The organism is Epibacterium sp. HA2-3, from assembly GCF_055693725.2.
Map to the genome: position 1 here is coordinate 57,672 of NZ_JBVFUL020000004.1, position 55,953 is coordinate 113,624.

54 protein-coding genes and 5 pseudogenes (2 of these 59 running past the window's edge) are annotated in these 55,953 nt (G+C 59.8%); 44 read left to right on the top strand and 15 right to left on the bottom strand.

The annotated features are described in order from the left end of the window. The 8 genes and pseudogenes from ACZ1HH_RS19385 to ACZ1HH_RS19420 form a co-directional block, all read left to right on the top strand. On the top strand, window positions 1-503 hold the 3' portion of the coding sequence (locus ACZ1HH_RS19385) for a sulfatase family protein (RefSeq protein ID WP_487320555.1). The gene continues 892 nt to the left of window position 1, outside the view; only the last 503 of its 1,395 coding nucleotides appear in the window; its start codon lies off the left edge, out of view; it ends in the stop codon at window positions 501-503. A gap of 34 nt (window positions 504-537) precedes the next feature. Continuing rightward, window positions 538-1,494, top strand: a complete 957-nt coding sequence (locus ACZ1HH_RS19390) for a tripartite tricarboxylate transporter substrate-binding protein (RefSeq protein ID WP_472635652.1) — start codon at window positions 538-540, stop codon at window positions 1,492-1,494. A 54-nt stretch (window positions 1,495-1,548) separates the two neighbouring features. Next, on the top strand, window positions 1,549-2,127 hold the full coding sequence (locus tag ACZ1HH_RS19395; protein WP_487320556.1) for a hypothetical protein: 579 nt from the start codon (window positions 1,549-1,551) through the stop codon (window positions 2,125-2,127). After that, complete coding sequence (locus ACZ1HH_RS19400; protein ID WP_487320557.1) at window positions 2,127-3,731, top strand: tripartite tricarboxylate transporter permease; 1,605 nt, start codon at window positions 2,127-2,129, stop codon at window positions 3,729-3,731. The genes ACZ1HH_RS19395 and ACZ1HH_RS19400 overlap by 1 nt, the downstream gene beginning before the upstream one ends. Then, window positions 3,731-4,549: a universal stress protein gene (locus ACZ1HH_RS19405; RefSeq protein WP_472635647.1), complete on the top strand. Its 819-nt coding sequence runs from the start codon at window positions 3,731-3,733 to the stop codon at window positions 4,547-4,549. The genes ACZ1HH_RS19400 and ACZ1HH_RS19405 overlap by 1 nt, the downstream gene beginning before the upstream one ends. Next, a complete protein-coding gene (locus tag ACZ1HH_RS19410) occupies window positions 4,549-6,081 on the top strand; it encodes a sulfatase-like hydrolase/transferase (RefSeq protein ID WP_487320558.1) in 1,533 nt (510 codons plus the stop codon). Before ACZ1HH_RS19405 ends, ACZ1HH_RS19410 begins: the two co-directional genes overlap by 1 nt. 8 nt (window positions 6,082-6,089) lie before the next feature. Continuing rightward, complete coding sequence (locus ACZ1HH_RS19415) at window positions 6,090-7,037, top strand: formylglycine-generating enzyme family protein (RefSeq protein WP_472635645.1); 948 nt, start codon at window positions 6,090-6,092, stop codon at window positions 7,035-7,037. Between the two features lie 235 nt (window positions 7,038-7,272). Next, window positions 7,273-8,115, top strand: a pseudogene (locus ACZ1HH_RS19420) (IS30 family transposase); the annotation flags it as partial. An 18-nt stretch (window positions 8,116-8,133) separates the two neighbouring features. Here ACZ1HH_RS19420 and ACZ1HH_RS19425 read toward each other — a convergent pair. After that, window positions 8,134-9,281, bottom strand: a protein-coding gene (locus tag ACZ1HH_RS19425; protein WP_472635644.1) for an IS3 family transposase whose coding sequence is annotated in 2 segments (ribosomal slippage) — window positions 8,134-9,038 and window positions 9,038-9,281 — 1,149 coding nt in all. Because the reading frame shifts where the segments join, the coding sequence is not laid out codon by codon here. A 203-nt stretch (window positions 9,282-9,484) separates the two neighbouring features. Between ACZ1HH_RS19425 and ACZ1HH_RS19430 the strand changes: the two are divergent. Next, a pseudogene (locus ACZ1HH_RS19430) lies at window positions 9,485-9,715 on the top strand (helix-turn-helix domain-containing protein); the annotation flags it as partial. Then, window positions 9,688-9,924, top strand: a pseudogene (locus ACZ1HH_RS19435) (hypothetical protein); the annotation flags it as partial. The pseudogenes ACZ1HH_RS19430 and ACZ1HH_RS19435, both read left to right, overlap by 28 nt. Window positions 9,925-10,203: 279 nt before the next feature. Here the strand turns inward: ACZ1HH_RS19435 and ACZ1HH_RS19440 are convergent. Further along, the gene (locus ACZ1HH_RS19440; RefSeq protein WP_472635643.1) at window positions 10,204-10,659 is read right to left on the bottom strand and encodes an RrF2 family transcriptional regulator; all 456 of its coding nucleotides are present in this window, start codon (window positions 10,657-10,659) and stop codon (window positions 10,204-10,206) included. A gap of 220 nt (window positions 10,660-10,879) precedes the next feature. On the opposite strand from ACZ1HH_RS19440, the gene ACZ1HH_RS19445 reads away from it, so the two are divergent. The 3 genes from ACZ1HH_RS19445 to ACZ1HH_RS19455 are packed head-to-tail and all read left to right on the top strand — an operon-like array spanning window position 10,880 to window position 13,582. Then, window positions 10,880-12,223, top strand: a complete 1,344-nt coding sequence (locus ACZ1HH_RS19445; protein WP_487320559.1) for an MFS transporter — start codon at window positions 10,880-10,882, stop codon at window positions 12,221-12,223. Continuing rightward, window positions 12,210-12,845 (top strand): class I SAM-dependent methyltransferase, encoded by a 636-nt coding sequence (locus ACZ1HH_RS19450; RefSeq protein ID WP_472635640.1) that lies wholly within the window; start codon window positions 12,210-12,212, stop codon window positions 12,843-12,845. Before ACZ1HH_RS19445 ends, ACZ1HH_RS19450 begins: the two co-directional genes overlap by 14 nt. Window positions 12,846-12,901: 56 nt before the next feature. After that, entirely contained in the window at window positions 12,902-13,582 is a 681-nt protein-coding gene (locus ACZ1HH_RS19455; protein ID WP_472635639.1) for a histidine phosphatase family protein, read from the top strand. 182 nt (window positions 13,583-13,764) lie between these two features. Here ACZ1HH_RS19455 and ACZ1HH_RS19460 read toward each other — a convergent pair whose 3' ends face one another. The 3 genes and pseudogenes from ACZ1HH_RS19460 to ACZ1HH_RS19470 form a co-directional block, all read right to left on the bottom strand. Beyond that, a complete protein-coding gene (locus ACZ1HH_RS19460) occupies window positions 13,765-14,928 on the bottom strand; it encodes an MFS transporter (RefSeq protein ID WP_472635638.1) in 1,164 nt (387 codons plus the stop codon). Between the two features lie 89 nt (window positions 14,929-15,017). Further along, window positions 15,018-15,668 (bottom strand): annotated as a pseudogene (locus ACZ1HH_RS19465) (NADPH-dependent F420 reductase). 117 nt (window positions 15,669-15,785) lie between these two features. Beyond that, complete coding sequence (locus ACZ1HH_RS19470; protein ID WP_487320541.1) at window positions 15,786-16,751, bottom strand: SDR family NAD(P)-dependent oxidoreductase; 966 nt, start codon at window positions 16,749-16,751, stop codon at window positions 15,786-15,788. Window positions 16,752-17,014: 263 nt separating this feature from the next. On the opposite strand from ACZ1HH_RS19470, the gene ACZ1HH_RS19475 reads away from it, so the two are divergent. Next, window positions 17,015-17,617, top strand: coding sequence for a TetR/AcrR family transcriptional regulator (locus ACZ1HH_RS19475; RefSeq protein ID WP_472635754.1), 603 nt, complete (start codon window positions 17,015-17,017; stop codon window positions 17,615-17,617). Window positions 17,618-17,621: 4 nt separating this feature from the next. Here the strand turns inward: ACZ1HH_RS19475 and ACZ1HH_RS19480 are convergent, their stop codons facing one another. Beyond that, window positions 17,622-18,239 (bottom strand): TetR/AcrR family transcriptional regulator, encoded by a 618-nt coding sequence (locus ACZ1HH_RS19480; protein ID WP_472635753.1) that lies wholly within the window; start codon window positions 18,237-18,239, stop codon window positions 17,622-17,624. A gap of 125 nt (window positions 18,240-18,364) precedes the next feature. On the opposite strand from ACZ1HH_RS19480, the gene ACZ1HH_RS19485 reads away from it, so the two are divergent. The 4 genes from ACZ1HH_RS19485 to ACZ1HH_RS19500 all read left to right on the top strand — a co-directional run bounded on the left by ACZ1HH_RS19485 (window position 18,365) and on the right by ACZ1HH_RS19500 (window position 20,900). Continuing rightward, a complete protein-coding gene (locus ACZ1HH_RS19485; RefSeq protein WP_472635752.1) occupies window positions 18,365-18,763 on the top strand; it encodes a RidA family protein in 399 nt (132 codons plus the stop codon). Between the two features lie 88 nt (window positions 18,764-18,851). After that, window positions 18,852-19,487, top strand: coding sequence for an FMN-binding negative transcriptional regulator (locus ACZ1HH_RS19490; RefSeq protein ID WP_472635751.1), 636 nt, complete (start codon window positions 18,852-18,854; stop codon window positions 19,485-19,487). 194 nt (window positions 19,488-19,681) lie between these two features. After that, entirely contained in the window at window positions 19,682-20,575 is an 894-nt protein-coding gene (bla, locus tag ACZ1HH_RS19495) for a class A beta-lactamase (protein ID WP_472635750.1), read from the top strand. Further along, the gene (locus tag ACZ1HH_RS19500) at window positions 20,568-20,900 is read left to right on the top strand and encodes a hypothetical protein (RefSeq protein ID WP_472635749.1); all 333 of its coding nucleotides are present in this window, start codon (window positions 20,568-20,570) and stop codon (window positions 20,898-20,900) included. Before bla ends, ACZ1HH_RS19500 begins: the two co-directional genes overlap by 8 nt. Before the next feature lie 124 nt (window positions 20,901-21,024). On the opposite strand, the gene ACZ1HH_RS19505 is transcribed toward ACZ1HH_RS19500, so the two are convergent. Continuing rightward, window positions 21,025-21,780, bottom strand: a complete 756-nt coding sequence (locus ACZ1HH_RS19505) for an IclR family transcriptional regulator (protein WP_472635748.1) — start codon at window positions 21,778-21,780, stop codon at window positions 21,025-21,027. A 363-nt stretch (window positions 21,781-22,143) separates the two neighbouring features. On the opposite strand from ACZ1HH_RS19505, the gene ACZ1HH_RS19510 reads away from it, so the two are divergent. Then, complete coding sequence (locus tag ACZ1HH_RS19510; protein ID WP_472635747.1) at window positions 22,144-23,724, top strand: AMP-binding protein; 1,581 nt, start codon at window positions 22,144-22,146, stop codon at window positions 23,722-23,724. A gap of 34 nt (window positions 23,725-23,758) precedes the next feature. Then, on the top strand, window positions 23,759-24,574 hold the full coding sequence (locus ACZ1HH_RS19515; protein ID WP_472635746.1) for an SDR family oxidoreductase: 816 nt from the start codon (window positions 23,759-23,761) through the stop codon (window positions 24,572-24,574). Between the two features lie 243 nt (window positions 24,575-24,817). On the opposite strand, the gene ACZ1HH_RS19520 is transcribed toward ACZ1HH_RS19515, so the two are convergent. Beyond that, on the bottom strand, window positions 24,818-25,144 hold the full coding sequence (locus ACZ1HH_RS19520) for a hypothetical protein (RefSeq protein ID WP_472635745.1): 327 nt from the start codon (window positions 25,142-25,144) through the stop codon (window positions 24,818-24,820). Between the two features lie 440 nt (window positions 25,145-25,584). Here ACZ1HH_RS19520 and ACZ1HH_RS19525 point away from each other — a divergent pair, with 440 nt between their 5' ends. The 7 genes from ACZ1HH_RS19525 (at window position 25,585) to ACZ1HH_RS19555 (ending at window position 32,225) form a co-directional block, all read left to right on the top strand. After that, a complete protein-coding gene (locus tag ACZ1HH_RS19525) occupies window positions 25,585-25,875 on the top strand; it encodes a hypothetical protein (protein ID WP_472635744.1) in 291 nt (96 codons plus the stop codon). A gap of 108 nt (window positions 25,876-25,983) precedes the next feature. After that, on the top strand, window positions 25,984-27,732 hold the full coding sequence (locus ACZ1HH_RS19530; protein WP_487320542.1) for an acetolactate synthase catalytic subunit: 1,749 nt from the start codon (window positions 25,984-25,986) through the stop codon (window positions 27,730-27,732). A gap of 5 nt (window positions 27,733-27,737) precedes the next feature. After that, entirely contained in the window at window positions 27,738-29,240 is a 1,503-nt protein-coding gene (locus tag ACZ1HH_RS19535) for an NAD-dependent succinate-semialdehyde dehydrogenase (protein ID WP_472635743.1), read from the top strand. A 38-nt stretch (window positions 29,241-29,278) separates the two neighbouring features. Beyond that, a complete protein-coding gene (locus tag ACZ1HH_RS19540; RefSeq protein WP_472635742.1) occupies window positions 29,279-30,211 on the top strand; it encodes an alpha/beta hydrolase in 933 nt (310 codons plus the stop codon). 20 nt (window positions 30,212-30,231) lie between these two features. Further along, the gene (locus ACZ1HH_RS19545; protein WP_472635741.1) at window positions 30,232-30,711 is read left to right on the top strand and encodes a RidA family protein; all 480 of its coding nucleotides are present in this window, start codon (window positions 30,232-30,234) and stop codon (window positions 30,709-30,711) included. Window positions 30,712-30,802: 91 nt separating this feature from the next. Further along, window positions 30,803-31,627 carry an alpha/beta fold hydrolase gene (locus ACZ1HH_RS19550; protein WP_472635740.1) on the top strand — a complete coding sequence of 275 codons (825 nt, stop codon included), beginning with the start codon at window positions 30,803-30,805 and terminating at the stop codon, window positions 31,625-31,627. Window positions 31,628-32,015: 388 nt separating this feature from the next. Continuing rightward, on the top strand, window positions 32,016-32,225 hold the full coding sequence (locus tag ACZ1HH_RS19555) for a helix-turn-helix domain-containing protein (protein WP_472635739.1): 210 nt from the start codon (window positions 32,016-32,018) through the stop codon (window positions 32,223-32,225). 272 nt (window positions 32,226-32,497) lie between these two features. On the opposite strand, the gene ACZ1HH_RS19560 is transcribed toward ACZ1HH_RS19555, so the two are convergent. After that, a complete protein-coding gene (locus tag ACZ1HH_RS19560) occupies window positions 32,498-33,079 on the bottom strand; it encodes a hypothetical protein (RefSeq protein ID WP_487320543.1) in 582 nt (193 codons plus the stop codon). Between the two features lie 132 nt (window positions 33,080-33,211). On the opposite strand from ACZ1HH_RS19560, the gene ACZ1HH_RS19565 reads away from it, so the two are divergent. The 16 genes from ACZ1HH_RS19565 to ACZ1HH_RS19640 all read left to right on the top strand — a co-directional run bounded on the left by ACZ1HH_RS19565 (window position 33,212) and on the right by ACZ1HH_RS19640 (window position 48,617). Beyond that, complete coding sequence (locus ACZ1HH_RS19565) at window positions 33,212-33,526, top strand: hypothetical protein (protein ID WP_472635737.1); 315 nt, start codon at window positions 33,212-33,214, stop codon at window positions 33,524-33,526. Further along, window positions 33,486-34,163 (top strand): lytic transglycosylase domain-containing protein, encoded by a 678-nt coding sequence (locus ACZ1HH_RS19570; RefSeq protein ID WP_472635736.1) that lies wholly within the window; start codon window positions 33,486-33,488, stop codon window positions 34,161-34,163. Before ACZ1HH_RS19565 ends, ACZ1HH_RS19570 begins: the two co-directional genes overlap by 41 nt. A 16-nt stretch (window positions 34,164-34,179) precedes the next feature. Continuing rightward, the gene (locus ACZ1HH_RS19575; protein WP_472635735.1) at window positions 34,180-34,461 is read left to right on the top strand and encodes a TrbC/VirB2 family protein; all 282 of its coding nucleotides are present in this window, start codon (window positions 34,180-34,182) and stop codon (window positions 34,459-34,461) included. Between the two features lie 4 nt (window positions 34,462-34,465). Next, on the top strand, window positions 34,466-34,744 hold the full coding sequence (locus ACZ1HH_RS19580) for a VirB3 family type IV secretion system protein (RefSeq protein WP_487320544.1): 279 nt from the start codon (window positions 34,466-34,468) through the stop codon (window positions 34,742-34,744). After that, a complete protein-coding gene (locus ACZ1HH_RS19585) occupies window positions 34,719-37,112 on the top strand; it encodes a VirB4 family type IV secretion/conjugal transfer ATPase (RefSeq protein WP_472635733.1) in 2,394 nt (797 codons plus the stop codon). Before ACZ1HH_RS19580 ends, ACZ1HH_RS19585 begins: the two co-directional genes overlap by 26 nt. 202 nt (window positions 37,113-37,314) lie before the next feature. Next, window positions 37,315-38,427: a lytic transglycosylase domain-containing protein gene (locus tag ACZ1HH_RS19590; protein WP_472635732.1), complete on the top strand. Its 1,113-nt coding sequence runs from the start codon at window positions 37,315-37,317 to the stop codon at window positions 38,425-38,427. After that, window positions 38,424-39,191: a type IV secretion system protein gene (locus ACZ1HH_RS19595; protein ID WP_472635731.1), complete on the top strand. Its 768-nt coding sequence runs from the start codon at window positions 38,424-38,426 to the stop codon at window positions 39,189-39,191. The genes ACZ1HH_RS19590 and ACZ1HH_RS19595 overlap by 4 nt, the downstream gene beginning before the upstream one ends. Before the next feature lie 8 nt (window positions 39,192-39,199). Further along, window positions 39,200-39,625: a hypothetical protein gene (locus ACZ1HH_RS19600; RefSeq protein ID WP_472635730.1), complete on the top strand. Its 426-nt coding sequence runs from the start codon at window positions 39,200-39,202 to the stop codon at window positions 39,623-39,625. Further along, a complete protein-coding gene (locus tag ACZ1HH_RS19605; protein WP_472635729.1) occupies window positions 39,626-40,639 on the top strand; it encodes a TrbL/VirB6 family protein in 1,014 nt (337 codons plus the stop codon). It begins immediately after the preceding gene. A gap of 20 nt (window positions 40,640-40,659) precedes the next feature. Continuing rightward, window positions 40,660-41,337, top strand: a complete 678-nt coding sequence (locus tag ACZ1HH_RS19610; RefSeq protein ID WP_472635728.1) for a VirB8 family type IV secretion system protein — start codon at window positions 40,660-40,662, stop codon at window positions 41,335-41,337. Between the two features lie 5 nt (window positions 41,338-41,342). Then, the gene (locus tag ACZ1HH_RS19615) at window positions 41,343-42,065 is read left to right on the top strand and encodes a TrbG/VirB9 family P-type conjugative transfer protein (protein ID WP_472635727.1); all 723 of its coding nucleotides are present in this window, start codon (window positions 41,343-41,345) and stop codon (window positions 42,063-42,065) included. A gap of 2 nt (window positions 42,066-42,067) precedes the next feature. Continuing rightward, entirely contained in the window at window positions 42,068-43,492 is a 1,425-nt protein-coding gene (locus ACZ1HH_RS19620) for a TrbI/VirB10 family protein (protein WP_472635726.1), read from the top strand. After that, window positions 43,492-44,487, top strand: a complete 996-nt coding sequence (locus ACZ1HH_RS19625) for an ATPase, T2SS/T4P/T4SS family (protein WP_472635725.1) — start codon at window positions 43,492-43,494, stop codon at window positions 44,485-44,487. Before ACZ1HH_RS19620 ends, ACZ1HH_RS19625 begins: the two co-directional genes overlap by 1 nt. Before the next feature lie 258 nt (window positions 44,488-44,745). Then, the gene (locus ACZ1HH_RS19630) at window positions 44,746-45,693 is read left to right on the top strand and encodes a HamA C-terminal domain-containing protein (RefSeq protein WP_037210173.1); all 948 of its coding nucleotides are present in this window, start codon (window positions 44,746-44,748) and stop codon (window positions 45,691-45,693) included. Continuing rightward, a complete protein-coding gene (locus tag ACZ1HH_RS19635; protein WP_472635724.1) occupies window positions 45,690-48,311 on the top strand; it encodes a DEAD/DEAH box helicase in 2,622 nt (873 codons plus the stop codon). Before ACZ1HH_RS19630 ends, ACZ1HH_RS19635 begins: the two co-directional genes overlap by 4 nt. An 18-nt stretch (window positions 48,312-48,329) precedes the next feature. Further along, window positions 48,330-48,617, top strand: a complete 288-nt coding sequence (locus tag ACZ1HH_RS19640; protein WP_007120620.1) for a DCL family protein — start codon at window positions 48,330-48,332, stop codon at window positions 48,615-48,617. Window positions 48,618-48,848: 231 nt separating this feature from the next. On the opposite strand, the pseudogene ACZ1HH_RS19645 reads toward ACZ1HH_RS19640, so the two are convergent. From ACZ1HH_RS19645 to tnpA, 4 genes and pseudogenes are all read right to left on the bottom strand, one after another. Continuing rightward, a pseudogene (locus ACZ1HH_RS19645) lies at window positions 48,849-49,082 on the bottom strand (WGR domain-containing protein); the annotation flags it as partial. A gap of 34 nt (window positions 49,083-49,116) precedes the next feature. Beyond that, window positions 49,117-50,661: an IS66 family transposase gene (gene tnpC, locus ACZ1HH_RS19650; RefSeq protein WP_168610441.1), complete on the bottom strand. Its 1,545-nt coding sequence runs from the start codon at window positions 50,659-50,661 to the stop codon at window positions 49,117-49,119. A gap of 54 nt (window positions 50,662-50,715) precedes the next feature. Then, entirely contained in the window at window positions 50,716-51,069 is a 354-nt protein-coding gene (gene tnpB, locus ACZ1HH_RS19655; protein WP_168595277.1) for an IS66 family insertion sequence element accessory protein TnpB, read from the bottom strand. Next, window positions 51,063-51,473 (bottom strand): IS66-like element accessory protein TnpA, encoded by a 411-nt coding sequence (tnpA, locus tag ACZ1HH_RS19660; RefSeq protein WP_472635111.1) that lies wholly within the window; start codon window positions 51,471-51,473, stop codon window positions 51,063-51,065. The genes tnpB and tnpA overlap by 7 nt, the downstream gene beginning before the upstream one ends. A gap of 309 nt (window positions 51,474-51,782) precedes the next feature. Here tnpA and ACZ1HH_RS19665 point away from each other — a divergent pair, with 309 nt between their 5' ends. Next, window positions 51,783-53,204: a phospholipase effector Tle1 domain-containing protein gene (locus tag ACZ1HH_RS19665; RefSeq protein WP_472635723.1), complete on the top strand. Its 1,422-nt coding sequence runs from the start codon at window positions 51,783-51,785 to the stop codon at window positions 53,202-53,204. An 18-nt stretch (window positions 53,205-53,222) separates the two neighbouring features. Here the strand turns inward: ACZ1HH_RS19665 and ACZ1HH_RS19670 are convergent, their stop codons facing one another. Together ACZ1HH_RS19670 and ACZ1HH_RS19675 are read right to left on the bottom strand one after the other, a co-directional pair. Then, on the bottom strand, window positions 53,223-55,136 hold the full coding sequence (locus ACZ1HH_RS19670; protein ID WP_472635722.1) for a type IV secretory system conjugative DNA transfer family protein: 1,914 nt from the start codon (window positions 55,134-55,136) through the stop codon (window positions 53,223-53,225). Window positions 55,137-55,152: 16 nt separating this feature from the next. Beyond that, window positions 55,153-55,953: the final stretch of a relaxase/mobilization nuclease domain-containing protein gene (locus ACZ1HH_RS19675; RefSeq protein ID WP_472635721.1), read on the bottom strand. Its footprint extends 1,128 nt past the window's final position; only the last 801 of its 1,929 coding nucleotides appear in the window; the start codon falls outside the window, past its right edge — the gene reads right to left on this strand; its stop codon occupies window positions 55,153-55,155.

The window sequence follows — 55,953 nt, forward strand, 5'->3', positions numbered from 1 at the left end:
CCCAGGTGCCGCTTTTGATTGCTGGCCCGGGGTTCGACTGCGGCAAGACCGTGCAAACGGCGGTTTCCCTGACGGATGTGGCACCAACGATCACGGAGGCCTTCGATCTTACGCCCGATCCCGCCTGGCCGGGGCAATCCCTGCGCAGGATTGCGTCGCAGTCCGACGATCCGGATCGCGTTGCCTTTGCCGAATATCACGCGGCCAATTCACCTTCGGGCGGGTTTATGGTCGCGACACAGCGCTGGAAATACCACGAATACGTTGGCTATCCGTCAGAGCTGTTCGATCTGCAAGCAGACCCCGATGAGGCGGACAATCTCGCTGTGGATCATTCCTACGACACGATCCGCGCGCAGATGTGCGCCGCCTTGCGCCAAATTTGCGATCCTGTTTCCGTCGATCAGGCTGCAAAGGCCGATCAGGATAAGCTGGTCGCTAAATACGGAGGCCCCGAACGGGCCTTTAACACCGGACCCTCTGGTGCCACTCCGGTGCCCTGAGTTTGAAATCATCGCTAGTTGGAGGAGCAATAGCATGACATTTTTACAACTGAAGGGGGCTGCGGTGGCTCTCGCCCTATCGGTTTCGCCCTTTGTGGCTCACGCACAGGATTGGGAGCCAAGTGGACCCATCAAGATGTCCATCGCGTTTCAGGCAGGTGGCGGCGTTGATACGCTGGGCCGTCTGCTGGCAGAGGAACTCAGCGCCCGCAACGGTTGGGAGATCATCCCCGAAAATGCAGCAGGCAAGGGCGGTGGCGTCATGGCGGCGGCCATGGTAGGAGAGCCGAATGACGGCCTCTCTATTGGTGTGACCGTCGATGAAGCCATGACCTACGGTGTCCAGGCTGCCCGCAACCCCGGGTATGCCCTTGACGATTTCACGTACATTTCCACGATTACCGGCACACAGATGGCTGTCATCGCCCAGGCGGATCGCGGATGGACGACTCTCGGCGATGTCATTGCAGCGGCCCAAGCGGGTGAGAGCATCACCTTTGCTGCGATGAGCCCAATGTTGACCGATGCAATCTATATCATCGGAAAGAACAACGACGTCGAATTTACGCCGGTCTCTGTCCAGGGTGGCAAGGGTGGTTTGAATGCCGTCGTCGCTGAGGATGTGGACATCGCCTTTGCAGCGGGGGTGCAGACCCCCGGGGTTCTGGCCGGTGACCTTGTCAATCTGGTGTCCGGTGAGGAGGGGCCACTGCGCATCTCGCCCGATGCCCCGATGATGTCGGACTTCAACGTGCCCTACATTTTCGGCTCGAAATTCATCGTGGTGGCGCCAGCAGGCATGCCCGAGGACATCCGCGTAACCTATGAAAATGCGATCGCGGAGATTCTGAACGATCCGGAAAGCAAGGTTGCCGAATTCGCATCGCGGGCTTTCTCGGGACCGATCGTTGTTCAGGGTGAAGAGCTCGAAGCTTCGGTGCAGGATCTTTACGAATCCTACAGCGCCTTGCTGGAAGACACCGCTGAGTAGTGCCAACGACTGGCCGGGCATTGGTCCGGCCAGTCGTTTGACGCAAGGGAGGCCATGATGCTTGGACGTCGCACCGAGATGTGGATTGCGCTGACGTTGCTCTTGCTTGCGCTGGTGTCCCTGTTCGTCTGGATCCCGCTGGATAGCGAAACACCTGCCATCTACGAATTTCGCCGCAACGTGAATATCGGCGATGCCATGCTGCCGATGGTGGCGGCGGCGGGCCTGGCGATTTGCGCGGCGATCCATCTGATCGCACAACTACGCCGCCAGCCAGATAGCTTTGAAGACCCCCCCTTTGACGCCTTGTCGGGTGTGTTTGCCCTGTCGGTGCTGGCGATCATCGCTGTTGCGCTTTTGCTGATGTTCTGGGCAGGCCCATTGGCCGTTGCCATGTTCGCGCAAGGCGGCGAGGAGACCGTCAGCTACCGCCAGCTGCGCGCGGCGGTTCCATGGAAATACATCGGCTTTTTCCTGGGCGGCTTCACCATGGTGTTCGGATTGATTTCCTTCATCGAAGGCCGGATGTCGCGCCGCGCGGCCGTGTTCGGGCTGTTGAGTGTCGCAGGGCTCATCACGCTGTTTGATGTTCCCTTCGACAATATTCTGCTCCCCCCGAACGGAGATTTCTGATGGAGCCGCTGCAATATGTCTGGGCGGGCGTCATGGCCGTCTTTGCGGGCCCCGCTGCCTTTGAGATCATGGGGTTCGGGATACCGCTTACGGTTCTGATGGTATTTGGCGGGTTCGTGATCGGCATCGTGGGTGGGGCGACGCCGGGCCTTGCTGGGCCTTTCATCATGGCGGTATCGCTGCCCATACTGCTGTCGATTTTCGGTTTCACACCCGACGCTCTCTTGCCGGTGCTTGGATTTCTCGTTGGCGTGATGAAGGGGGCGACTGTCGGGGGGGCTGTCCCTGCGATCCTGTTCAACACGCCGGGCACGCCGGATGCCATGATGACAACGCTGGATGGCTATCCCATGACCCGAAAGGGGCAGGCGGGCAAGGCCCTGCGCAGCGCCCATTTCGCCTCCGTTTCAGGGGATACCTTTTCGGATCTTGTGCTGTTTACCTGTGCACCTTTCCTCGCGATCATGGTCGAAGGCTATCTGGGCTTTGCCGAAAAGGCCGCCTTGATCCTGCTGTCGCTCGCCTTTGTGGCGGCGGTTGTCGGGGCCTCCCCGATGAAAGGTCTGGCCGCCGCTTTCCTTGGTATCTTCATCGCCTCGATCGGGACGGGAGAGGACCTGTATTCCCGTCTGTCCTTCGGGACCGATGCGCTTGCCACGGGCGTGCCGCTGATCGCCGCCGTGATGGGCGTGCTGATCCTGGGCGAGGTGCTTTGTGCCTTTGAACAGATGTGGCGTGATCGAAAGGCCGCGATGCCTTTGCCGCAGGTGGTGCAGACGGGCGACAACAGGCTCAGTTGGTCTGACAGACGCAGGCTTGTGCCGTTCATCAGCGTATCGGCCGTTGTCGGCACGGTTGTCGGTGCGCTGCCCGGTATTGGATCGACGCTTGCCGCGACTTTGGGCTATGCAACCGGCGACAAAATGCACAAGGGCCCGGTCCCGTTCGGGGAAGGTACCCCCGAAGGGGTCGCCGCGACCGAAGCTGCCAACAGCGCGGTGTCGGGGTCAAACCTGATCCCCGTCCTGTCCTTGGGTATTCCGGGCAATGTCGGTGCGGTTTTTATTATTCTGGCAGCGGAATCCATCGGTGGATTTAATCCTGGCCCAAGTGTTTTCCGCTTCACCACGGCTGAGGTGAACCCGGAACTGGTGATCGCCTTTGGTCTATTCACTGCGATGATGTTGGCCAATATCCTCAACTGGATCATCGGAGGGCGGATCATGGTGGCCTGTGGCGTCATGGCAAAAATCCCCAGCCAGATCCTGTTGCCAATGGTCCTGCTGCTGACCCTGACAGCCGTTTACGTTCAGGAAACCGATTTCACCGTAATCTATTTCACATTGGCCTTCGCCGTGCTGGGCTATTTGATGCGCAAATTGAAAATCCCGACACTGCCGTTCATCATCGCTTTCATACTGGCCGGTAACCTTGAGACTGCATTCCGGCAGGCCTTTGCGGTTGCCGATGGGGACATCCTGTTCCTGTTCAAGAGCCCAATTTCTCTTGTCTTCATCGCCCTGTCGCTTGCTGTTGTCATCTTTTTCTCGCGACCCAAGAAACCTGCAGCCAACGCTGCAATCGCCGCTGAAAGGGATACCTGATGGCCATCAAGAACCTGCTTGTCGCCTTCAACGGGAATGAGGCCTCTGAAAGTGCGCTGCACGTGGCCGCGCGGATGCAAAAGAAATACGGAGCGCATGTGACGGGGCTCCTCGCCCACGAAGGACGGCGCGACCGGTTCGCTGCGCGGTCCTGGGTGCCCGACAATGTGCGCGGCATCCTTCAGAAATCCATCGCCGCAGAAGAGGCAGAGGTCGAGGCGCGGTTTCGCAAAATTGTCGCCGATGCTCCGCAAGATCGTGTGCATTGGATCTCTCTTGCGGGGAAACCCGACGGCACCGTCGCGCAATATGCCTGCATGTACGATTTGACGATCGTGGGCACACCCTTGGCCAATGACCGATCCGAGGATGCCCTGCATCCCGAACGCATCGCCCTCAAAAGCGGGCGCCCGGTGCTGATCGTGCCCAGCACCGTCGACCCCGACAGCATGAACCGCCCCACTGTGCTGGCCTGGGACGGGCAGCGTGCGGCGGCCCGTGCGATGAACGATGCGATGCTGATACTTGAGACAAAGCAGCAAGTGGACGTTCTGAGCATCGGTGACATCCGCCCGTCTTTGCAGGGTATCGACGTTATTGAGGCCCTTGAACGCCATGGCATCACCTGTCAACGCGTGCGGCGCGACGGATCCGTGCATCGGGCTGGTCGCGACATCCTCACCTATTGCAAGGAAATTGATGCGGGGCTGCTTGTCATGGGGGCCTTTGAGCACAGCGTGTTTCGCGAAGAGCTTTTAGGAGGCACCACATCGACCGTGCTCAGGCACATGACCCTTCCGGTTCTGATGTCGCACTGATGACACAGGCACCACCGAATTTCCTTATTATTTCCGCCGACCAGCATCGGGGCGATTGCCTTGGCATCGAGGGGCGCCAGGTCAAAACCCCCCACCTTGATCGCATGGCCCGGGGCGGCACGCGATTTAGCGCTGCAATCTGTCCATCGCCCGTATGTCAGCCCGCACGCGCCTCGATCCTGACGGGCCAGCTGTGCCGCACGCATGGTGTCCATGACAACGGAATTGATCTGGACACTGAAACAGGCGAACGCGGCTTTGCCGGCACACTTGCGGCAGCGGGCTACGATACCGGGTTCTTCGGCAAGGCCCATTTTTCAAGTTATGATGCACGCGTTCCGACGGGGCGGCCTGAATCCGTGCTGTCCTCTGTCGATTTCGGCCCCGATTGGCACGGGCCTTACATGGGATTTGCACATGTTGACCTGATGCTCAGCGGGCCAAGCAATCATCCCCCCCAAACGCCGCCCAGGGGTCTGCACTACGAACACTTCTTTCACGCCGACGGGCAGGGGGCCGAACGCGCAGCCCTTTACCAGGCAGGCGTAGGCGATACCAAGGGGGCTGCACAGACCTGGCATTCGCAACTGCCGCCGGAATGGCATTACACGCCCTGGACCGCTGATCGGGCAATCGAGTGGCTGAACAACAGGGCCGAGAGCGGCAAACCGTTTTGCGCATGGGTTAGCTTTGTCGACCCACACCACCCATTCGATTGCCCCGAACCGTGGTCACGCCTGCACAATCCAGCAGAGGTGGACTTGCCAAGGCATCGCACCCGCGATCTGGACAATCGCCCGTGGTGGCATCGCGCCGCGCTTGAAAACACTCCTCAGGGAAACCCCGAGGAGGTCGCCGTGCGCAGCAGCTACTCGCGCATCGCACCGCAAACTGACGATCAACTACGCGAAATCATCGCCAACACCTACGGCCAGATCGCCTTTATCGACGCTCAGGTTGGGCGGATCATGGCAACACTCGAAAAGGCTGGTCTCGATGAGAATACAATCGTCATCTATACTTCCGATCATGGTGACTGGCTTGGCGATCATGGGCTCATTCTCAAAGGCCCGATGCCCTATGAGGGGCTGCTTCGGGTGCCGATGATCGTGAAGGGGCCGGGCGTGCCCGCGCAAAACGTGGTCGATGACCCCGTCTCGACACTGGACCTCGCATCGACATTCTACGACTATGCACGGGTCGCCCCCGGCTTGGCGCAGCATGGTCAATCGCTGCGCCCCTTGCTTGAAGGGCAGGGTGCGCGGGACTATGCGATGATGGAATGGGAACTGCTGCCCAATCGTGTTGGGGTCGCTCTTTCGATGCGGACTGTGCGCACCAAGGATGCTAAACTCACTATGGATTTGCTGTCCGGTGCTGGCGAAATGTATGACCTCATGAATGATCCCGACGAAATGACGAATATCTTTGACGATCCGGCCCATACCGCTCTGCAGGCACGCTTGTATGGCTATTTGATGGACCGTCCCGATGATATCGGCCCAATCAACGTGCCGGTCGGTCCGGGGTAGGCTTTTCTATGGCGTCTGAAACGCGTTGCACATCCTGTTGCTCTCCAAGCCGCGCTGCCAAAGCATCGCGCACAGGTCTGCCATCGGCGGGGCCCGTCCCGGAAGGCAAGGTAAACCACACCATCGTCAACATCCCCGGAGGGCGCGGCCTCATCGGGACCAAGACCCCACGGATCGAGAACGATGGCGAAGGGCCACTGCGTCCAACGCGAATTTCTCCGTTTCGGATGACCGCAACCACGATCACGAACGCCGAATTCGCCAAATTTATCGCGGCGACCGGCCATACGACAGAGGCGGAGACATTCGGCTGGTCATTTGTATTCTGGCAACAAGTGCCCGATGCCATAGGCTTGACGCGAGGGGTTGCAGGCGTTGAATGGTGGCGCCGGGTAGATGGCGCGATCTGGTCGGCCCCAAACGGCCCGGGGTCCGAAGGCGCATGTCTGCCGGATAATCCCGTGGTTCATGTGTCATGGAATGACGCAAAAGCTTATGCAGCCTGGGTCGGGGGGCGGCTGCCCTCGGAAGCCGAATGGGAACATGCCGCCCGTGGCGGACAAGGCGATGTCGCATTCCCATGGGGCGACGACGAGCCTGACGATGAAGCATTTACCCCCTGCAATATCTGGCAAGGGGACTTTCCCCATTTCAACACCGCTGCGGATGGATATCAGACGACCGCCCCGGCAAAGTCATTTGAACCCAATGCCTATGGCCTGTTCAATCTGGTTGGGAACGTCTGGGAATGGACAGCAGACCCCTTCCGCGTGAAGTCATTGAAGCGCAGCGTGCAAGCCCGGTTGCACGCGGCCAGGGGCTTTAAGGTGTCCAAGGGCGGCTCTTTCCTGTGCCATCGCAGCTACTGCTACCGGTATCGCATCGCCGCCAGATCAGGAACGTCGCCAGACAGTTCAACGACCCACCAGGGTTTCCGCGTTGTCTGGTCAGATTGATTTTGCAACGAGTGATCGCGCAAGGCAGGATCCCTGGGTAGGCTTTGCAAAACACGCGCTTTCGACCGCACTATGACGGTTTTTTTGACCAAAATTGGATTAACCTTTCGGATTCCCTGGAAAGCATACATTCTTACCATAACATAGATTATGAGACGGAAAATTTGTAGCGGGTGGATTCACAAACGAAGTGCAAATTCTGTACGAATACAGAGCGTTGCACGGAGTATGAAGAATGGGAACCCACTACTGTCACCTGAAGCTGGACGAACGCCGCAAGCTCGCAAAGTGGCTTGAAGCCAAAATGCCGATCTCTGAGATCGCGGATAGATTGGGTCGCGCGCCCTGCACGATCTACCGGGACATCAAGCGGAACCAATATACGAACGACGAACTGCCAGAGCTGAATGGCTATCATGCGGTTGTCGCTCAAGACAAATACGAGCAGCGCCGCGGCATCCATCGAAAGATGATCGTTCACTCTGAACTGAAGGAAGCTATCGAGGACCGGCTCAAAGCTGGCTGGTCGCCAGAACAGATCGCAGGCCGGATGCGGCTCGAACGCCATCCGATCCGCGTGAGCCATGAGACCATCTATCGCTTCGCCTATTCCAAGGACGGTCGTGAAGAACAGTTCTACAGGCATTTGCCAGAGCATCGCCGCCGCCGTCGTCCATGTGGTTATCGTCGCGGTCAACGCACACATATCCTTGATAGCCAGAGCCTGGCGCATAGGCCCGAACGTATCAACGAGCGCGCGGAGTTCGGTCATTGGGAGTGTGATCTGATGATGTTCCGCAAGGAGTATGGAAAGGTGAACGTAACGTCTCTCGTTGAGCGCGTCAGCCGCTTTGCGGTCGTCACGCGAAACGAGGATCGACAATCCAAGCCGGTCATGGAGGCGTTGATCCACGGGCTGGCTCCCCTGCCCGCCGAGGCGCGCCAGTCGATCACGTTCGACAGAGGCACCGAGTTCTCGGCCTGGCGGCATCTGAAGGCGGGGATCGGTGCGGATGCGTGGTTCTGTGATCCGCAAGCGCCGTACCAGAAAGGCACCGTCGAGAATACGAACAACAGGTGAGGTGCCCCAAGTTTCCTAGACACTTGCCTGGTTCAGTTTCTGCTGTCTGATCTCGAAGTCAACGGGCGACAGCATGCCGTTGTTCGTATGCTTGCGCTTTGGGTTGTAGAACAGCTCGATGTATTCGAACACGTCCCGCCGCGCGTCGTCGCGGGTCGGGTAGGTCCGACGCCGGATACGCTCCCGCTTCAGCAGCTGGAAAAAGCTCTCGGCGACGGCGTTGTCGTGGCAGTTGCCGCGCCGGCTCATGCTGGGCTCGAGGCCGTGCTGGCGTAGAAACGTCTGCCATTCGCGGCTGGTGAACTGGGATCCCTGGTCCGAATGCACCGTGACCTTTCCATCGGGTTTGCGTCGCCAGACCGCCATCAGCAAGGCCTGCAAGGCCAGGTCCGTCGTCATGCGGGACTGCGCCGACCAGCCGACGACACGACGGGAGAAGAGGTCGATGACGACACAGAGGTACAGCCATCCTTCGTGCGTTCTCAGGTAGGTGATGTCAGTCACCCAGACCTGATCCCGCGCAGACGTATCGAACCATTGCTCCAGCCTGTTCTCAGCCACAATGGCGGGCTTACCACCATACCGGCCGGGACGCCGCCGATAGCCGACCTGAGCCGCGATCCCGGCAAGCGAGGCCAGGCGCGCGACGCGGTTCTCCGAGACCTGCTCGCCCTGGTCGCGCAGATCGTCCGTCAGCTTGCGATAGCCATAGACCTTGCCGCTGTCGACCCAAGCCTGCCGGATCAGCTCCGTCTGACGTACATCCTCCTGCGCACGGTAGCTTAACGGTTCCTTAAGCCATGCGTAGAAACCAGAGAAATGCACCTGCAGCACCCGGCACATGGCCCGAACGCCGAACTCCTCGCGATGCGCCCGGATGAAGGCGTACTTCATTGGGACTCGCGCGCGAAGTACGCCGTTGCCTTTTTTAAGATGTCGCGCTCCTCGGTCACGCGAGCCAGCTCACGCTTCAGGCGACGGTTCTCGGCCTCGTGGTCCACGCCCAGCTTTGGAACGGGCTCCCCGAACAGCTTCAGCCACTTGTAGAGGGAATACGTGCTAACGCCTAAACGCCGGGAAACCTCCCGAACCGGATACCCCCGCACCGTGATCTGATGCACCGCATCTCGCTTGAACTCGTCGCTGTAATTGCTCGTCCCCATATCGGCCTCCTCGCCTCAAAGTTAGGGGGCAAAGCGTCTACAAATCTAGGGGCACCTCAAAGTGTGCTGCACCAACAGGCCGGACACGTGACTGCACCCGATCATGCTATCTAAACGTCGAAACCTTCACCCACATAAACCGGGGCATCCACACGTGGGTTGCGAAAAATCCCCTATCTTGCTGAAAAGCAAGGGGAACGGACATGGCCCACACAGAGCTGGATTTGCGTGAGAGACGCGCAATCGAAGACATGCTGAATACAAAGGTGCCTGTGAGCATGATCGCAGCAGAGATCGGCAGGCACCGCTCGTCGATCTACCGTGAGATCAAACGCAATGGTTTTGAAGATGATGAGCTGTAGGAGCTCAACGGTTACTACGGCATCGTCGCGCAGCAACAAGCTTCCAAGCGCCTTGGCAGAAAGGATCGGTTGAAAACCTAAACAAACGCGCGCGTTGGTATCTACCCCGAGACACCTAGCTCGCGGCGCTCTCAAATCGCAATATGAAGGCGATTTGCGACCGCCTTAACGGCACGCCCAGAAAGTGCCTCAATTCAACACCGCGCAAGTGCCTCGGCTACCACACGCCTGCCGAGATCTTCGAAACCAAACTGATGGAAATCCAGAGCCGACTGGAATAGAACGATATATCAGAACTTGAACTTCAGTGTGAGTTCACAGGTCTGCAATTTCGTCATGTATACGAGAACGGTCTACGATGTCTGCGTCACAAAGAGCAGCAGCCAGCTGCTATTCGGTGGCGTCAGAGTGGATGTGAAGAGTTTCCACACGTAGTGATCCAGATCATGGTTTGTGCCCGTGGCACTGGTATCGTCCTATGCAACCTCTACCCATCCATTAGCGTAACCCTTTCCTCGATCAAAAGGGCAACCACACAGCAGGACGTCACCAACCGTCGGCTATTTGAGCCGACCCGATGCTTGGCTTTCCAACGCTGAGATCTCATCACGCCTCTCATTGATCAAATCCGCGACGCTTTGACTGGACAGGTTCTCCAGGAAGGTCTGTCTTGCGGCTTCAAGCGCCCTGGCGGTCGCGGCATTGGCGGACTGTTCCAGAAGACAGTTTGGTGTGTCGTCAGAAGTACCGATGGCAAAGAGTTTCGGTTCTCCGAGTGCAGAATAAACATCCGCCAAGGAGAAGGTAGAAAGCGGCTTTTCAAGGTACCAGCCGCCACCGTGCCCTTTGGTCGATCCGACCAACCCACCCTGTCGCAGCAGCCCCATGGTGCGACGTACCAGGGACGGATTAGTATTGAGCATCTGACCGATCATTTCCGACGTCAGCAGCTCATCGGAATCGGCAAGATGCATCAGCACATGAAGCACGCGGGATAGTCGGCTGTCTGTTCGCATTCGGCCCCCTCTTTCATACTTTTCTACGTCAATGGGCTTCACGTTACAAACAGAAGCACGTGACCTTGACCTCACTCATGCAACTTTATAAGTCACGTTTTGGGCGCAATTGTAATTGGACCAAACCATGACCGTTGTAACAACACTCGAGGAATCATCGGCGACGGCACACAAACCGTGGCTAAGCGCAACATTTCTGTTCATCGCATCCTTCATCACCATGCTGGACACCACGATCATCAATCTGGCTCTCCCCGCGATTCAGGCCGATTTCGATGCGCCTGACACGCTGCTGCAATGGACACTGATCATCTATGTTCTGACCTTTGCTGCAGGTCTGTTGCCGTTCGGACGCTTTGGCGACGCCTTCGGTCGTCGCCGCTTGTTTCTTGTCGGGTTGTTGGGCTTTCTCCTAGCCTCGGCTGCCTGCGGGTTTGTCCCTTCGATCGAGGCCCTGATCGCCGGTCGGTTTGGCCAAGGGCTCGCGGCGTCAATGATGATGCCGCAGGTCTTGGCGATCCTGCATGAGAGTTTTCCGAAGAACGCGAAAGCAAAAGCTGTCAACTTGTTTGGCATGGTTACCGCTTTGGGCGCATTTGCTGGCCCGTTGGTCGGTGGCTTGCTGATTGCCGCCGACCTATGGGGGTTGGGCTGGCGCGCGATTTTCCTGATCAACCTTCCCCTCGGTGTTGTCGCACTGGTCGGGGCTTATACAGTCCTGCCCCTGCGGACAGTCAGTCAGACTGCTGCGACCGATTGGAAAGGCGCGTTCTTCTTTGCCTTAGCTGCAGTTGCACTTCTCTACCCGATTGTTGAAGGGCGCGCCTTGGGGTGGCCCCTTTGGTTGATCGGCATTATCGCACTTTCGGTTGGCAGCGCCGTCCAGCTTTTCCGTCTTCAGATCCGCCAAACCAAAGCAGGGGCGCCATCGCTGTTGCCCGCAGAACTGCTTCGAAATCGACGATTCGTCGGCCTGATTGGAATCGTCACAATGATGTTCGCCGGAATTGCAGGCCCAATTGTTGTGCTCGCAATCGTTCTACAGTCGGGACTGGGAATGGCGCCAGATCGCGCAGGTCTTGCACTGGCGGCACATCCCTTGTGCATCATGGCTTCCTCTCTTTTTTCCGGTCTGATCGGCAACCGGCACCTTGAATTGCGGGTAACCTTTGGTTTCGTACTGCTGATGTCGGGAATGGCTCTGCTCCGCGTCACAGCGGTTGAGGGCGCTTCCCTGCCAATGATCTGGGCACCGCTTGCGCTTGTGGGCGGGGGTGTTGGCCTTGCCACTGTGGCTCTGTATCACCTTGTTTTGCAAACGGTGCCTCAATCCGTCGCGGGCGCGGGTTCGGGCGCGCTGCAAGCCTTCCAACAGATCGGCATTGCTTTGGGCATCGCCCTTGCGGGCCAGGTCTTCTTTGCGTCCCTCGGCACAGAAACGGATCCGAGAGCCTTTGTGGCGGCGTTGAAAACCGCGCTTCTGCTACCAGTCGGGCTGTTCGCTACGCTGGTCATTGCGTCCCTGAAATTGAAACCTTTGGAGGGCCCAGATGCGCCAGCTTGACCTAGATACCACCTCGCCAATAGCGTTCTGGAACGATCTTTATAAAAAGTCATCCACCCAGACGTCCGGCGCGCCGTCCAGAATCCTGGCAAAGTATGTCACCGAGCGTGCCCCTGCGCAGGCCCTTGATCTGGGATGTGCCAAGGGGGATGACGCGGTCTGGCTCGCCAAAAACGGATGGCAGGTTCTGGGCGTGGACATCTCTGATACCGCCCTGCGTATCGCCGCCGAAAACGCTGCCCGCAATGGCGTCGCGGAACGGACGACATTCAGACAGATTGATCTGACAGAGCAGTTTCCTGAAGACCAGTTTGACCTTGTATCGGCGCTGTTTCTTCAAACACCGTTCGACTTTCCGCGCGCCCTTGTCATGCGACAGGCGGCTGCGGCAGTCAAACCCTCGGGCCTGTTGTTGATGGCAATACATCAAACCTATGCCTCCTGGTCGTGGAAGCCTGCCCAAGGAACAGAGACAACGGCCAACACACTCCTGCAAGAGATCGGGCTTGATCTCGCAAAGTGGCGCAAAATCTACGTTGGCCCCTTTGAGCGGCGTGCCACGGGTCCGGACGGAGAGTCCGAAACTGTCAAGGATGCCGTTATTGCGCTGGAAAGGATCTGATCAGCGTCGGCTCGTTCAGTCACACATTCAACCTCCCAAGAAAGGACCCTCCCGCTATGCATCTCCACGTTATCCGCCCCCTTGCCGCGGCCGTCATGGCCTTGGATTTCTTGACCGCTCCAGTCGCGGCGCAATCGGCAAATGAAGCGCTGCCGCACCAGCACCTGAGCGTCAGCACCACCAATCTGATCGAACGCTTGCAAGGCGGCGGGCATGTGCTGATTGTGCGCCATGAGCGGACCAACGCCTTCATCCCTGACAGCATGGACTTCGAGCTCGGCGATTGTGCCGCTCAGCGGAATCTCTCCGTGGCAGGTCACGCAAATGCCATGGAAAACGGGATTGTTGGCAGACATCTGAAGATCCCAATCGGCACAGTTCTGGCGAGCCCGGTGTGCCGCACGCTTGAAACCGCGCGCCTGATGTTCGGCAGTGTTGAGCCCGAACCGGACCTTTGGGGCTACAATCAAGACCCCGCAAAGGTGCGCGCGGACTTCAGGCAATTGGTTGTGGATGGCGCCGGCCAGCCAAAGAACACAGCGTTGGTCACCCATCTTGGAACCTATTCCGTGGCGTTTGGCGGTCACCTTGCAGAAGGCGATACGGCAGTCTTTACCGTCGTCGATAACGAACCGGAATTCCTTGGCGTGATTGCGGCAAACGCCTGGAATGACGCGATTATTGATGCGACAGTTAAGTCTCAGCCAACTGCTCATCAGGCACATGATGACAACTAAGGACACCCGACAAACCCAAACGATGCGCAGTTTGATGCCCGGATTGTACAAGAGGTAGCTCAATCCGGCAGCAGGTCAGCGTCCCACCGTGGTCATGATCTTCGCGAGATGAACCACCGGAGCTTATGCTCAGGCAAGGCGCAAACCTCAGATGGTTTGCGCTCTTGCCGGGCGGTGAAACCTTAAACAGGCCGCACCTTTCCTGCGGCCACCGCCCCCAAGACCAGCACGGCACCACAGGCAACAAAGAGCGCCTCGACTCCGTAGACATCAAACACAATCCCGCCCAGGCCAGCGCCGATCATGATCGCCAGATTGGCCGTCGCCACAAGGAGCCCGCCGCCGGACTCGGCTTCATCCGGCACAATTTGAGTGACCCAGGTCGACCAGGACACCGGAATGATCCCGAACGCGATGCCCCATAATCCGACGAGTGCCGCATCAAGAACAGTGACCTCTCCGAACGAGGCGAGCAAGAGCGCCAGAACCCCCAACAGGAGCGGCATTGAGACAAGTACCGCAGGAAGAGAACGCCCAATCAAGAAGCTGCTGACGGAATTCCCTAGGAATGTGCCAAAACCAAAGATCAAGAGGACAAGTGTGACGCCCGAGGCGCCAAGGCCGCCCACGTCTTCGAGAAACGGGCGCAAGTACGTGAAGAAGCCAAAGTGCCCTGCAAAGACCAGAAGAAATGCGGTCATGCCAAACCCGACACGTCGTCTTCCCAACAGTGAAAACAATGTAAAGATACGCGCCGCTCGTTCCGAAGTCATCACGGGCAGAAACAGAAGTTGCGCGACAAAGGCGCATGCACCCAATCCGGCGGCGCACGTGAACACAGTCCGCCACCCGTAGAGATCGCCAAAAAAGCTGCCCGCCGGTGCGGCAAAGACAGTTGCCGCTGTTACACCGCCAAAGAGGATCGCCAAGGCTTTCGGAACATGTGCTTCGGGCACAAGTCGCATCATGGTCGCCGCAGACAGTGCCCAGAAACCACCCAAGGACACGCCCAGCAAAATACGTCCCAAGAGCACGGTCGTCAGTTTGGGGGCAATGGCCACCAGCAGGTTTGACAGCACAAGAAGAAAAGTCAGCGTGAGCAGAACCTTCTTGCGGTCGATGCGCCCACTGGCCGCAGCAACACAGATACTTGCGAGAACCGCGACACCTGCCGTGACGGTGACGGCCTGCCCAATGGCCCCCTCGGATACGTGTAAATCAGAGGCCATCGGGGTCAAAAGACTGGCTGGCAGGAACTCTGCCGCAACAATACCGAAGATGCCGAGGCTCATCGACCAGACGGCGCTCCAAGCGGGTTGATCGGAAATCTGGGTCGAAAGTGTCATGAATGATTGCCTTTTGCGCAGTGCAAACAACACTGCGCGTCGCAGGGTGTCGCGGTATGTTTTTTGGATGGGTGAGCTGTCAGGCCGCTTTAGGGCCGAACTACATGTCTGGCCTTCGCCAGGTTGGCATGCAGTTCCGCAACGCTGTGACGCTCCTGTTTCCAGGCGGGTTGTCCGGGCGTGATGCGCCAGGATTCGCGAAGCGGGCTCACGTCGACAGTGTCAAAGCCAAACTGGTCGTATAGTTTGCGCACAACCTCAATGGCCTCAGGAAAATCACTGGACGTCGCCAGCGCCAGGCGATCCGGGTCGCCTGCAGGTTTTCCCCAAGTCAGGATGCGGGGTGCCTGAATATGCGTGAACGCTTTGACAACCTTCGACCCGGGAAGTTGCTATTGTCGCAACTCGTGTTCAGTTTTCTGGTACGAGTCGACGATTGCGAAGTGTCCATCACGCCAAGCCATATAGTTGTTCGTGTCGATCACAATTTTTCCAGCCAATGCGTCGGCAGGCATATTGTTTTCCAGTTTAAGCGGCACCGCGACGACGACAAAGTCGCCTAGATGCGCTGCTTCGGTGGCGGTCCCTGCGGAGGCCATCGGCCCCAACTGTTCGATCATGCGCTCCAGCGTTTTCGGGCCGCGAGAGTTTGCAATAACGACCCGATAGCCTGCCCAAATTGCCGCCTTTGCAATGTGACTGCCAACCTCGCCTGCACCAATTATTCCGATTGTTGTCATGTCTTACCTCTTTTCGTGACATCTAGTACCTCCGGCGTCGCCCGAGATCCTAGAGCCGTGTGGAATAGTGGCGCGGAGCGGGCCGCAAAAATGCCTGAACCCGCTCCAGCACCCGCACTAGGCCGCCTTGATCAGCTCTTCGCTCTTGGCCCAAAGTGCCGCCGAGGATTTCTCGTCCAGCGCATAGCTGCGCACACCGTCCGCAAATGGGTTGTCCAAATCATTGACGGGAGAGACAGCGCAGTCCTCAAGATACTTCCCGCCGATGACGTCGCCGTCGGCCACAACGGCAGCCCAGACGCTGGTTGCTGCAGCTTGAGAGATCTCTTTGAGTTCCGCCGGTGGAAGCCCCGCGTCCTCGCGGGCCTTGCCGACCGTTGCAAAAAGACCCTGCAATTCGTCTTCGGAGAAGTTGCGCGGCAGATTGGTCAGACTGTTGCCTGGCATCACAGAAGCTGCCCGGATACCACGAGTGCGATATCGCTTGTCGAATTCGACCGCAAAGAGCGCGTTGGCGACCTTCGATCGGCCATAAGATACAAACGGATCGTAATTCTGGTTTTCGAAGTTCGGGTCGTCTAGATCCACGTCAGCAACCCGGTGCGCCTGGGAGGACAGCACCACAACTCTGCCACCATCAGCAATCAACGTTTCGATCTTGGTAATAAGGGAAAAATGCCCAAGGTGATTGATTCCGAATTGTGTCTCGAAGCCATCCTCTGTCTTACCTAGCGGCGTCGCCATAACGCCGGCGTTGGCGACGACAGCAGCGAAGGGCTTCCCATCGGACAGGAGTTTTTTCGCTGCGGCGTCGACACTCTTAAGGGAAGCTAGATCAAGTTCGATCAATTCCAGATTGCCGCCACTTTGCGCCGCAGCGTCGCGGATCACAGCAGTGGTGTCTTGTGCTTGGCCTAGCGACCGTATGGTCCCGACGACATCTGCACCGCGCGCAGCTAGAGCACGGGCAGTTTCAAGTCCGATTCCTGAGGATACACCTGTCACAAGAAAGCGCGATCCGGAAAGGTCGCGCCCCTCCAGAACCTCATCCGCAGTCGATTTTGCGCCTAGGGTTTTTGTCATAGCTTTGGTTCCATTTTGTTTGAAGTTGGTTTCGTCTTTCGAGCCATCAGTTGCTCAGCCCGACCGCAACAAAAACCGCCAGTGACGTCAGGAGTTGTCCATTGGTGACTGTGTCATGGCAGTTGCGTTCTTTCGTTCCTCAGACCGGTCACATCGCGTAGTTCGATTACATACCGATCATTACGTAACGTGCGATATGAAATCTTGACGAACCTTGTCAAGTGATTTAATAACGAAGAGTATGAAAAATCTGAGGAGGCCAGATGGGACGCCGCCGCGAATTCGATGTTGAAGAGGCTCTCGACGCCGCGCTTTGTGTGTTCTGGCGCAAAGGGTACGAAGGCGCTTCATACGCCGACTTGACCGCTGCCGCTGGAGTGGAACGGCCAGCGCTCTATTCCGCCTTCGGAAACAAAGAAGCGCTGTTTCGCAAGGCCTTGGAGCGGTACTATGAAACCTATATGGATTTCATTCCCGCGGCCCTCGCACTGCCAACGGCATACGCAGTCGCGCGCCGGATGCTCTTTGGCGCGTTGGAACTACATACGCGGTACCCGGAACAGCCCGGATGCCTTGGCATTAACGGGTCACTGGCCGGATCGGATGAAGCAGAGCCTGTTCGGAAAGCCTTGATCGAGGCGCGTGCCAATGGCCAGGCACAGCTGAGGGAACGGTTCGAGCGCGCGCAGGAAGACGGCGACTTGCCCAAGTCTGCGCACTCCGATGTGCTCGCCGCCTTCATCCTCGCGGTGTCCCACGGCATGGCGGTGCAGGCCAAAGCCGGGTTCAGCCGCGAGATGCTTGAAGAAGTCGCGGAACAGGCTCTTGTAGCGTTTCCAAAGGTAGAGAGCGGTGTGGCGAGCTGACCCTTTAGCCGACCCGGTTTCCCGGAGACGGAGCATCGTTCAAGACACCGGACGCCAAACATTCGAAAGCCGCGATGGCCTTGGGCAGGGTCATATGAGCATCATCGCTTGCAGCGACCCAAAGGGCCGCGTTCAGGGCAACGCCATTCAGGAGGCGCGCCAGCGCCTCTATATCTACCGGTTTTATCAGGCCATCGCCCGCCAGATCGTGCAGCGTCGCGATAGTCGCTTGCAGGCAGCGATTCTGGCTCGGCCATTGCGACGGATCGCCGAGAACCGCCGGGCCGTCAAGAAGGACAATCCGCTGTACCTCCGGCTCAAGAGCCATCTCGATGTATGCCGCACCCTCGGCCATCAGACCATTCCAGCCACCGCCCGCCTTCTCACCAGCTTTCTGCGCCTTGGTCGCCATCGCCGTGTCGATCTGATCAACCACCGCCGCCATGAGCCCACGTTTGTCACCAAAGTTGTGATAGAGTGCGCCCCGCGTCAGACCGGCTTCTGCCGTCAGCTCGTCCATCGACGCCCCAGAGAACCCCTTATCGGCAAACGCCTTGCGACCCGCCGCGATGAGTTTCTCGCGGGTCTCTTCCATCTTCTCTGCCCGGGTCTGACCAGCCATGAACGCCTCCTTGCTTCGCATACGCTTGGTATGCCACTTGACATACGATGCGTATGTGAATAATTCTACATACGCATCGTATATGAATGCGGTGAGAGAATCCACACGAGAAATGAGAGGCCCACATGGCACTTAACAACGAAGCGATCTTCCCCGCCAACCGCCACGCGCTCTACGAGGAGCACGGCTATTCAGCAGCAATCAAATCCGGCGATCTGGTGTTCGTCTCTGGTCAGGTCGGCAGCCGCGAGGACGGCTCACCGGAACCTGACTTCAAAAAGCAGGTCGCACTTGCTTTTGAGAATCTGAAGGCCGTCCTCAAGGCTGCAGGCTGTACAACAGATGACATCATCGATGTGACAACCTTCCACACCGATCCCGATAACCAATTCGGGGACATCATGGAGGTGAAGGCTACAGTCTTCGATCAGGCCCCTTACCCAAACTGGACCGCCCTCGGCGTGAACTGGCTCGCCGGGTTCGATTTTGAGATCAAGGTCGTCGCGCGCGCGCCTGTAGCGTGACCCAATAAGCTTGCCTTCCGCCGTTTGATCTGTCCCGCGGCGGGAGGCACCCACGAAGTCAGATCATCGCAGTCAATGGAGTATCGACATGTACCGTCCCCAAAACTTTGCCGAAGACCGGCTTGATGTGCTGATTAATGCCATCCGCAATATCCAGTTCGCGGCGATCGTCACGCCAACGCAGGATGGCATTGAGGTCACGCACGCTCCGGTCGTCATCCATCCGGGCGAAACGGTCGCCGATACCACCATTGAGACGCATGTCGCGCGGGCCAACCCGCATTGGCGCGCAGCAGTCGCGGCGCAAAGCGTCGCGATCTTTCAGGGACCACACTCATACGTTACGCCATCCTGGTATCCATCAAAACAGGAACACGGCAAGGTCGTCCCGACCTGGACCTATGTGACCGTCCACGCCCACGGAACGCTCGAAGCAATTCAGGACGACACCTGGTTGGCGCGGCATCTGGAAGAATTGACCAATCAGAACGAAGTGGCCCGCGAGGTGCCCTGGGCAGTTTCGGATGCGCCAACTGAGTTCATCGGCTCGTTGTCGCGCGGCATCGTAGGTCTGCGAATGAGGATCGACCGATTGGAAGGCGCATGGAAGCTGAACCAACACAAAGCGACCCCGGATCGCGACGGTACAGCGCGGGGACTGGCAAACGCGGGCGAGATGGAACAGCAGCTTTCAGATCTGCTGACGAAGAGGGCGCCCAGCTAAAAGAGCGGCTGACTTTTCCCTCTAATTAAAAGAAGAGGCAGAGACCGCCGACACGGCAAATTGGGATGGAGTGTTCACCACGAATCTTGCAAACGGGTCCCAATAAAGGGTCGGTATAGGCCCTAAACTATTGAGGAGAGACAGTTTTGAAGAACCAATCCAGACGCTTGTTTGTTGCAGGAGCCGTATCAGTCTTGGCGTCCGCAGCAACCGGGCAAAACGCCACACATGGCACCCGAGAATGGCAGCCTCGCACCTACGATGATGGCTTGATCCCGGCCTTTTCCTTCGAGGTCATCAGCCTTCAGGTTGACGGTGATCTGGGCGTTGCGGTGTTGGATACAGAGACCGGTCGCACCAGCGGATGGGACGAACACTCACCCTATCCGCTCAATAGCACGTTCAAGTTCCTGCTCGCCGGGGCTGTTTTGCAGCAGGTAGACAGGGGGCGGGAACAGCTTGAGCGTGAAATTGCGGTGCAATCCTCGGATATCGTCTCCTGGTCGCCGGTCGTTGAAAAGGTAGTTGGCCGCACTTTGAGCATCGCACAGCTTTGCGAGGCCGCGATGACACGCAGCGATAACGCGGCAGCGAACCTGCTTTTGCGCCGCCTCGGGGGCCCGGAGGCTCTGACTGCGACTTTGCGCGACATGGGTGACCCGATCACCCGGATCGACCGCTATGAGACCGAATTGAACGATGTGCCACCCGGTGATCTACGCGACAGCAGCACGCCGGTACAGATGCTCAAGACAATGGAATTGCTCCTGCTTGGTGACATCCTTTCCGCGCGCGCCAAGAGCCAGCTCTCGGTCTGGATGGAGGCGAACACCACTGGTGGCGCACGAATCCGTGCTGGCGTGCCGTCAGGCTGGGTGGTCGGTGACCGCACCGGTACCGGCCCACGAGGAGAAACTGCCACAATCGCAGCGATCTACCCACCCGGCCGGAAACCGCTGTTGATGACGGTCTACATAAAGGGATCATCCCGCGACGCTGATACACAGGCCAGCACACACGCCGAACTCGCCCGCATCGCAACCACAAATGTGGTCCAGCCCCCCTATGATCCTTATCCCAATGATTGATTATCATTTCATCAGGGTTGCGATTGCGACGTTCCTCACCCTTGCGCCTCCATCCGAGGCGCAAGACCTCGAGGGATTGTCATGGAGCGATCAGAAATGTGTTCTCTATGATCGCGCGGTCGATGCGGCACTAGGCTTTCAGGGCCAAGACGGATTGCGGGAGGCATTCCTCTCTGCAAACCAAGCGTTCATCGATGGCGGTTGCCAAACCCAAAGCGATGTTTGCCCAATCACCGATGCAGAATTGGAACTGGCAAATCTCCTCACGATCATGACGATGAATGAAGGCATGGCCAGCACGTTCGTGCCGTTCGGCTGTCCATGACATTTTATCTTTATGCAGGAGGGTCTTTGCTCATGTGTCCAGGCTATCGTGCCGACTCAACCAGATGCGTCTTGAACATGAAAAGTAGAATTGCGCCATCAATACGAAGCATTCGAACAGGTCTTTAATCTGAAGCAAAATCAGATGCTTGACTGGCAGTCGAAAGTACTACCTCAAGATATTTGTCTGGCGCTCCGTCGAACCGAAATCTGGGAAGTACGATACCGACTGCGCCCCTTACCCTATTTCCTCTAGCAAAAAACGGCGCGGCGATCGCTATGATACCTTCCTCAGTTTCTTCATCAATTGCGTATCCGCAGTCTGATATCTGAAGCAGTTCGTTATTTAGGCGGTCGAGACCAGATTTACGCCGCGCCTCGGGATGACCCCGAAGGCTGGCATCGAGCATCGCCAGACGATCATCTGCGCCAAGATGAGCCAAAACCGCCTTTCCTGCTGCGCGTCTGTGCTCTGCACCTCGCATGCCGGGCTTGAGACCGCCTACGCGCAAACGCCTTACGCCCTCAAAGAGCTCTTTCAAAACTACTTCATCGCCTTCCCGAATTGACAGAAACGCTGTCTCTCGCGTGATTTCACCCAACGACGCAGCAAGCTTGGAAAGCTCTTTTTCCGGGTCCGACTTGCCTCGGTATCCCCGATAAAGCGGAAGCACGCCCCGCCCGACTTCCAACCTACCGTCGCGACGTTTCGAGATGTAGTTAAGGCCAATCAATGTTCGTTGGATATGATAACATGTAGTGATGTTTAGCTCTAGCCGCTCTGCCACATCTCGCGTCGCCAGTGGTTCTTTCGAGTTTGCAACGCATTCAAGGAATGCGAACGCGCGCTCGACGGTCTGCAGTGTGTAATTTCCTTCCAAGGTCACTTATCCTTTGTGACATAGGGATCCGGCGGCCGAGCGCGCAAGCAAGAACTTCCTGCACAAGGCCCAGCCCGTTTATGCGGAGCCGAAGGGCTGAATTGGGTGAGGAAGGCAGCTAGTGATCAAAGCCTGACCGGACACCCAATATTTCATTATCTGAAATGCAAAGTCGACGCCACATCTTTTGCCAATCCGATTGCAGAAGCTTCCATCGCGCCAAAAAGGTAACCCCAGCCCGAAATTCGTTATCTGACCTATTTCATTATTTGACACACCTGCTCTCGATCTGCAATGTTGGAAAAGGTTCCTCTCACTGACCGGGACCAGAATATTACCTGGTATCGGGGAAGGGCCGAACTGATGAACGGTACAACGGACTCGCTCTGGACTGCCAGCGAAGTCGATCGAGTGCGCCATTACTCAATAGGCGACTCACTGCGAGCTGCGGTCGATGCTCACGGGCCGCGATCCGCCCTCATCGACAGCGTCTCCGGCCAAAGCTGGAGCTTTATCGAACTCCTCGATAACGCAGAACGCACGGCGCACGTCCTCCTCGGACAGTTCGCGCCAGGAGACCACGTCGCGATCTGGGCCGCGAACTGCCCAGAGTGGGTATTTGTCGAACTCGGAGCCGCTCTCGCGGGCATAACGCTTGTGACAATCAACCCTGCCTACAGCCCTACTGAAGCGCGCTACGTCATCCAGCAGTCACAGGCGCGTGGAGTATTGGTGCAATCTACGTTTCGTGACCGTGATCTGTTCTCCGTCGCACGCAGCTTCGTGCACCACGTGCCCGAACTGGACACCGTAATTTCGATAGGTGATCTGCCTGGTCTGCTCAAGCGTGCGTCGCCAGACGCGCCGCTGCCCCGCATCGCGCCGGAGACACCGGCTCAAATTCAGTACACGTCGGGAACCACCGGCTTTCCGAAGGGTGCCCTTCTCAGTCATGTTGGACTATCGAACGTTGCGCGACTCTATGCCGAAACCATCGGCGCTGTCCCGGGCGACGTCTGGATCAACCCGATGCCAATGTTCCACACTGCAGGATGCGGGCTCGTCACACTGGGCGCTTTGCAGACAGGGGGCACGCACGTCCTTCCGAACGCCTTCGATGCGGGCGATATGCTGTCATTGTTCGAAAAATATTCCGGCACAATCATGTTGTCGGTGCCGACAATGCTTTATCGCATACTCGACCATCCAGATGCGGCGAGATACGATCTGTCGTCTTGGCGACTTGCCACGCTCGGCGGAGCGCCGGTTCCGCCAGAGCTTATTCGACGGGCCGAACGTGAGTTAGGCATCCGCACCTCCATCGGCTTCGGGCAGACCGAGGCCTCACCCTACTTCACTCATACCCGGCCAGACGATCCGCACCCTGCCTGGTTCGAGACCATCGGCCAGCCGCTACCAGGCGCATCCGTGCGCATTGCCGATCCTGCGACAGGACAGACCCTGCCGCTGGGAGAGACCGGCGAAATCTGCACCCGCGGCGTCGGTGTCATGCTGGGATATTTCCACAACCCAGCAGCGACCGAACAGGCCATCGATGCTGATGGCTGGCTGCATACCGGCGACCTCGGCAGCATGGACGCGCAAGGATATCTACGTGTCGAGGGGCGCCTGAAAGATATGATTATCCGCGGCGGCGAGAACATTTACCCCCGCGAAATCGAGGATCTGCTCTTCGAGCACGCCGCCATCGCTGGCGTCGCCGTGATTGGCTGCCCCGACCCGGAATGGGGCGAAAGCGTTGCGGCCTTCGTTCAGTTCAAACCGGGCTGCGACACCGACTTCGACGAGCTCGAAGCCTTCTGCCGTCGGACGCTCGCCGGATACAAGGTGCCGCGCCGTTGGCACGTCGTCGATGAATTCCCTCAGACCGCGTCCGGGAAGATCCAGAAATTCAAGCTGCTGGAGCTTGTTGCCGCGCCGTGACCGCGCGCCACCGCGTTTCCGAAAGGGAGGACCCATGCGATCGCTCGAAGGACAGACACTCTTTATAACGGGTGCGAGCCGCGGCATCGGCCGCGCCATCGCTCTGCGCGCTGCCGCCGACGGGGCGCGCATCGCCATCGCGGCCAAGACGTCGGAGCCGCATCCAACCTTACCGGGCACCATCCACAGTGTCGCCGAAGAGATCGAGGCGGCGGGCGGCACCGCGCTACCGCTTGTGGTGGACGTCCGCGATGAGACTCGGATCGCCGCTGCAATCGAGGCAACGGCGGCACGGTTCGGCGGACTCGATATCGTGGTGAACAACGCCAGCGCGCTCTTTCCCGCGAAGACGCCCGAAACGCCGATGAAGCGGTACGACCTGATGATGTCGGTCAATGTTCGGGGCACTTTCGCAACGACGCAGGCGGCCCTCCCGCATCTTCTGGAATCGCCGCGTCCGAGGGTCCTGATGCTTTCCCCGCCCCTCAACCTCGTGCCACAATGGTTCGGCGACCATTGCGCCTACACGATGTCGAAGTACGCCATGAGCATGTGCGTGCTCGGCATGGCCGAGGAGTTTCGCGACGCCGGTATCGCGGTCAACGCACTGTGGCCGCGTACCATGATCCTGACTGCAGCCAGCAGCCTTCTAGGCGTCGCGCCAGACGGCTGCCGGACGCCCGAGATCATGGCGGATGCGGCCCATGCCATACTCTCCAAGGACGCTCTGACCTGCACCGGAAAATTCTTCCTCGATGAGGACGTGCTGCGGGCCGAAGGTACGACCGACTTTGCCCGCTACGATTGCGTGCCAGGCGCGCCGCTGACGCCAGATTTGTTCGTGGCCTGACGCGTGCACTGTCTGTCGTTGTTTCACGCCGCCGCGTGAACGCGCGCTGGACCGGCTCCATCGTCGGACGCATCTTGCGCGGAAAATTTTTCAAACCGGCGAAAAGTTCGGCGGCCGTGATGGCCGACGGTGTCGCGAGGTCGGCGTTCTTCGGGCTCGTGACATGGATCGGCGGCCTGGTCGTATCGGGCTCCACCCGCAATGTGATGGGCCAATGCTCGTTCGGTGACGAATGCGGCCACCCTACTCGACGCGATCGCCGGCTACAGCGCGGACGGCCTTAAGACCGTGGCCGCCTTCGGCAATATCCCGGCCGAGGGCTACGCGACGCACTTGGACCTCGGAGTGCTGGAGGGCGTCCGTGTCAGTCTCTACGGCCCGAGATGGCGCAACGAAGCCCAAGATCTGTCGTAGGAAACCGCCGAGCTCCATGATCGTGCAGTATTCGAACTGACGGAACTCGGCACACCGATCATCGAGAATCCGTTCGCGGGCAGCGGTTTCGGCGATCTCGCCAAGCGCAGCTATTTCGGCGTTCTCGACATTCGCGGCATCGATCAGATGCTGCACGACATTGGCCGGTATCTCGCGCGCTACCCTGAGAGCGCACAGGTCAAATCGCTCAACGAGCGGATCAGGCCGTCGGCGTCGGTTACCTCGGCCGGGAGGGCCGCCCGGCGGTCGCATAGATGAACTAGATCTCCGATCAGTGGGTCACAGACCCCGCCAATCCTTCAAAGGTTCCAAACCTCGGGGCATTCGCCAAATTGCGCACCGAAGAGCTGAGAATCCTCAACGAGGTCATGGAGGCCCATGTTCTCGGTGCGCTCGTACTTCCACAGATGCGGCAGGCCCTACCAGGCTTGTTCAGTGGCGACATCATCCAGAAAACGAACGGCTCCAAGATAAGTATCGCGGATTTCCCGCGGTGAGGTGCCCGCAAGCTGCCAGGACAAAGGCTCACCCTTCGCGCCTTCTTTCCTCGGCAAGATGTGAGCAAGGCGCACCTTATGAACTATGCCTATGCCTACAAACAGGCCGAAGTGCCCCATGACATCGACACCGTACGCAGGCACGCCCGGCAGCAAGTGAGTGTGGTCGGCCTCTCCAGGCGGGCGATTGCATGGCCGCCACCTCCGGCAACCGATGCAGCGGGCCGAAGCATATCGGCCCACCGCTTCCCGTCTCGCCCCGGCCAGGGCGATCCCGACAAGCAGGAGAATCAAGCAATACAATTTCACTATTTGAAAGTTAAAGAGTGGGCGGTAGCGTCGCAACATATTGTTCTTAATAAATATTAAGCTGATTTTTTCAAACGCTTGACAAGTAGGATCCATAGTATTCAAATATTGAATAGCTTCGCTGTCTGAAATTTTAGATCGGGGCGCCAATGCAACGAGGAGTTCGCCGTGTCCCAAACAGTCGCCGAAAACATCGCCGAGGCGCTGGCGCGTCACGGCGTTGAATTCATCTTCGCACAGAGCAATCCGACAGCGCTGCTACTTGCGGTGGAAAGTGCCGGTATACGCCAGCTTCTATACCGGACGGAAAACGCCGCGGGTGCGATGTCGGATGCTTATTCGCGCGTTTCGGGCCGTATCGGGGTTGTGGCGGCGCAAAACGGACCAGCCGCGACCCTGATGGTCGCACCGATGGCCGAAGCGCTCAAGGCGTCGGTGCCGATGCTCGTGCTTGTGCAGGATGTACCCGCCGCTCAGCGCGATCGCAATGCATTTCAGGAACTTGACCACTTCGCCTTGTTCGAAGGCGTCTCGAAATGGACCCGCCGCCTCGACGATCCTGACCGCGCCGCCGAATACATCGATTTGGCGATGGTGGCGGCGAACTCGGGACGTCCCGGCCCAGTGGTTTTGCTGCTCGCCAAGGACATCCTGATGCGACCCAGCAAAGACGCGTCGGTCAAACGCCGTGCGCTCGACCTTGGCGCATTCCCTCTTGATCGACCGCGGCCGGAAAAGGCGCGACTGCAGTCTGCAGCCGAGCTCATCGCCCGGGCCGCTTCGCCGGTGATCATCGCTGGCGGCGGCGTCCACAACTCAGGTGCGGCGGAAGAACTGACACGCGTCGTAGACTGCGCCGCGGTACCTGTCGCCACGACAAACATGGGCAAGGGAGCGATTGCCGAAACTCATCCGCTTGCCCTCGGGGTGGCGGGCAACCTCTTGGGTGCCGGCGGACCCGCGACCGAATTTAGTGAACTCATCACCAAAGCGGATGTCGTCGTCTTGGTCGGAACACGCACCAACGAGAACGGGACCGACGGCTGGACGCTGACCGATCCTGACGCGATTTACATCCATATCGACCTCGATGGCCAGGAGATCGGGCGCAACTACGAAAGCCTACGTCTTGTAGGCGACGCGCGGTCGGCTCTCGCTGATCTGGCAGAAGCCCTCGGCGCGATGGACTTGACGAAGCGCATGTCGCAGGCTGATGGCTTGAAAGACAAGATCGCTGAAGGCCGCCTCCGCCGTGCCAAGCGCATTGCGGACGATGTAACGTCGCAGCAAACTCCGATCCTGCCGCAACGACTTATGGCAGAGCTTGATGCATTGATCGCCAGTGACGACATCGTTGTTGCCGACGCCAGCTATTCCTCGGTCTGGGTGACCGGCTATCTGACGGCCAGGTCCGTCGGGCAACGTTTTATCACTCCGCGTGGTTTGGCTGGGCTCGGTTGGGGAATGCCCTATGCGATGGGCGCCAAGTTGGCACGTCCCGGCGCTCGGGCGGTTGCAGTCGTGGGTGATGGCGGATTTGCCCATGTCTGGGGCGAAATCGAGATGGCGGTGCGTGAAAATATTCCGGTCGTGATTATCGTGCTAAACAATGGGCAGCTTGCGATGCAGAAGCACGGCGAACAGCTAGGTTTCGACGAGACCACCACCGGCATCGCTTTCTCGCCCGTAGATCATGCAGCGGTCGCGCGCGCGGCAGGTGCAGATGGGATCCGTGTGGAGACGCCCGACGAGATTGGCCATGTCTTGAGCGCCGCCCTCGCCTCGCCTCGGGTGACCATCCTCGACGTCATCACCTCGGCCGATGCCTACGCGCCACTTCGGATTTTCGACAACGCGGCCGAGCGGTTCGCCAAGCCGATTGGCGCCCGCTCGGAACAGGGCCTGTCGGAGATTTGAACCTAATGACATCAGTCGTTTCAGATGCAGACCCAGTCCTTCAGGCCCAGGCCGAGCGCACGCTTTCCGCAGTGCCAACCGGTCTGTTGATCGCAGGGGTTTGGACGGAAAGCAATGAAGGATCGACAATCCACATTGAGAACCCTGCTACTGGCCAAAGGCTTGCCCGCGTCTGCGATGCTAAAGCTGCCGACGGCATAAGGGCCCTCGATGCCGCAGCCTCAGCGCAAGCGCGGTGGGCAGAGACCAGCCCATCCCAGCGATCCGACTTTCTGCGCCGTGCTCATAACCGTTTGCTGCAGGACATCGAAGCCTTCGCTGCATTGATCACCCTTGAGATGGGAAAATCCTTGACGGAAGCGCGGGCGGAAGTGAAGTACGCAGCTGATTTCCTGAGATGGTTCTCGGAAGAAGCAAGCCGCATTCAGGGCCGCTATCAGCGCGCACCCAGTGGTGGCTTGCACCACTTGATCAGTCATCGCCCGGTGGGACCTGCCCTGCTGATCACGCCATGGAACTTTCCGCTTGCTATGATCGCGCGCAAGGTCGGCCCAGCACTGGCTGCCGGCTGCACTATGGTCGTCAAACCATCGGAATTGACGCCGCTGACCGCCTTGTTCTTCGCCGAGGCGATGCGCGACCTCGGCCTGCCGAATGGGGTGCTTAACGTGATCACCACCAGCAATGCTCCCGGAGTCGTCGAACCGCTTATTGCCGACCCTCGCCTGCGCAAGCTGTCGTTCACCGGCTCCACCAGGGTGGGAAAAATACTGTTGGCGCACGCGGCGCAGAGTGTGCTGCGCTGCTCGATGGAATTGGGCGGCAACGCGCCCTTCATTGTCTTCGAAGATGCCGACATGGACCGCGTGATCGACGGGGCGTTGTTCGCGAAGATGCGCAACATCGGGCAGGCCTGCACGGCGGCGAACCGGTTTTTCGTACATGAAAGTCGCGCTGAGGAATTCGGACGCCGCATCGCCTCGGCCGTCGACGCCCTCCCCATCGGAAACGGCATGACCGAGACTGCGGTCACCGGTCCACTGATCACCGGTACCGCTCGGCGGAACATGCAAGACCTTGTGCAATCCGCTGTGGTGGGCGGTGCGCGGCTGCTCGCAGGCGGCGAAGTTGTCCCGGGCCCCGGCAACTATTTCCGCCCGGTGGTGCTCGCCGATCCGCCCGCCGACGCCGCCGTCTTGCACACCGAGATCTTCGGTCCAATCCTGCCTATCTGTACCTTCCGCACCGAAGCCGAAGTCATCGACCGCGCCAACGACACGCCCTATGGCCTCGCGGCCTACGCCTTTACCGAAGACCTATCGCGCGGACATCGGCTGGCTGCTCGGATCGAGGCAGGCATGCTGGGCCTGAACACCGGTCAGATCTCCGACCCCGCCGCGCCGTTCGGAGGCGTTAAGCACTCCGGGATCGGACGCGAAGGATCGGTCGAGGGCGTGATGGAATATCTCAACATCCAATATGCGGGGCTCGCGATCAGCGCCGCCTGATCACACCGAACCGCGCCTCAGGCGAAAAGGAGATTGCCATGCCACTGAGCCAAGAAGCCCAACAGCGGGTCCACGACTGGGGCGCAGCCGCCCTCCCTCTGCTTTCGCATCTGATGGGCGAGCCGGGTCAGGCCACCCATGCGGAGCTCTTGGACGCCTACAACACCGAGCTGGCGCGCAATCTGCCGCCTAAAGAAGTTGCCATCGCGCGGGTCGACATGGACGGCATCCCCGCCGCCGTGCTGACGCCGGAAAAATGGCGCGACGGCCGCACGATGCTCTACATTCACGGTGGCGGATACATCAGCGGCGGCGCGGACGGCTATCACGGCATCGCCGGGCACTATGCCCGAGAGCTTGGCGCACGCGTCTACGTGCCCGACTACCGTCTGGCCCCCGAAGCCCCCTTTCCAGCCGCGCTCGACGACACGATTCAGACCTATGCTTGGCTTGTGGGCGAGGTAGGTGCCGACAAGATCGTCATCGCCGGTGATAGCGCCGGCGGCGCAATGGTCGTGACCCTGCAAGTCCGCGCTCGCAACTCAGGTATCGCCCTGCCCGTCGCTGGGGTCGCGATCTCACCTTGGGCGGATTTGGAAATGCCGGGCGCTTCCTATGTCACACGTGAAGGCATCGACCCGCTTTGCACGCGGGATGTCCTGAAAGCCTTTGTACGACCTGCGCTCGGCACAGGACTTGCTAACAATCCCGAGGTGTCCCCGGTCAACGCCGATGTTCGCGGGCTCTCCCCGGTATTGGTTCAGGTCGGCGGGGCAGAGGTCATGATGAGCGACGCAATGCGGCTCGCCACGCATTTGGCAGATCACGGCAACCGTGCATCTCTCGAGGTCTGGCCCGAGATGTTCCACGTTTGGCCTATGTTTTCAGACGTCGTGCCGGAAGGACGCGAGGCGATCGAAACCGGTGCGGCGTTCTTGAGCCGTTTTTTGGAGAAGGCCGCAAAAAAGTGAAGAATCGTAGAATGAAAGCTATGGCTATGAAGAACCCCGCCAAACTCCTAGCCGTTGTCGCGATGCTGATGACACCGTCCGTCGCCCTTGCCGAAGGCAACAGCATCACCCGGAGCAACCCCGAGGGGGCTCCGGATACAAGTCAAATGGGATACTCGCAAGTATCCGTTGTAGAGAGTGGCCGACTAGCCTTCATCTCTGGCCAGGTAGCTTGGAAAGAGCCGTTCGGCATCGCTCCTGAAAGCCTTGCGGACCAAACCGCAGTGGTCCTGGAAAACGCGGACGCGATCCTAAAGGAATTAGGTGCGAGCAAACAGGATATCGCCGTTATGCGTATCTACGTCACCGACCTGACGCCGGACCGCATGGGTGCGATGTTCCCGCAGGTGATCAGTTGGTTAGATGGCGCGGCGCCAAGTCTGACAGGAGTCGGCGTGTCCGCGCTAGCGGCACCGGATTTACAAATCGAGATGGAAATGACGGTGAGCCTGCCCAATTAACGGCGGTTGGTAAGTAGGGCGAAGTCGGAGGGACTTCGTCTGTCAAAACGGGTTGCTCAGCGAGCGACCCCCATTTCTGGGAGGAAACAAAATGGACAACTCAAGAACCTACGCGATCAACGGGACAACGCTCTGGGTGGAGGACAAGGGCCCGACAAATGGGCCAGTCATTCTCTGCCTGCATTCTCTCTTTCTCGACGGCAGCATGTTCGCAAACCTCGAACAGGCAGCAATACCAGAGTTCCGCGTTATTTGTCCCGACTTTCGCGGCCAGGGATGCAGTGCGCCAACGGTAGAGCGAACCGTTACCATGGATCAATGCGCAGACGATATGCTATTACTAATTGAGGAAATGGGTTTGGAGGCCGTTCACCTTGTCGGAGCGTCGATGGGCGGGGATGTCGCTGCACGCATGGCCGCTCGTCGGCCAGATCTATTCCGTTCGTTGATCTTCATGGGATCGTCCGTTCGAGAAGAACCGAAAGAACAGGCTGATCAGTTCGGTATTTGGTTGGAAAGCTGTGCTGAAGTCGGATTTGTTGGAGACAATCTCGCACTTCTTCAAGCAGTGATGTTTGGCGAAAAAACACGCAACCGACCCGATTTCGAAGCAAGTTTTGCCCCTTGGCTACAGAAGCTTAGCCTAATTCGCAAATCGTTGTTCCCAGCTATGTACGGAGTCCTTGAACGACCCTCGGCTACGCATGAACTGCCGAAGATCACGGTACCGACCCTTGTCTACTCTGGCACCGACGACTTCGCTCGGCCACCGGCATGGGGGAAAGAAATCGCGGACAATGTCCCGGGGGCAAAGCAAACTATTTTGGACGCAATAGGGCATAGCCCAATTCTGGAAGCACCTGAAATCGTCATTCCAGGCACACTTGAATTTATCCGGGCCACTAGCACCCGTTAATACGGGCAGCGAAGAAGCGTACTCTACCGTTTTTTCATAAATCCGGTGTCCGAACCAAGGGGCATTTATTAGCTTATTCGCTAAGCCATTATCTCGATCCAAGTTACCAATAAGAACTTCTGCTTATCCAAATTTCCCTTATGATTTCTTCTTTCACAGCCCCCCCTTTGGAAGACCGATTGACAGCACCGGCATTGCCGGTGCTTCCCTTTCCATAAGAATGATTGAACGGCCCATAATGTTAGTGAGACGGATCATCCCGTGACCTGCGCTTCGGCAGGCATTCGGTTCCGCCGATCTCGCGCCATTCCAGAAATTCTTCTCTGCACTACCGAATGTAACATATATCGCGTGGCGATATATCGCGCAGCGTGTCCGTCTCAACGGCATGAACTTGCGGGACCGTGTAGCACTGAACATCCAGGAATTGAGACGCGCCCGCGGCCTCAGCCAAGAGGAGCTTGCTCATCGGGCCGTTGTGAGCCGCGGCCATATGGGCAAGGTCGAGAACGCCAAGTTCGCGGCCTCCCTCGACCTTCTCGAACGCATCGCCAAGGCGCTCAATGTCGATCCCGTCGAGCTTTTTGTGAAGCGCTAGTCCGTTTCATCCGAGTTTGATCACACAGCTCAGCAGAAAAGAGACAACGACAAGAACAGTACGAGTGGCACGGGGTTTATGGCGAAGAGAAAGACAGGCTGGCCTTTCCAGGAAGGGTTTCTGAACAACGGGGTGCAAGAAATCCACCTGTTCACCGATTACCGTTGGAATGATGGCTCGGTGAGCCGCCGTTGGCATGTTGATCCGGAACGCTTTGATACTTGTCTGGCCGAGCTTCGCCCTGTCTCACTCAAGGCATCGGGGGCTCCGGATCAGTAGGAGAACCACTCCGAGTGGCCCATGTTGCCCTCGTAGTCGCCGTATTCGACCATGATGCTGCGGGAATAGAAGTGCCAAAGACTGCCGCTGGTCGGATAGGCGATTTCTTGTCCACTTTCCGAGATGAATGTCGCAGGCCAGGCCGTGTGGGATCCGTAGACCCGCTGGATATAGCGGCAGATCCGGTTTTCGCGATCGCAGGAGCGGATCGACCAGTCCCACTGACGCGGCTCGTCGCGCGGCTCGTAGGAGCGGCCGGTGAACCAGATAACATGAGTCCGGTTCAACCATTCATACTCCGGCAGATTCGTGTCGAGCTTGCCTTCCCCGCCGGGTCCGCCCAACTCGACCGGCACATGGGCAAAGGTGCAGACCCCGAAGGGCGGCAGGCTTGGCCAGGGCGTGATGCGGCGGATCATGGTGCGATAGGCCCGTGCACAGACGGCGCTCGGGGGGAAGCCACCGGCCATGCAGAGCATGATGGCGCAGTCGATGTCATAAGCTTGCGCCTTCTCAGCCGGGCCTCCGAACACCGCCATCACTCCCATTGCAGCTGCCATCGCCTGTCGTTTCATGTCGCTCTCCCGCCAAAGCTGCAGCAACTATCGTGCAATATATAATTATCTGCAATATGTCGTATTGACTCCATATGACTTTATGGATTTAAGCGCAGCAAGTAGAAGGGCTCTCATGGGGAGAGTCCGAACATGCCGATAGCGCGCAACCAGATCCTGATCACCATCGATGGTGTCAAAGACCTGTCCGAGAAGGGCATCGCGTTCCGCTGCCGGTATGAACTCGTGGGGTTCACGGACGATGGCAAGCCGCGCTACCAGTGCATTTACCTGCGCGAGGGCGAGCCGGAAGCCATTCTTGTCTCGACCCGGATCACCCCGCAAGGTCCCGAGCCGCGGTATTTCAACATATGGCCGGGGCTCTTCAAACATCATCTCGAGTTCGGTGACGGGCGCGATCTGCGCTTTGGTCCTGACTACCGCATCACCCTCGAGGAGCGCGGCTGACGTCATCGCGTTCAGCCGCGACGGCACGGCCCGGACATCCGGCTGGACCTTTCATGGCGAACGACCTGCCTGGGCAGGGCTAGATGATAGCACTGAGGCCGAAGTCGTTCTGACCTCGCTTGAGGCCACGCCGCCTTCCAGTCGCGACGGCATCCTCTCCCTGATCCGGACGACTGCCGTCCGCCACCAGGGGAACAGTGCCCTGCGCCGAGCTGGTCTGAGTGCCGACGACTGGCAGATCCTGTTCCGTGCCATGGTCGAGGCCGAAAGCAGCTACAACCCGACCGCCGTCAGCCCCAAGGGTGCTTTTGGTTTGGGCCAGCTGATGCCAGACACGGCCCGCGCGCTCGGCGTCGATCCGCGCGATCCCTCCCAGAACCTCGATGGCGCGGCGCGCTACCTGCTCGCACAACTCGAAACGTTCAACGATATCGACCTGGCGCTCGCAGCCTATAATGCCGGCCCACACCGCCTGGTCGAGTATTCCGGCATCCCGCCTTTTGCCGAGACCCGCGACTACATTATGCGCATCCACCGGATTCGGTCTCGGCTGGCAGGCACGCCTGTTTCCGGGCCAGACATCCGTTTCGCAGACCGCGTGCCTGCTCGCGCGCCCGTCCTCATCGAACTCCAGTAAAACAAGGGAACTTCGCATGCTTCGACATCGCCTCAGCCGCCTCTTGCCAGTCACCACAACCTTGGCGGCTCTCGCAAGCCCTTCTCTCGCGCAGGACTTGTCACCGATCCAGACCATGCTGGAAACCGTCGAGGCTGCGCTGACCGGTCCGATTGGGATCGCGGTTTCCACACTCGCGGTCATCGGTACCGGTTTCATGTGCATGATGGGAAGATTGAACTGGGGTTGGTTCGCATCTGTGATCATTGGTATTGTGCTGATCTTCTCAGCGGGTACCATCGTGGATGGGTTCGCGTGAACCCATGGCAGAACGGTCTCCTCTTTTCCTAGGACTAGCCCGACCACCAAAGTACCTTGGACTTCCCGTCGGCTACTTGGTGGTACTGGGAATGGGGATCGTTCTGCCGTTCATCTGGACGAAATCCCTCCTGTTCTTCCTCATAGGCATCGTCGCCTATCCTATCCTCTGGTTCGTCGCCGACCGCGAGCCGCATTTCTTCGAGGTCCTGCGCGTCTCGTACGGCTCGGTGCGCCCGACGAAGAACCGGGCCCTGCATGGAGGCGACAGTTTTGGCGCTTGATGCAGGCACTCTTTCCACTCACGGAACGGCACTCCTCCAAGCGGGCGGCAGGGAGTTCGCGCGGGAGAGTTATCTCGCGGAACACCTGCCCTATTTCGCGCTCGCGGATGATAATGTCATGGTGCTGCGCGAGGGTGATCTCCTGGCGACCCTGCGCCTTGATGGTCTGAACCCGATGACCACTGAGGACGCCCGGCTCGACGCGCTCAAACGCGCGGTCGCGGCCATCGTCGCCCAGACCGGCAACGCCTTCGGCTTCTACATCCACCGGATTTCCGTGCCGCAGGATCTCGGGATGCGCCCCATCGAGGGCGACAGCTTCGCCGCCGCGATTGATGCGCGCTGGCAGGCCCATGTCAAAGACCTGCGCCCCGCCAAGCGCCAACTCTATCTCAGCGTCATTCGGCGCCCTGATATCTCGGCCCGCATTCCGCTGTTGCGGACGCTGGCCCGAAAGGCCTGGGTCAAGGACCGCGCGACGCGCCTGCAGGAGCTGAACGAGGTCATGGGCTTCTTCGAGGTGGCGCTTGCCTCGGCCAACCCCGTCAGGCTCACGACGTCGGGTGGTGAATGGCTAGGCTATCTCAATACGCTGAACGCGGGTAGCTTCTCTCCCATTGCCTTCGGGCAAAGCGCCTTGCCTCTCTCGCACACTTTGAGCAATTGCCGTGCGACCTTCGATGGCGACGTCGTCACCCTGACCGACGCCGTGACCGGTCAGGTCAAATACGGTGCGCTCTTTTCCATGAAGACATATCCGGCGCTCACGGATGTCACGCTGCTCGACGCGCTCGACCTGCCCCTCGACATCGTGCTCACGAACTCCTTCAGCCCGATCCCCAACAACATCATGGCCGAACGCATCCAGCGGATCATCCGCCAGATGCATGCCTCCGACGATGCCGCCGTCTCCCTGCGTGAACAACTCGGCCAGGCAGCAGACGATCAGGAGGCGGGGCGCATCGCCTTTGGCGACCATCACCTCTCCATCGCGGTATATGCCCCAGACCGCGACACGCTCGAGCGCGCTGCTGCCCAGATCAAACGCGTGGGTCAGGAGATCATGTCCGTCATCGTGCGGGAAAACATGGCGCTGAAAGCCACCTACTTCGCGCAATCGCCCGGTAATTTCGGCTACCGGGCGCGGAAAACGCCGATCTCCTCGATCAACTTCGCGGATTTCGCAGCCCTGCATGGCAGCGTCGAAGGACGGGGGCCGGACCAGTCACCATGGGGTCAGACCATCTCGATCCTGCCAACGGTCGGCACCTCCGGATATCGCTTCAATTTCCACGAGGCGGGAAGCCCCCGCAAGGAACCAACGGTTGGCCATACGCTTGTGCTCGGGCGCACCGGCACCGGCAAGACGCTCACGACGGCCTTCCTTGCGGCTCAGGCACAACGGGTCGGCGCGCGACTCTTCTTCTTCGACAAGGATCGCGGCCTCGAGATGGCCGTCCGCGCCCTTGGCGGCCGCTACAATGAAATCCGGGCCGGTGTTCCCACGGGCCTCAATCCACTTGCGACCGAGACCGACGAGCGCGGTCGCGCCTGGCTTTCGGACTGGCTTGCGACCCTTCTCACACGCAACGGCACGCTCTCGGGCGAGCAATCCCGCCACATCCAGAGCGCGGTCGGCCAGAACGCCGATGCGGGTGCTGCCCTGCAGCGTTTCGCCAGTTTCGAGACCCTGTTTCAATCGCTCGATGACGATGGCGAGCTGCAGAGCCGCGTTGCCGAATGGGCGCCAGGTGGGCGCTTCGGCTGGGTCTTCGACGAACCAGAGCGCGGCGCGGGCCTTAAGCTCACGGGTGACATCGTCGGGTTCGACATGACCGAGATCCTCGACATGACGACCGAACGCATGGCGGTGCTCTCCTACATCTTCCGCCAGATCGAACGCGTGGTCGAGGATCGCCGCCCCACCATCATCGTGCTCGACGAGGCCTGGAAACTTCTGGACGATCCGTATTTCGGAGCACGGCTGGAAAACTGGCTGGTCACGCTTCGGAAAATGAACTGCGTCGTCATCATGATGACGCAATATCCGAGCCAGCTGCGCGACAGCCGCGTCGGCAAGACCATCGTCGAGACGGTGCCGACGCAGATCCTCTTCCCGAACGACCGCGCCACGGTCTCGGACTATGACTTCCTGCGCGTGAACGCCAAGGAGGCGGCACTCTTGGTGCAGCCCACCATCGGCCAACGCATCGCGCTGGTGCGCTCGGCGGGCGACAGCGTCTTCGTCGATGCCGATCTCTCCGCGCTTAGAGGCCTTCTCCCCATCCTTGGCGGCGGCGCCACTGGCGAGGCGCGTGTGCCCGCCGATTGGCGCGCCAATCCCGATTTCTGGAGACATGTGATATGAGTTTGAAACCCCTTCTCGCGCTTTGCGCCGCCGCAGGCCTTCTCGCTGCTTGCGAGACCTACACCGAAAAAACCTCTCCCTGCTTCGGGCGAAACGGCGAACCACAGGTGGCACGTGCTGCACTTTCCTTCGCGAGTTTGAGCACTTCGGAACAGGGTTCAGCCGAACCGAATTGCACCTTTGAGCCCCTCTCCAGTCCTGAATGAGCAGCACGGCAATCATATCCGCAGGGTTCTGCCTCGGGCTTGGTGCCCTGCCCGCGCATGCCCAGGGCGTGCCGACGCAGGACAATTCCGCGATCGGTCGCGCCATCGCGCGGGTGACAGCACTGGCCGAGGATCTGGGCGTCCAGCAGGACAAGGATCGGACCGAGTCGACGCTGGCAGATGTCCAGGCCGACCAGCTGCGCGTCCTTGAGGAGATGACCGCTGCGATCACCGGCCCCGGCTTCGATATCCGCGCGCTCGAGGGCAATGCGGATTTCGGGGTGGCGGCGGTCTATCCCAATACCGATGCGAGCCCGATGAATAGCCGTCTTTTCGGCGAAGGCCGGGAGACGGTGGAGATGATGATCGTCGAGGTCGCGGGTGAGTTCGCAAGCGCTCCGGGTGTGGCCCGCGCCGGTCTCTCGGCTACCCAGTGGCGCTGCCTCTTCCAGGCCCTGATCAAGCAGGAAAGCCGCTTCAACGTTTCAACCGAAAGCCCGGTCGGGGCCTATGGTCTGACCCAGCTCATGCCTGGCACCGCGTCTGACCTTGGTGTCGACCGCTATGACGTAAAAGACAACCTCCGCGGCGGTGCGCGTTACATCACCACCCAGCTCAATCGCTTCGGCAATATCCCCCATGCGCTCGCAGCCTATAACGCGGGGCCGGGCCGGGTCATTGAGTACGGTGGCGTCCCGCCCTTTGCCGAGACCCAAGGCTATGTGCGCAATATCTCCAAATTCTACAACGAATACCTGGCTGTCGTGGGCGGTGCCGATGCGCTCGGCACGCTCTCACTTTCAGACTTTGCGCTCGCCGAATATGCCAGCATCTCCGAGGTCGGCGTCTATTACGCCGCCGACAGCTCCGCCACGACCGAACAGGTCATCAATCGCCTCCGCGCGATCATCCTGCAGATCGACGCGCAACCCAATGCCAAGGCGGCCTGGGAGCTCAACACCTACGCCAAGGCCGAGATCGGCCGCATCCTCAATCTCCGTGTCCGGCTGATGGCGGCAAACCAGCAGCGCGAGGCGGCCTATGCGCAGCACCTCGTTGCGGACCGGCTGGCCGAGCGCGACTTCATGCAGATGGGAGTTTCGGAATGAGACGATATTTTCTGGTGACCACCGCGGTCGTCGCGCTCGGACTCTCTGAGCCCGCCTCGGCTCAAGGCGTGCCGACCTTTGATGGATCACAGCTTGGTCAGCTCGTGGCACAACTCGAGCACATGGCCGAGGACCTGAATGTCCAGATGCAGCAGCTCGCGACCATGCGGCTGGAACTGGAAACCCAGCTGTCGCAGTTGACGAACCTCGAGGCGCAACTGACCTCGCTCATCGAGGGCAGCGGGCTCGGAGAACTCTTTGCCACGGTCGAAGATTTCCGTGCATTGAAAGGCAAGCTAGTCGCGCCGCTCAATACCGCTCAGTCTCTGGCTAGCGGCGATTTTCTGAACGGCTTCAACCCTGGCGCGGAACTCTCGGCCTCGGTTGAACGGGTTCTGTCGGGCAGCGGGTTTACTTCCGAACGTCTAAGCACGCTCTCGGGCTCGGATGAGCCCGCCGACAACCGCATCGCAACTTCGGCCGGGGCCAGCGCCATGCTGTCTGTCGCGGCCGAAGCAAGCCATGAAGAAGCAGGGCAAAGCCTCGAACGGCTCGAGACCATGGTCGGGCTCATCGACGATCAGGACGGCCTAAAGGCCGCCGTCGATCTCAACACCCGCGTCACTGCCGAGCTCGGCATCATCCTGACCCAGATCTGGCGGCTGGAAGCGGCCCAGGGCGTCAGCGCCGGTCAACTCGGCGTCGTCGATGCCGCGACCCTCGCGGACGAGCGCAAGTTCCGCTCGATGGCGGTGGATCCATGAGACAATCCATGACCCGCAGCTTGGCGCCAATCCTGTCTCTTGGTCTCGCAGCACTTGTCTTGGCTGCCCTGCCCTGTGCCGTGCTGGCCCAGACCCCGAGCACGGATCCGTCCAGCGACACGCCCTTCAGCTCGATGGCCATCGCCCGGGACGAGGCCGACGCATGCCGTGTCCCGAAACCGCCCGCCGATCTGGCCGAGACCGCCTATCTGCGCAACGGCTACCGCGCGATCCTGCGCATCCTGATCGCCGAAGAGGCGCTGGCGTCGGAGAGCTGCACCTGCCTCTTGGACACATTCACCTGGGATCAGGCGCTCACCGCCCTGCCCCGGTTTCAGACCTCGGACAATCCGCGTCTGCCCTTCAAGGTGCTCGAGCTCTACGCCACGGCGGACGCGCTCGAGGCTCAAGTTGTGGAGGCCTGTGCGAAGTAAATGGGGGTCATTCGCGACATTCTGAGCCAGGTCGACGCGGCGGTGGATACCGTGGCGCAGGACGGCTTTGTCTCTTCGGCAGGTGCTGTCGGCGATGTGATCTCCGCCGGGGCCGCGCTCCTTGTCGTGCTCCTCGGGATCAACGCGGTGATGCAACTCCGCCCCCTTCCCTTCGGCACCGGCTTTGCCTTTGGGATGAAGGTCGCCCTCGTCGGGATCTTCGCGCAGAGCTGGGACAATTTCAGCGTCATCTATGACATAGTCACGCGCGTGCCCGACTCCGTCGGCGCCTCGATCCTCGCGCTCACCGGGTCGGGCGACGAGGCTGGGGTCTATGAGAGCCTCGACAACATGGTTGCCCGCATCACCGCCTATGGCGACACGATCGGCGACCGGGCGGGCTGGGTCTTCGGCGCGGTCCTGGGTGCCATCTTCTTTGTTCTCTCCGCCGTCTTTGCCGCCGTCACCGCAGGGATTATCGCCTTCGCCCGCATCGTCTTCGCGCTCATGATCGTGATCGCCCCCTTCATGATCGTGACCTCGCTTTTCAAACCGACCCAGTCCCTCTTCGAGGCCTGGACCCGCGCCACCATCGGTTACGCGCTCATGCCAGTCGCCGCCGCAGGCGCCGCAGGCATCATCGTCGCCATCGCAGAGGCCATCGGCGATGCCTCCGCCGACCCAAACGACGTCGAGACCGTCAGCCTCATCCTGCCCTTCCTCGTCATCCTGATCCTCAGCGCCGGAATCATGGCTTCAGTGCCTTACATCGCCTCCAACCTCACCGGCGTTGTCGGAATTGCGTCCAATGCCGTGGGCCTCACGGGCCTCGCACGTCAGGGCTTCGTGAACACGCGGGAGTACGGCACGGGTGCCGCTTCGCGCCTCGGCACCGGCAAATCCCCGCAGGAACTGAACCAGATAGCCAATGCGGGCGTAGTGAAGACCGGCGAGTTGATCCGGCAAAGCCCCGGCGCGCTTCTCTCCGCCGCCAAGGCCTTCCGCAAACCCTGACGTGAAAGACGACGACTTTGATGAAGCTTGTGACCATTTCCTCCGCGCCTGACCGCGACGCTTTCGAGGCGGATTTCATCTACGGGCCGCGGCGGCGTGAGCGCTTCGCCTGGTTCGTTGCGGCGGCAGGCGTGCTGGTCGGCGTGGCCGGCATGGTCGCGGGCGCGAGCCTCTTTCCGCTCAAATCGACCGAGACCTTCGTGGTCGTCGTCGACAAGGAAACCGGCGAGATGGACCGGGCCGCCGCCGTACAGGCCCTGACGCTCTCGGAAAGCGACGCCATCATTCAGGCGAACCTCGTGGCCTATGTCGATGACCGCGAGACCTATGACCTGACCGATGGCGAGCAACGCATCAACTCGGTGCTCGACCGCTCGGATGGCGATGCCGCCCGCACTTTGCGCGATCTCTGGTCCTCCACCAACGAGGACTACCCGATCACCGTCTATGGCCGCGACGCCAAGATCGAGGTGGTGATCAAATCGGTGAACCAGATCGAGCGCGGCGTGGCCCAGGTCCGCTTCACCCGTACGCTGCGCCGCCCCCGCGACACCCGCACCGTGACCCGGTCTTACGTCGCCACTGTCGGCTACGACTTCCAACCCGAAACCCGCCAGCGCCTTCAGGACGTCTGGGCCAACCCCTTGGGCTTCGTGGTGACCTCCTACCGCGTCGACGCCGAGACCCTAGAGAACTGACCAAGATGAAAACCCTGCCCGCGCTCCTTCTGGCGCTTGCCCTTCCTGTTGCTGCCTTCGCCGAGGCCACGCCGCAAGGCGGCCCGCTCGATATCCGCATTCGCACCGCCGTCTATAATGAAAACCAGGTCTACCGGATCGAAACCGATCTTCGGCATTCGACGACGATTCATTTCGGGGCGGGGGAGCGGTTTGAAGCAGTGATCGTCGGCGACACTGAGAGCTTCCAGGTCGATCCAATCCCCGAGCTTGGCAATGTGCTCACGATCAAACCGCATGTGGCCAATGCCTCGACCAACATGACGGTGATCACCAACCGACGCACCTATTCTTTCCATCTGCGCGAGGGTTCGATCCCGAACCGCACCGGCATGTTCTTCGAGGTGCGCTTCCGCTACCCCGATGAGGAGCGCCGCGCGGCGGGTGCGACCCAGCCCAAAGGCTTCGAGGCGCCGAGGAACTACAACTACCGCGTCTCGGGCGAAGGGGATTTCCGCCCCAGCCATATCTATGACGACGGGCGCTATACGTATTTCGTGTTCCTGGAAAACGCCCGTCAGCCCGCCCTCTTCAAGGCCGATGACCAGGGTCGCGAACGCACGGTGAACTGGACCCAGCAAGGCAACACGGTCCGGGTGCTCGGGGTGAACACCTATTGGACGCTGCGCATTGGCGATGAGGCGATCTGCGCCTGGCGCGACGAGAGCGCCATCTATGTGAGCAACTGACCATGGCCGATCAAACCCCTCCCGATCTTCAGGACCGCCTCGATCAATTCAGCCAGCGCGGCAAATCCAAACGCCGGGGCAACGGCCTCGGGGTCGGCGCACTCGCCGCTGCCCTCGCCCTCGGCGGGGCCGGGGTCGCGTACTTCCTGGCCACCGGTCTGCAGGAGGGCGACAGCGCACTCGAGACCTCCGATGTCGAAGCCTTCCAGGACCGCCGCCCCGGCACCGGCGGGCGGCTGGAGTTCCCGCCCGATGAGACCGAGCAACGGGTCAACGATGCGCTGATTGCCGTGGAGGAAGCGCTTGATGTGCCCGCCGCCCCTGCCCCGGAACCGAGCGCCGAAGTGCTGGCCGAGATCGCCAAGCTCCGCGAGGCCCTCGCCGCCAGCCAGGCCGCGCGCAACTCGGAAATCCAGTCCGCCGTCGCGGACCTGCGCGAAGCCTTCGACGAACAGAAGGCGGCTTTGAAAGCACTTATAGCGGAGAAGGAGGCCGAGTTGGCCAACCTGCAGCGCCAGACCGAGACCCGCATCAAAGGGCTGCAGGCCATGCTTGATGCCGAACGAGCGCAACGCGAGGGGCTCGAGGCCGCGCTCGACCGCGAAGGGTTGATCGCCGACCAGCGCCTTCTCGAAGAACGCCGCCGGCAGGAAGAGGAGCAGCGCCTGCGCGAGGCCGAGCGGGTTGCCGAGGAGCTTCTGACCGCGCAGATCAAATCCCCCGCAGTGGTCTATGCCGACGGTCCGCGGGGTGGCCAAAGTGGCGCGGCGGTGGCCGATCCGGCGACCGCTGGAACCGGGGGGCCGGTGCTCTCGGGCAATGAAGCGTTCCTGCAAAGCGCGCGCCCACTCGAAGTGCAGGAGGCCGCCCGCCTCACCCATCCCGAACGCACGCTGACCCAAGGGTCCGTCATCCAGGCGGCGCTCCAGACCGCCATCAACAGCGATCTGCCCGGCTCAGTCGTCGCGGTCGTCTCTGAGCCGGTTCCGGCGTTTTCCGGGGACCGGATCCTCATCCCCCGGGGTTCCCGCCTTTTCGGCCAATATCGCTCCGGGATCGAAATGCACCAGAAGCGCATCCTGATCCTCTGGACCCGCGTCCTCACCCCGGACGGCACTTCGATGGAAATCGCCTCCGTGGGCGGGGACCAGCTCGGGCGCTCGGGCCTCACCGGTCTGGTCGACACCAAGTTCGCCGAGCGCTTCGGCGGAGCGGCGCTGATCTCCGTGATTGGGGCGGCACCGGCCGTAGCGGCCGAAAGCGCCAACAATGAAACCACAAGCATCGTTCTGGGCGATGTCGGCAGCGACCTGCAGGATGCGGTCGGATCGGTCATCGCCGACCAGGTCTCAATCGCACCGACGATCTATGTCGATCAGGGGGCCGCGGTCACCGTGCTCGTTGACAGGGATGTGGTGATTTACTGATGGAGCAGGCATCGCCAGCCTCCTACCTCGAACGCTATCTCGACCCGTTCCGCGACCTTCTAAGGCGTGACGACGTGGTCGAGATCGCGATCAACCCGGACGGCAAGGTCTGGCTCGAGGTTGCGGGTGACGCCACCATGCGCCACGAAGGCCAGACTGTGGATCGCACCACCGCCCTCAACATGGCGCAGACCATCGTTGGCGATGCCAAGGCCCGCGTTTCTGAAAAGAACCCCCTCGTCTCCGGCAAGGTGGAATATGCAGGCCGTCCTCTCCGGGTCCAGGTCGCAGTGCCGCCCGCCATCGATCGCGGGGCCTCGATCACCATCCGCCTTTTCGCCTCCGGCAGCGTCCGGGACTACTCACCCACCTATCTCTTCGGCAAGGCCGTCTCGCTCGATGCGCTCCGCGCCGAGAAAATGAAGAACATCGCCAGTCTCGCCGAAGAGAACCTCGAGGCCGCGCTGCAAACCCTGGTCGAGGCGCGGCTCAACGTCCTGATCAGCGGCGGCACCTCGACCGGCAAGACCACCTTCGCCCGCCACCTTCTGACGCATGTGGGTGAGCACGAGCGGCTGATCACCATAGAAGACGCCTTCGAGCTTTTCCCCGGCCAGCCGAACACCGTCGCCCTTCTGGCCGACCGCGGTGCCGGGTCGCAACGCAGCGCCAACGCCCTCCTCCAAGCCTCCCTCCGCATGCGACCGGACCGGATTATCGTCGGCGAGCTGCGCGGCGCCGAGGCCCTGACCTATCTCGAGGCGATCAACACCGGCCATGGTGGGTCGGTTTCAACCATCCACGCCGAAACCGCGGGACTGGCCATCGACCGGCTGGCGATCATGGTGCTGCAGGCAGGGACGCCGCTGACATTCGCCGAGGTTCGGGAATACATCCGGAAATCCATCGATGTGATCGTCCAGCTCGGGCGGGCCGAGGGGAAGCGGGGGATTACGGAGTTCTATCTGCCGGGGTCGAGAAAACTACCGACATAGACGGCGCGATGCAGCCGTTTGCAACGCTGAACTGAACGTCCGCAAGGCGAAGTGTAGCGTTCACGCCAAAAGGAGACAGCTGACGTATTAGCAACGGGCAGCGGTGACACTCCGGACCTTGGGGCGTTGAAGGAGTATCGCACAATCTCTTTGACCGCAGCGCGAAGAAAAACCTAACTATCTGAATTACGTATGATACTCTCTATGCGAGCAGCAGCGGGGTCGGCACAACCACCCTAAAACGAAAGGAGGCGACCACTGACTCAAGTACTTCCAGAAGATTTGGTTAATATAGTTTCGGGCGATCCAGAAGAGTTGGGTGTTCATCTCCAGCTTGTTAAACGGGACGTGCTCTTGAAAGATTGCGTGGCCCGTCTACACTGTCATTGCCTGACTGTGGATGGGAACGGACGCGTCAAGCCGGAGCGTCTTGCGGAATTTATGCGCAACTCAATTATCGATTATGCCGTCCCGAAATCGCGGTTGGATGATGCGCGGGCGCGGGACGCCAGATTCAAGTCCGGAAGCGCGGTTGCAGCCCTGCACCACGAGGCAATCGGCACTTTTACGGACCTTGCCAATACTGGCGAAGGCGGCGAGATGCTGCTCTTCCTACTCGCAGAGCGCTTTCTCAAGGTTCCTCAGGTGCTCTGTAAGATGGACCTTAAGACCGACTCTCACATGCACTATCATGGTGCGGACGGCGTCTATGCTTCCGTAAACGAAAACGGCCTTCTCAAACTTTTCTGGGGCGAGTCAAAGGTGTATGGCGACCCTACAGCGGCCATAAGAGATTGCCTTTCATCACTTGCCCCTTTCCTCGTGGAGACGGACCACGAAGGCGCTGATCGCGAGCGGGATCTCGTGCTCCTCAGCGACAAAGCCGATCTCAGTGATCCGGAACTTACGGCCGCATTCCGGAAATATTTCGACCGAACCTCACCGCTATCGAACAGGGTCGAATATTGCGGGATCGCGCTTATCGCCTTCGATGCGGATTTCTATCCGAAAGATGATGCAAAAGGCATCGGGGAGGACATCCTGAAGGCGGCGAATGACGAAATGGAAAAATGGGTGAAGAATGTAAAGAACAGACTATCGGTGGAGAAACTCGACAAATTCGACATTCAGTTTTTCTGCGTGCCAGTGCCTTCGGCGGATGGGTTTCGCGCATCGTTCCTTAAGGCGCTGGGTATTAAGAAATGAAAGATACCGAACTCTTTGATTGGCTGACGGGTGAGGCGCTTCGTGATGATATTATTAGGTTGACTCAGATCACAGTGGCGACTGAGATAACAAATCTGGACGCAATCCATGAATCCGCTGACCCAAAGAAGAGCTTTGACTGGCAGCAGCTTCTTTTGGCCGGAAGCCTTTTGGCCAGATCAACCGAACGAACGCATCAGGAGGCGGCGCTGCGGATCGCAACCGCTGCCGTCACACTCGAAACTTCGCCGGAAGTGCGGGATGCGGGGGCTGTCCTCCTCGAAAAGCTGTCCAATCGCAGGTCCGTCGAGCTGGCAATACTGCGAAACCGGATCGCTCCCGATCTTGAGGGCAGACTGGGCGTGTCGATGCGCCTTGAAGCCAACAGAAGACGTTTCGAGGACTCGATACTCCTTGAATCGAGCGGAAAATGGATAGGCGTCAACGATTTTCAGAAAGAACTATGGGCGGGCGCCTCTTCCGGCGCCGGCTGGCTTTCAGCGTCCGCGCCAACCGCGTCCGGAAAAACTTACCTCGTTTTGCAGTGGCTACTCGATCACGTTCGCACGAGCAAGACAAAGATCGCCGTTTACCTTGCCCCAACCCGGGCTTTGGTGAGTGAGATTGAACTCAGTCTGAAGGAGCTATGTCAGTCGGAGACCGGCATCGAGATCACGTCGCTACCGCTGACGGAAGTTTATTTCTCATCTACGACGGGAGACAAGAAAGCCGTCTTCGTATTCACGCAGGAGCGTTTGCACCTGCTTGTCAATCTTCTCGGGGAGGACTTCAGTGTAGACCTTCTCATTGTTGATGAAGCGCACAAGATCGGAGACAATCAGCGTGGTGTAATACTGCAGGATGCAATCGAGCGGGTGTCTCGGCAGAACCCGATGATGAAGGTCGTGTTTGTAAGTCCTTCGACACAAAATCCCGGAGAACTGCTTGAGGATGCGCCGAACGATATGCCGAAAACGTCGGTCAATACCGATATGCCAACCGTTCTGCAGAACGTGATCCTAGCCGAGCAAGTGCCTCGGAAGCCCAAGGAGTGGTCGCTGGACCTTGTCTGGGGCGATTCACCCATACCACTGGGCACGCTTAAACTGTCAAACAAGCCTGCGGGCCTGAAAAAAAGGCTGGCGTTCATCGCAGCGGCGGCAGGCGGTCGCGGCGGCACACTGGTTTACTGCAACGGCGCGGCTGAAGCGGAGGACGTCGCGCTCCTTATCAGCCAGTTGGAAGGCTCGGAGAAGACAGATGATCAGGAATTGCTGGACCTGGCTGATCTGGCCCGCAAAGGGGTCCACCGTAATTATCAGCTCGCGCCGCTGGTCGAACGTGGTGTCGCTTTTCACTATGGAAACATGCCCTCTCTCATCCGCACCGAGGTTGAGAGGCTGTTCCGCGACGGCAAGATAAGATTTCTTGCCTGCACCTCGACGCTGATTGAAGGAGTAAATCTCTCTTGCAGGACCATCGTTGTGCGCGGTCCCCGGAAGGGCCGTGGGAACCCGATGGAGCCGCACGACTTCTGGAACCTCGCGGGACGGGCCGGTCGCTGGGGAAACGAATTCCAAGGCAATATTATCTGTATCGATCCAAAGGATGAGAAAGCATGGCCCGTCGGCGTGCCGAAGCGCTCACGCTACCCGATCAAGAGAGAAACTGACGTCGTTATATCTTCCACCGATGAACTGGCTGCGTATCTTGAGAACAGAAACATCGACTCTTTGGCCGATCTTGCGCAAGGCGAAGAATTCGAACAGGTCGGGGCTTACCTCCTCAATACATATATTCGTCTTGGTACGCTTTCCGATGCCGGATTTGCGAAACGGCATTCTCCAGATGCGCTCCGGAAACTCGATAGAAGCCTCGAAGGTATTTCGGCGCTGATCAATATTACGCAGGATGTTCTAGTAAGACATCCAGGCGTCAGCGCGGTGGGCCTACAGCGTTTGCTGGAAGCTTTTCGAAAGTACGAAGGCAATATCGAAAATCTGCTGCTCGCGCCTTCGGAAAGCGTCGATGCGTACGACAGGTACGTCACCGTCATGCGACGGATTAACGCAAATTTGTATCCTGTCTTCCTGCCAGACAGTCTCATTCCCCTGCACGCGCTCGTGGTTGTCGAGTGGCTGAAAGGATTGTCTTTGGCTGCAATTATCAGGAAGCGTATAGAGTATCAGCAGCGAAACAACAGATCGTTCAAGCTTCCAGTGCTCATTCGCGAAACGATGAGCATGGTGGAAGAGACAGCAAGATTCAAGGCACCGAAGTATATTTCCGCCTATATGGATGTCCTCCGCCTGTTCTTAACTGAAGCCGAGCGCGAGGACCTGATTGATGAAGACTTTGACATCGGGATAGCGCTTGAGTTTGGCGTCTCCAGCATCACGCTTCTCTCATTAATGGAACTAGGGCTTTCCCGCATGTCTGCGGTGGCCTTGTATGAGAAGATTGCGCGCGACGATCTGGACAAGGAAGGTTGCCTGGCCTGGATTAATCAGCATGGCCCGAATTTCGCCGGGATGGACCTGCCTAACCTTATCGTCAGGGAAACGCTGCAGGTATCGGGCCTTGATGATCCGGAAGCGGGCCACGAATTCAGCGAATAGAGTAGAGAGGAAGCGATTATGCCCGCAAAGCCAGTAGAGATCGGATCGCTCTCATTCGCGAGGAAAGGAGACGCAAACGACTTTTTTAGGGATATGCTGTACAAATATGAACTGGGTGACAAGGTAACCAATGAAGACGCCGAAATACTAACGCATCTCATGCATATGCATCCCGAAGCCGCCGAAAAGATCGGCCCGGGAATTGAAAGCTTCAGTGTAAGAACGGCGGATTACGGAACGCGCTGCTTCTGGGTCAACCGCGTCGATGGAACGACAGAAAAATTCTCCTTTCGAGCGTGTTACTGATCATCAACACAGAGCTGCCATCGGCTATCGCTCATTAATTGGCTCGTATTCGAGTTTATGCTCTTCCTAGTGTGCGGTGACCTGCCACTGGGCTCTGATCAAGCCATGACTGGTGCCCGGTTGGTCTTAAGCTGCCTACGGATTCTGGACCGCCGAAAGGTGGAGGATCCGGTTGCCGAAAACAAACGCGAAATACATGCTATGCGAAATCTTCTTCTCTAAAATTCAATCTTAGTTCTGCGCCACAGCTGCCCTATACCCTCGCTGCTTTTTGCTAGCATGGAGCTTCATGAGCGCCGTGACAGCCTTGCCCTCGTCATCATGAAATTCGATCATCATCTGCCCTCGAAACCCGATACGGCCCCATTCCCGCACGAGGCATGCGCCGCCAAACAGGTCTGGTTGAACACTCATTCTATAGAAGCGCCGCATGTTGATAGACAGGTCGACCCGCTTGAGATCGACGTAAGCGCTGTCGCCACCCCACGCCTGTTCAGCTTTACGGGGTGAAGTTCCAAGGTAGCAGCTCGTCGATCCTGCTGGCCGGGTGACCGGCGGCGATGGCTTCCAGGGTCGCCTTCAAATAGGCAAAGGGCGCGACGCCGTTGATCTTCGCGGTGGCTATCAGGGAGGCGATGCGGGCCCAGGTGCGGCCGCCCTCGTCGTGGCCGGCGAAGAGTGCGTTCTTTCTTGTCAGGGCGATCGGGCGGATCAGGTTTTCGACGGCGTTGGAGTCCATCTCGACGCGGCCGTCGTGGAGGAAGGTCTGCAGGCCGCCCCACTGGCGGTGGATGTAGGTCAGCTTCTCGCCGAGGCGCGACTTGGCCGAGATACGCAGACGCTGTGCCTGCAGCCAATCACCGAACTCGGCCACGAGGGGCGCGCTGCGGGCCTGACGGGCCGACAGACGTTGGCCCGGGCCCATGCCCCGGATCTCGGCCTCGATGCGGTAGAGCTCAGCGATCCGGCGCAGGCCCTCGGCGGCGATTTCCGAGCCGTCGCGGTCGAAGACCTCCTTCAGCTTGCGCCGCGCATGCGCCCAGCAGTGGGCCACCGTGATCGGCGCGCCGCCCTTGCGGGACGGGCGCGTCAGCCGGTCATAACCGGTGTAGCCGTCGAGCTGCAGGATACCGTCGAAGCCCTGAAGGATCTGTTCCGCGTGGGCGCCGGCGCGGCTGGGCTGGTAGGTGAAGACGACACCGGGCGGGTCTTCTCCGCCCCATCCGCGATCATCGCGGGCCAGGGCCCAGAGGTAGCCGGTCTTGGTTCGGCCGCGTCCGGGGTCGAGGACCGGAGCCGTGGTCTCATCCATGAACAGCTTTCCGGAGGACTTGATGTGTTCCGCCAGCCGGTCGACCACGGGGCCGAGGTGGAAGGCGGCGGTGCCTGCCCAGTCCGCCAGGGTGCTGCGGTCGACTTGGATGCCGGAGCGCGCCAGGATCTGGCCTTGGCGGTAGAACGGCAGGTGGTCCGCGAACTTCGAGACCAGCACATGAGCGATGGCGCCCTCGGTCGGCAGACCGCCCTCGATCAGCCGCGGCGCGGCGGGCGCCTGGGTGACCCCGTCCGAGCAAATGCGGCAGGCATACTTCGGCCGGATGTCGACCAGCACACGAAGCTGCGCAGGCACGATGTCCAGACGTTCGGTCCGATCCTCGCCGATCTGGTGCATGCGGCCGCAGCCGCAAGGACACTCAAGGCTCGCCGGTTCGATGACACGCTCGATGCGCGGCAGGTCCGCGGGCAGATGGCCGAGATTGCGCTGCCGTGTCGCGCGCGGGGTCTGGGTGGAGGGGGCGGCCTGCTCCCTGCGGGTCTCGACCTCGGCGACGGCGGTTTCCAGGTCTTCGAAGGCAAGCTGCCGGTCGTCATCACTCAGCTTCTCGGACCGTTTGCCATGCACGACATGGTTCAACTCGGCCACGAGATGCTCGAGCCGCCGGTTGGCTTCCTTCAGGGCGCCGTTTTCCTGCAGCACCGCCAGAACGGCGGCGCGCTGGCTCTCAGGGATCGCGGACAGGTCGATGGGCGGGGCGTCGGGCATGGCTGGATTATACCGGGCCCGGGGCGCCAATGCCCGGTTATTCAATAGGCTGAGTCACTCTGCCACAGCCGGTCGGCGCACCTCCAGAGATCGAACCCTGCGCCAGTCCAAACCGGCAAACAGGGCCTCGAACTGCGCCCGGTTCAGGGTCATTGCCCCATCGCGGATCGCGGGCCAAGTGAAGGTGTTTTCTTCCAGCCGTTTGTAGGCCATCACGAGTCCGCTGCCGTCCCAGAACAGGATCTTCAACCGGTCGGCGCGCTTCGACCGGAACACGAAGACCGTGCCCGTGAACGGATCCTCGGCAAGCGTCGACTGCACGAGCGCTGCCAGGCCGTCATGGCCTTTGCGGAAGTCCACCGGTTTTGTCGCAACCAAAATCCGGAGGCCCTGTGAGGGCATCAGCATGGCGAGGTCCCGAGCGCATGCGCGATCTCGGCGATCCGGGTCGCGGGCGTGCCGGGCGCCAGCTCGATCCTGACTTCGCCTGAGACGATCCGGATCACCTCTTTCGGTGCCGCCATGTCCGGTTCCGGCAGCACCTCCGGCACATCGCAGACTACCAGCGGGGCGAAGACCGGTTCGTCCAGCTCCGCTGCTGGCAACACCAGCTTCCCCTGCTTCGCCAACCGGCGCCAGGCCGACAGCTGGTTTGGCAAGACTCCATACCGCGCCGCCACGCCATTCACTGTCGCGCCCGGTTCGAGCGTATCCGCCACTGCCCGGGCCTTGGCTTCATCCGGCCACCGCCGGTGACCCGACGCGTAGATCTCCACGCCCAACGATTTGAGAAACGAATTTGTAGTGCACATTGCGAAACGCACTCCCCACTGTGAGATGTGCAAGATCTCGCAGTACGGGATAGGCGCTACAACGTGGGGCCGGGACAGCGCTTACAGATCGACTGTCGTAGGGAACACTTCCATTTGCTGCATCTTATCCAACATATTGGGCAATCCCTTCTCATGTGTCACAATATCAGGTAGACATATGTGTTTCCACTATGTTCTAATTTTTCCCGACTCGGGCGAAACATTTCCGCTGCACTCTCCCCTAGCTTGGCAGAACTGCTGCAGGTTTAGGACTTCGACTGTACTTCGTGTTCTTGAATAGGGCGACAAATGGTAAAGAACATCTGCATATTCTCGGACGGAACCGGCCAGATGGGTGGCGCCAGGCCGGACCAACGGCTGTCGAATGTTTACAAGATGTATAGAGCCATGCGTCCCGGCCCAGATTCACCAATTAGCCCGAAGGACCAAGTGGCTTTTTACGACCCGGGCTTAGGGACAGGAGAACGCGGTGGGTTTTTCGGTCGGATCAAGCCGATCCTGGAAAGCGCCGTCGGAACTGGCATCGACCACAACATCATCGATTGCTACGAGCAGATCATCGCCCATTACGAGCCCGGCGACCGAGTGTTGCTGTTCGGGTTCTCGCGCGGGGCCTACACAGTAAGAGCACTGGCAAACGTTATGAACCTCTGCGGTGTCCCGACGCAGATGCCGGATGGTTCGCCGGTCCCGCGTCACGGTCCCGGATTGCGCAAGATCGCCAACGACGCTGTAAAATTCGTGTATAATCAAGGTGCTGGAAAACCGCGCGGACAAGAACCTTACTTCAAGAACCGTGAAGAGCTCGGCAAACGATTCCGCAAGAAGTATTCGAGCTTTCCTCTTGTTGGCGAAGACAATCAGGGAAACGTTCAGCCAACATTCATCGGGGTCTTCGACACGGTGGCATCACTGCGAACGGCAGTTGTCCGCACCTTGGTCTGGGGCGTCACGTTCGGGGTCGGGGCGGCTTTTGCCGCAGGCGTTGCACTCGGGTGGTCTTGGCTTTTGGTTGTTCCACTCGGCGCACTACTAGCTGCGCTTCTTTGGCAGCTTGGTTCCCTGTTGCTCGACAACTTCAAATACTTCTCGGACGATCCCGAGCGCAAACTGAAGCTCTGGCGCCCAACGGATTGGCCGCAGATGCTCAAGACAGGTCACTTCGCGGCGTGGAACAAGCGCAACTACGACAAGTGGCTGGATCCCGATGTCCAACACGCCCGTCACGCCATGGCGATCGACGAGGACCGTGCGGACTTTCCAAGAGTCGGATGGGCATCAAAAGCGGCCGCGATTGAGACCAAAGATCGAGAGCCGAAGTGGCTGAAGCAGGTCTGGTTCCCAGGCTGCCATAGCGACATTGGCGGAAGCTATCCAGAGGCAGAGTCCCGCCTGAGCGACATCGCCCTCGATTGGATGGTCGACGAATTGAAAGACTGCGTTCCGTCGATCCAGATCAACGAGAACGTCTTGAACCGCGCCCCTGACCCTCTGGGTTTGCAGCACCGCGAAGACGCGATGGTAGCATTTGGCCCCCTCCGCATCCGCTGGAAGAAGGGAATTCGCGCAGTTGGCGACGACTTCCCACTCCATCCTTCAGTCGAAGAGCGCATGCGAGCCAAGGCCGTCGCCCAGTGTGGCGAGGTTAAGCCCTACCGACCTGCCCAGTTGAAAGAGCGACGCGACTTGAAATTCTACTACGACGAATAGGGGACTAGTCGACGGCGCTCACCCGCCCAACAATTCCTCGATGAAATCCTCCTGCCGGTCGAGCGCCGCCTCCCATTCCTTCGGCACGGCCGCTTCCCGCTCGAGCGTCTCCGGCTCTGGTTGCCCGCGCCCGGCCTCCAACGCCATCACGCTCATAGAGCGCGCCTCGCGGCGCCGTGATCGATCCCGGACAGGCGCGCGTTCGGCTGGTTTCGCCTGCTCGTCCGCGCCGACCTCGTCACCACCGTCGCTACCCCAAGGCCCCACACCCTGCACGCTCGGCGGATAGGGGAAGGGCTTGCCCTCCTGTCGTGCCAGCATCTCCTTGAAGAAGGGATCATCGTAATACTTGATCCGGCTCGCCTTGATCGGATGCTGGGGCGAGGCGAGGATGATGACCTCGTCGGGGTCCATCAGGCGCGCTTCGGTCTCGGAAAGCAGCGGCCGTTCTTCCAGACGCGCCGAGGTCGAGGTTGCGCCGAGGAAACCCTTGTTGCGGCCATACATCCGGGTGACCGCCTCGCGAGTGGTGCTGCCGACGGCGGCGGAGACCTCCTTCACGGTCCGCTGATCCCGAGGGGTGATGTAGAGCTTCAGCCCTGCCCCGTTCTCGAGACTTTCGCGGCCCTCGGGCCCGTAGATGCGATCAAGCGAGGCCAGTGACTGCGCGATCATCGCGACGCGGCCGCCATAGCTCGCCAGTGAATGGATCGCGCGCTCGAGATAGGGCATCGCCCCCATCTGCTGGAATTCGTCGATCATCATCATAACAGGCCAAGGCTCGTCCGGGCCAGGTTCGTTCAGACGGATCGAGGCAATGAGATCGGCGAACATCAGGCGCAGAAGTGGCGCGAGGGTTGCGATGTGATCCTCGGAGACGGCGATGTAGAGCGACTGCGGTTGCTTCCGAAAAGTCGAGAAATCGAAATCACTCGCCTCGGTGGCGGAGCGGACCGCCGGGTTGTCCCATTGCTTGAGACCGGCGGTCATCAGCGCCTGGATGTTCGAGGTCAGGAGCCGCGACGAGGCCGAGGCCGCGTTGGTCCAGAGCTCGCGCAGGATGTCTTCCTCGGCCTCGTCGGCATAGGTCTTGTACTGCGCGTTCTTGTATTCGCCCCCGGCGACGATCTTGTTCACCGCGCCAAGGTTTGGGGTGCCGCGCTGGATGGCCAGCAGGCAAGCGGCGACAAAGATCGACTTGCCAGCCTCGGAGAAAGTGTCGAGTTGCTTGTTGTCCTTATCGAGGAAGAGGTCAGCGAGGATCGAGACCTCGGTGAAACGCTGCGCGAAGCTCGGGGCCTTGGCGATCCGGGCGAGCGGGTTGTAGCGATGCGTGGCATTGGCCCAGTCGAAGGGGCTGAAGCGATAGACCTCGTCTCCGTTCAGCGCCCGGAGCCGGGCGGTCTTCTCGAAGTTCTCGCCCTTCACATCGAGCACCACGACCGAGCCCGCGAAACTAAGAAGGTTCGGGATCACGAAACCCACCCCCTTGCCGGCGCGGGTCGGGGCCACCATCATCACATGCGGGATGGTGGTCGAGGAGATGAACTCGGCCTTGGAACTCGGCGCGCCAAGCTTTCCGCAGACGAAGCCCTTGCCCGGGGCCTGCAGCATGTCGTTCTTCTTCAGTTCGGCTTTCGTCTGCCAGTGTGCCGAGCCGTAGTCGTCGCGCTCCTTCTTCCAGGTCCAGGCCAGCGCCAGAGCGCCGAGGCCGATGGCCCCGAAGCCGACGGCGCCGAAGCCCACCTTGAAGGCTTCGGGATGCGCCGCACGGGTGCTGGCGCTCGCCTTCCAGAGCGCCAACATGTCGAAACTATGAAAGCCGGTTTTCAGGGCCAGGGTCAGGTAGAAGGCGGCGACGATGGTGCCGATGACGGCGCCGCAGATCACACCGAAGAGGAGAGCGGCCCAGAGGGGAAGTGTCTTGGTCATGGTGGTCATCTCCCCCTTAGAACTCCATCTCGTCATCGAGACCGCGGTCGCGGCCAAGATCGCGCCCCAGCTCCTGCGCTTCCTGCTGGCCGCGCAACCGCGCCACTTCGGTCGCCTTGTCCTGCTGCAACGCGGCGGCACGGTCGGTGAAGACCTGGTCGCCCGTTTCCTCAAACGTCATTTCGAGGAACTCCTGTGTGACGGTGATCTGGTCGAGCTTGCTCGGCAGGGCCGCATCCAGCACCTCGTAGTTGCCACGGCGAAGCTCGGCCAAGCCTTCCTCGCCCAGTTCCTTAAAGAGCTCGGATTGCAGGGTCCGCTCGACAATCTCTTCCTGCTCCTCGGTGAGCTTGCCGTCTCGCAACATGTCGGCGAGGTCCGGCAGGTAGGGATTGGGCGTCCGGTCATCTTCGTCGATCAGCGGCAGCGTCGCCTCCTCCTCGTCCGAGAGGGTCCGGCCGATCTCGACGCCCAGCTCCTTGGCGCTTTCCATCAGCGCGTCCATGACACCGTCGACTTTTTCCAGCGCGGCATCCAGTTGGTCGTCGTTGGCGGTTTCTACGCTCAGACCGTCTTTCGCCAGCACCGCGTTCATGTCGCGTTCGACCCAGTCCTGCGCCATGCCGTAGTTCCGCGTGCCGCCCGCCGTGATCCGGGCCACCAACTCCTCGCTGTCCATGCCTGCCTCTTCGGCACTCTCGAGCACCTCACGCAACCCCTCGTCATTGCCGGACTGCAGCGCGCCGATCAGCACCTCGCTGCCCGCCCCCGGGGGATAGGATTCTTCGAGCTGCTTGCCGAAGCGCGCCCGCAGTTC

Bases quoted from the DNA above. Each gene is read 5' to 3' on its own strand.
- ACZ1HH_RS19390 (WP_472635652.1), top strand. From the start codon at position 538: ATGACATTTTTACAACTGAAGGGGGCTGCGGTGGCTCTCGCCCTATCG.
- ACZ1HH_RS19395 (WP_487320556.1), top strand. From the start codon at position 1,549: ATGATGCTTGGACGTCGCACCGAGATGTGGATTGCGCTGACGTTGCTC.
- ACZ1HH_RS19400 (WP_487320557.1), top strand. From the start codon at position 2,127: ATGGAGCCGCTGCAATATGTCTGGGCGGGCGTCATGGCCGTCTTTGCG.
- ACZ1HH_RS19405 (WP_472635647.1), top strand. From the start codon at position 3,731: ATGGCCATCAAGAACCTGCTTGTCGCCTTCAACGGGAATGAGGCCTCT.
- ACZ1HH_RS19410 (WP_487320558.1), top strand. From the start codon at position 4,549: ATGACACAGGCACCACCGAATTTCCTTATTATTTCCGCCGACCAGCAT.
- ACZ1HH_RS19415 (WP_472635645.1), top strand. From the start codon at position 6,090: ATGGCGTCTGAAACGCGTTGCACATCCTGTTGCTCTCCAAGCCGCGCT.
- ACZ1HH_RS19440 (WP_472635643.1), bottom strand. From the start codon at position 10,659: ATGCGAACAGACAGCCGACTATCCCGCGTGCTTCATGTGCTGATGCAT.
- ACZ1HH_RS19445 (WP_487320559.1), top strand. From the start codon at position 10,880: ATGCTGGACACCACGATCATCAATCTGGCTCTCCCCGCGATTCAGGCC.
- ACZ1HH_RS19450 (WP_472635640.1), top strand. From the start codon at position 12,210: ATGCGCCAGCTTGACCTAGATACCACCTCGCCAATAGCGTTCTGGAAC.
- ACZ1HH_RS19455 (WP_472635639.1), top strand. From the start codon at position 12,902: ATGCATCTCCACGTTATCCGCCCCCTTGCCGCGGCCGTCATGGCCTTG.
- ACZ1HH_RS19460 (WP_472635638.1), bottom strand. From the start codon at position 14,928: ATGACACTTTCGACCCAGATTTCCGATCAACCCGCTTGGAGCGCCGTC.
- ACZ1HH_RS19470 (WP_487320541.1), bottom strand. From the start codon at position 16,751: ATGACAAAAACCCTAGGCGCAAAATCGACTGCGGATGAGGTTCTGGAG.
- ACZ1HH_RS19475 (WP_472635754.1), top strand. From the start codon at position 17,015: ATGGGACGCCGCCGCGAATTCGATGTTGAAGAGGCTCTCGACGCCGCG.
- ACZ1HH_RS19480 (WP_472635753.1), bottom strand. From the start codon at position 18,239: ATGGCTGGTCAGACCCGGGCAGAGAAGATGGAAGAGACCCGCGAGAAA.
- ACZ1HH_RS19485 (WP_472635752.1), top strand. From the start codon at position 18,365: ATGGCACTTAACAACGAAGCGATCTTCCCCGCCAACCGCCACGCGCTC.
- ACZ1HH_RS19490 (WP_472635751.1), top strand. From the start codon at position 18,852: ATGTACCGTCCCCAAAACTTTGCCGAAGACCGGCTTGATGTGCTGATT.
- ACZ1HH_RS19500 (WP_472635749.1), top strand. From the start codon at position 20,568: ATGATTGATTATCATTTCATCAGGGTTGCGATTGCGACGTTCCTCACC.
- ACZ1HH_RS19510 (WP_472635747.1), top strand. From the start codon at position 22,144: ATGAACGGTACAACGGACTCGCTCTGGACTGCCAGCGAAGTCGATCGA.
- ACZ1HH_RS19515 (WP_472635746.1), top strand. From the start codon at position 23,759: ATGCGATCGCTCGAAGGACAGACACTCTTTATAACGGGTGCGAGCCGC.
- ACZ1HH_RS19525 (WP_472635744.1), top strand. From the start codon at position 25,585: ATGAACTATGCCTATGCCTACAAACAGGCCGAAGTGCCCCATGACATC.
- ACZ1HH_RS19535 (WP_472635743.1), top strand. From the start codon at position 27,738: ATGACATCAGTCGTTTCAGATGCAGACCCAGTCCTTCAGGCCCAGGCC.
- ACZ1HH_RS19540 (WP_472635742.1), top strand. From the start codon at position 29,279: ATGCCACTGAGCCAAGAAGCCCAACAGCGGGTCCACGACTGGGGCGCA.
- ACZ1HH_RS19545 (WP_472635741.1), top strand. From the start codon at position 30,232: ATGGCTATGAAGAACCCCGCCAAACTCCTAGCCGTTGTCGCGATGCTG.
- ACZ1HH_RS19550 (WP_472635740.1), top strand. From the start codon at position 30,803: ATGGACAACTCAAGAACCTACGCGATCAACGGGACAACGCTCTGGGTG.
- ACZ1HH_RS19555 (WP_472635739.1), top strand. From the start codon at position 32,016: ATGAACTTGCGGGACCGTGTAGCACTGAACATCCAGGAATTGAGACGC.
- ACZ1HH_RS19560 (WP_487320543.1), bottom strand. From the start codon at position 33,079: ATGAAACGACAGGCGATGGCAGCTGCAATGGGAGTGATGGCGGTGTTC.
- ACZ1HH_RS19565 (WP_472635737.1), top strand. From the start codon at position 33,212: ATGCCGATAGCGCGCAACCAGATCCTGATCACCATCGATGGTGTCAAA.
- ACZ1HH_RS19575 (WP_472635735.1), top strand. From the start codon at position 34,180: ATGCTTCGACATCGCCTCAGCCGCCTCTTGCCAGTCACCACAACCTTG.
- ACZ1HH_RS19580 (WP_487320544.1), top strand. From the start codon at position 34,466: ATGGCAGAACGGTCTCCTCTTTTCCTAGGACTAGCCCGACCACCAAAG.
- ACZ1HH_RS19585 (WP_472635733.1), top strand. From the start codon at position 34,719: ATGGAGGCGACAGTTTTGGCGCTTGATGCAGGCACTCTTTCCACTCAC.
- ACZ1HH_RS19590 (WP_472635732.1), top strand. From the start codon at position 37,315: ATGAGCAGCACGGCAATCATATCCGCAGGGTTCTGCCTCGGGCTTGGT.
- ACZ1HH_RS19595 (WP_472635731.1), top strand. From the start codon at position 38,424: ATGAGACGATATTTTCTGGTGACCACCGCGGTCGTCGCGCTCGGACTC.
- ACZ1HH_RS19600 (WP_472635730.1), top strand. From the start codon at position 39,200: ATGACCCGCAGCTTGGCGCCAATCCTGTCTCTTGGTCTCGCAGCACTT.
- ACZ1HH_RS19605 (WP_472635729.1), top strand. From the start codon at position 39,626: ATGGGGGTCATTCGCGACATTCTGAGCCAGGTCGACGCGGCGGTGGAT.
- ACZ1HH_RS19610 (WP_472635728.1), top strand. From the start codon at position 40,660: ATGAAGCTTGTGACCATTTCCTCCGCGCCTGACCGCGACGCTTTCGAG.
- ACZ1HH_RS19615 (WP_472635727.1), top strand. From the start codon at position 41,343: ATGAAAACCCTGCCCGCGCTCCTTCTGGCGCTTGCCCTTCCTGTTGCT.
- ACZ1HH_RS19620 (WP_472635726.1), top strand. From the start codon at position 42,068: ATGGCCGATCAAACCCCTCCCGATCTTCAGGACCGCCTCGATCAATTC.
- ACZ1HH_RS19625 (WP_472635725.1), top strand. From the start codon at position 43,492: ATGGAGCAGGCATCGCCAGCCTCCTACCTCGAACGCTATCTCGACCCG.
- ACZ1HH_RS19635 (WP_472635724.1), top strand. From the start codon at position 45,690: ATGAAAGATACCGAACTCTTTGATTGGCTGACGGGTGAGGCGCTTCGT.
- ACZ1HH_RS19640 (WP_007120620.1), top strand. From the start codon at position 48,330: ATGCCCGCAAAGCCAGTAGAGATCGGATCGCTCTCATTCGCGAGGAAA.
- tnpC (WP_168610441.1), bottom strand. From the start codon at position 50,661: ATGCCCGACGCCCCGCCCATCGACCTGTCCGCGATCCCTGAGAGCCAG.
- tnpB (WP_168595277.1), bottom strand. From the start codon at position 51,069: ATGCTGATGCCCTCACAGGGCCTCCGGATTTTGGTTGCGACAAAACCG.
- tnpA (WP_472635111.1), bottom strand. From the start codon at position 51,473: ATGTGCACTACAAATTCGTTTCTCAAATCGTTGGGCGTGGAGATCTAC.
- ACZ1HH_RS19665 (WP_472635723.1), top strand. From the start codon at position 51,783: ATGGTAAAGAACATCTGCATATTCTCGGACGGAACCGGCCAGATGGGT.
- ACZ1HH_RS19670 (WP_472635722.1), bottom strand. From the start codon at position 55,136: ATGACCAAGACACTTCCCCTCTGGGCCGCTCTCCTCTTCGGTGTGATC.